This is a genomic window from Sporichthya polymorpha DSM 43042, from assembly GCF_000384115.1.
GTDB classification, from domain to species: Bacteria; Actinomycetota; Actinomycetes; order Sporichthyales; family Sporichthyaceae; genus Sporichthya; species Sporichthya polymorpha.
Genome location: NZ_KB913029.1, coordinates 1,138,712 through 1,194,672, shown reverse-complemented (window position 1 = coordinate 1,194,672; position 55,961 = coordinate 1,138,712). Strand labels below are relative to the sequence as shown.

At 71.0% G+C, this 55,961-nt stretch carries 56 protein-coding genes (2 of these 56 running past the window's edge); 38 read left to right on the top strand and 18 right to left on the bottom strand.

The genetic code is table 11. The features are described 5' to 3' along the window. The 8 genes from SPOPO_RS0105920 to SPOPO_RS0105885 all read left to right on the top strand — a co-directional run. Positions 1-167, top strand: partial view of a ThuA domain-containing protein gene (locus tag SPOPO_RS0105920; protein WP_019873870.1) — the 3' portion only. Its footprint begins 532 nt before the window's first position; the window shows 167 of its 699 coding nt (coding positions 533-699); the start codon falls outside the window, past its left edge; its stop codon occupies positions 165-167. Further along, positions 149-1,000, top strand: coding sequence for an SDR family NAD(P)-dependent oxidoreductase (locus tag SPOPO_RS0105915; RefSeq protein ID WP_019873869.1), 852 nt, complete (start codon positions 149-151; stop codon positions 998-1,000). Before SPOPO_RS0105920 ends, SPOPO_RS0105915 begins: the two co-directional genes overlap by 19 nt. Positions 1,001-1,102: 102 nt before the next feature. Next, positions 1,103-1,960: a branched-chain amino acid ABC transporter permease gene (locus SPOPO_RS0105910; RefSeq protein WP_019873868.1), complete on the top strand. Its 858-nt coding sequence runs from the start codon at positions 1,103-1,105 to the stop codon at positions 1,958-1,960. 3 nt (positions 1,961-1,963) lie between these two features. Next, positions 1,964-2,977 (top strand): branched-chain amino acid ABC transporter permease, encoded by a 1,014-nt coding sequence (locus tag SPOPO_RS0105905; protein WP_019873867.1) that lies wholly within the window; start codon positions 1,964-1,966, stop codon positions 2,975-2,977. Next, positions 2,977-3,765, top strand: a complete 789-nt coding sequence (locus tag SPOPO_RS0105900) for an ABC transporter ATP-binding protein (RefSeq protein WP_019873866.1) — start codon at positions 2,977-2,979, stop codon at positions 3,763-3,765. Before SPOPO_RS0105905 ends, SPOPO_RS0105900 begins: the two co-directional genes overlap by 1 nt. Next, positions 3,746-4,453, top strand: coding sequence for an ABC transporter ATP-binding protein (locus tag SPOPO_RS0105895; RefSeq protein ID WP_019873865.1), 708 nt, complete (start codon positions 3,746-3,748; stop codon positions 4,451-4,453). The genes SPOPO_RS0105900 and SPOPO_RS0105895 overlap by 20 nt, the downstream gene beginning before the upstream one ends. A 67-nt stretch (positions 4,454-4,520) precedes the next feature. Then, a complete protein-coding gene (locus SPOPO_RS0105890) occupies positions 4,521-5,744 on the top strand; it encodes an ABC transporter substrate-binding protein (protein WP_019873864.1) in 1,224 nt (407 codons plus the stop codon). A gap of 56 nt (positions 5,745-5,800) precedes the next feature. Further along, on the top strand, positions 5,801-7,246 hold the full coding sequence (locus SPOPO_RS0105885; protein ID WP_019873863.1) for a M1 family metallopeptidase: 1,446 nt from the start codon (positions 5,801-5,803) through the stop codon (positions 7,244-7,246). A 3-nt stretch (positions 7,247-7,249) separates the two neighbouring features. Here SPOPO_RS0105885 and SPOPO_RS0105880 read toward each other — a convergent pair whose 3' ends face one another. After that, complete coding sequence (locus SPOPO_RS0105880; protein WP_019873862.1) at positions 7,250-7,723, bottom strand: RrF2 family transcriptional regulator; 474 nt, start codon at positions 7,721-7,723, stop codon at positions 7,250-7,252. 105 nt (positions 7,724-7,828) lie between these two features. Between SPOPO_RS0105880 and SPOPO_RS0105875 the strand changes: the two genes are divergently transcribed. Next, positions 7,829-8,557: an SDR family oxidoreductase gene (locus SPOPO_RS0105875; protein WP_019873861.1), complete on the top strand. Its 729-nt coding sequence runs from the start codon at positions 7,829-7,831 to the stop codon at positions 8,555-8,557. Positions 8,558-8,791: 234 nt separating this feature from the next. Here the strand turns inward: SPOPO_RS0105875 and SPOPO_RS34205 are convergent, their stop codons facing one another. Beyond that, positions 8,792-8,992 (bottom strand): hypothetical protein, encoded by a 201-nt coding sequence (locus tag SPOPO_RS34205; RefSeq protein WP_156869609.1) that lies wholly within the window; start codon positions 8,990-8,992, stop codon positions 8,792-8,794. A 120-nt stretch (positions 8,993-9,112) separates the two neighbouring features. Between SPOPO_RS34205 and malQ the strand changes: the two genes are divergently transcribed. From malQ to SPOPO_RS28000, 3 genes are read left to right on the top strand one after another with little or no spacing between them, the layout of a single operon-like run. Further along, complete coding sequence (gene malQ, locus SPOPO_RS0105865; RefSeq protein WP_211210857.1) at positions 9,113-11,008, top strand: 4-alpha-glucanotransferase; 1,896 nt, start codon at positions 9,113-9,115, stop codon at positions 11,006-11,008. 18 nt (positions 11,009-11,026) lie between these two features. Further along, complete coding sequence (locus SPOPO_RS34730) at positions 11,027-11,779, top strand: hypothetical protein (protein ID WP_019873858.1); 753 nt, start codon at positions 11,027-11,029, stop codon at positions 11,777-11,779. Then, positions 11,776-12,708 carry an alpha/beta hydrolase gene (locus SPOPO_RS28000; RefSeq protein WP_019873857.1) on the top strand — a complete coding sequence of 311 codons (933 nt, stop codon included), beginning with the start codon at positions 11,776-11,778 and terminating at the stop codon, positions 12,706-12,708. Before SPOPO_RS34730 ends, SPOPO_RS28000 begins: the two co-directional genes overlap by 4 nt. An 80-nt stretch (positions 12,709-12,788) precedes the next feature. On the opposite strand, the gene SPOPO_RS0105850 is transcribed toward SPOPO_RS28000, so the two are convergent. The 4 genes from SPOPO_RS0105850 to SPOPO_RS0105835 all read right to left on the bottom strand — a co-directional run bounded on the left by SPOPO_RS0105850 (position 12,789) and on the right by SPOPO_RS0105835 (position 15,490). Next, positions 12,789-13,757, bottom strand: coding sequence for an NADPH:quinone oxidoreductase family protein (locus SPOPO_RS0105850; protein WP_028984551.1), 969 nt, complete (start codon positions 13,755-13,757; stop codon positions 12,789-12,791). A gap of 57 nt (positions 13,758-13,814) precedes the next feature. Then, positions 13,815-14,024 carry a hypothetical protein gene (locus tag SPOPO_RS34200; RefSeq protein WP_156869605.1) on the bottom strand — a complete coding sequence of 70 codons (210 nt, stop codon included), beginning with the start codon at positions 14,022-14,024 and terminating at the stop codon, positions 13,815-13,817. A gap of 80 nt (positions 14,025-14,104) precedes the next feature. Continuing rightward, entirely contained in the window at positions 14,105-14,308 is a 204-nt protein-coding gene (locus tag SPOPO_RS27995) for a DUF2795 domain-containing protein (protein ID WP_019873854.1), read from the bottom strand. Between the two features lie 75 nt (positions 14,309-14,383). After that, positions 14,384-15,490: a globin domain-containing protein gene (locus SPOPO_RS0105835; RefSeq protein ID WP_019873853.1), complete on the bottom strand. Its 1,107-nt coding sequence runs from the start codon at positions 15,488-15,490 to the stop codon at positions 14,384-14,386. A 99-nt stretch (positions 15,491-15,589) separates the two neighbouring features. Here SPOPO_RS0105835 and SPOPO_RS0105830 point away from each other — a divergent pair, with 99 nt between their 5' ends. Further along, a complete protein-coding gene (locus tag SPOPO_RS0105830) occupies positions 15,590-16,225 on the top strand; it encodes a helix-turn-helix transcriptional regulator (RefSeq protein ID WP_169577164.1) in 636 nt (211 codons plus the stop codon). Between the two features lie 18 nt (positions 16,226-16,243). On the opposite strand, the gene SPOPO_RS0105825 is transcribed toward SPOPO_RS0105830, so the two are convergent. Both SPOPO_RS0105825 and SPOPO_RS0105820 read right to left on the bottom strand, forming a co-directional pair. After that, positions 16,244-16,957 (bottom strand): DNA alkylation repair protein, encoded by a 714-nt coding sequence (locus SPOPO_RS0105825; RefSeq protein ID WP_019873851.1) that lies wholly within the window; start codon positions 16,955-16,957, stop codon positions 16,244-16,246. Further along, entirely contained in the window at positions 16,958-18,121 is a 1,164-nt protein-coding gene (locus tag SPOPO_RS0105820) for an aminotransferase class I/II-fold pyridoxal phosphate-dependent enzyme (RefSeq protein ID WP_019873850.1), read from the bottom strand. 359 nt (positions 18,122-18,480) lie between these two features. Between SPOPO_RS0105820 and SPOPO_RS0105815 the strand changes: the two genes are divergently transcribed. Together SPOPO_RS0105815 and SPOPO_RS0105810 are read left to right on the top strand one after the other, a co-directional pair. Then, entirely contained in the window at positions 18,481-19,929 is a 1,449-nt protein-coding gene (locus SPOPO_RS0105815; RefSeq protein ID WP_019873849.1) for a GAF domain-containing protein, read from the top strand. Between the two features lie 9 nt (positions 19,930-19,938). After that, positions 19,939-20,151 carry a hypervirulence associated TUDOR domain-containing protein gene (locus SPOPO_RS0105810; protein WP_019873848.1) on the top strand — a complete coding sequence of 71 codons (213 nt, stop codon included), beginning with the start codon at positions 19,939-19,941 and terminating at the stop codon, positions 20,149-20,151. Positions 20,152-20,176: 25 nt separating this feature from the next. Here the strand turns inward: SPOPO_RS0105810 and SPOPO_RS27990 are convergent, their stop codons facing one another. Then, positions 20,177-23,875, bottom strand: coding sequence for a SpoIIE family protein phosphatase (locus tag SPOPO_RS27990; RefSeq protein WP_019873847.1), 3,699 nt, complete (start codon positions 23,873-23,875; stop codon positions 20,177-20,179). A gap of 171 nt (positions 23,876-24,046) precedes the next feature. Here SPOPO_RS27990 and SPOPO_RS0105800 point away from each other — a divergent pair, with 171 nt between their 5' ends. Further along, complete coding sequence (locus SPOPO_RS0105800) at positions 24,047-24,703, top strand: peroxiredoxin (RefSeq protein ID WP_028984549.1); 657 nt, start codon at positions 24,047-24,049, stop codon at positions 24,701-24,703. Positions 24,704-24,723: 20 nt separating this feature from the next. Here the strand turns inward: SPOPO_RS0105800 and SPOPO_RS27985 are convergent, their stop codons facing one another. Further along, positions 24,724-25,332: a hypothetical protein gene (locus SPOPO_RS27985; protein WP_019873845.1), complete on the bottom strand. Its 609-nt coding sequence runs from the start codon at positions 25,330-25,332 to the stop codon at positions 24,724-24,726. A gap of 33 nt (positions 25,333-25,365) precedes the next feature. Next, positions 25,366-26,160 carry an SDR family oxidoreductase gene (locus SPOPO_RS27980; RefSeq protein ID WP_033384920.1) on the bottom strand — a complete coding sequence of 265 codons (795 nt, stop codon included), beginning with the start codon at positions 26,158-26,160 and terminating at the stop codon, positions 25,366-25,368. 484 nt (positions 26,161-26,644) lie between these two features. Here SPOPO_RS27980 and SPOPO_RS34725 point away from each other — a divergent pair, with 484 nt between their 5' ends. Next, complete coding sequence (locus tag SPOPO_RS34725) at positions 26,645-27,241, top strand: endonuclease domain-containing protein (RefSeq protein WP_169577162.1); 597 nt, start codon at positions 26,645-26,647, stop codon at positions 27,239-27,241. Positions 27,242-27,406: 165 nt separating this feature from the next. Continuing rightward, the gene (locus SPOPO_RS27970; protein ID WP_051098509.1) at positions 27,407-28,330 is read left to right on the top strand and encodes an alpha/beta fold hydrolase; all 924 of its coding nucleotides are present in this window, start codon (positions 27,407-27,409) and stop codon (positions 28,328-28,330) included. Between the two features lie 75 nt (positions 28,331-28,405). Here the strand turns inward: SPOPO_RS27970 and SPOPO_RS27965 are convergent, their stop codons facing one another. Beyond that, entirely contained in the window at positions 28,406-29,623 is a 1,218-nt protein-coding gene (locus tag SPOPO_RS27965; RefSeq protein ID WP_019873841.1) for an amidohydrolase family protein, read from the bottom strand. 139 nt (positions 29,624-29,762) lie between these two features. Between SPOPO_RS27965 and SPOPO_RS0105770 the strand changes: the two genes are divergently transcribed. The 9 genes from SPOPO_RS0105770 (at position 29,763) to SPOPO_RS0105730 (ending at position 40,885) form a co-directional block, all read left to right on the top strand. Then, entirely contained in the window at positions 29,763-31,091 is a 1,329-nt protein-coding gene (locus tag SPOPO_RS0105770; RefSeq protein ID WP_019873840.1) for an amidohydrolase family protein, read from the top strand. 32 nt (positions 31,092-31,123) lie between these two features. Beyond that, the gene (locus tag SPOPO_RS0105765) at positions 31,124-32,662 is read left to right on the top strand and encodes an AMP-binding protein (RefSeq protein WP_019873839.1); all 1,539 of its coding nucleotides are present in this window, start codon (positions 31,124-31,126) and stop codon (positions 32,660-32,662) included. Beyond that, on the top strand, positions 32,659-33,471 hold the full coding sequence (locus SPOPO_RS0105760; protein ID WP_019873838.1) for an SDR family NAD(P)-dependent oxidoreductase: 813 nt from the start codon (positions 32,659-32,661) through the stop codon (positions 33,469-33,471). The genes SPOPO_RS0105765 and SPOPO_RS0105760 overlap by 4 nt, the downstream gene beginning before the upstream one ends. A gap of 166 nt (positions 33,472-33,637) precedes the next feature. Then, positions 33,638-35,122 carry an aldehyde dehydrogenase family protein gene (locus tag SPOPO_RS0105755; protein WP_051098283.1) on the top strand — a complete coding sequence of 495 codons (1,485 nt, stop codon included), beginning with the start codon at positions 33,638-33,640 and terminating at the stop codon, positions 35,120-35,122. Between the two features lie 62 nt (positions 35,123-35,184). Then, positions 35,185-36,576, top strand: a complete 1,392-nt coding sequence (locus SPOPO_RS0105750) for a hypothetical protein (RefSeq protein ID WP_019873836.1) — start codon at positions 35,185-35,187, stop codon at positions 36,574-36,576. After that, positions 36,573-37,001, top strand: coding sequence for a hypothetical protein (locus tag SPOPO_RS35035; RefSeq protein WP_019873835.1), 429 nt, complete (start codon positions 36,573-36,575; stop codon positions 36,999-37,001). Before SPOPO_RS0105750 ends, SPOPO_RS35035 begins: the two co-directional genes overlap by 4 nt. Beyond that, on the top strand, positions 36,998-37,441 hold the full coding sequence (locus SPOPO_RS0105740) for a hypothetical protein (protein WP_019873834.1): 444 nt from the start codon (positions 36,998-37,000) through the stop codon (positions 37,439-37,441). The genes SPOPO_RS35035 and SPOPO_RS0105740 overlap by 4 nt, the downstream gene beginning before the upstream one ends. After that, positions 37,438-39,378, top strand: coding sequence for a branched-chain amino acid ABC transporter permease (locus SPOPO_RS27960; RefSeq protein ID WP_019873833.1), 1,941 nt, complete (start codon positions 37,438-37,440; stop codon positions 39,376-39,378). Before SPOPO_RS0105740 ends, SPOPO_RS27960 begins: the two co-directional genes overlap by 4 nt. Beyond that, positions 39,365-40,885 carry an ABC transporter substrate-binding protein gene (locus SPOPO_RS0105730; protein WP_169577161.1) on the top strand — a complete coding sequence of 507 codons (1,521 nt, stop codon included), beginning with the start codon at positions 39,365-39,367 and terminating at the stop codon, positions 40,883-40,885. Before SPOPO_RS27960 ends, SPOPO_RS0105730 begins: the two co-directional genes overlap by 14 nt. Here the strand turns inward: SPOPO_RS0105730 and SPOPO_RS27955 are convergent, their stop codons facing one another. Beyond that, positions 40,886-41,563: a TetR/AcrR family transcriptional regulator gene (locus SPOPO_RS27955; RefSeq protein WP_033384918.1), complete on the bottom strand. Its 678-nt coding sequence runs from the start codon at positions 41,561-41,563 to the stop codon at positions 40,886-40,888. A 30-nt stretch (positions 41,564-41,593) separates the two neighbouring features. After that, positions 41,594-42,421, bottom strand: a complete 828-nt coding sequence (locus SPOPO_RS0105720) for an amidohydrolase family protein (RefSeq protein ID WP_028984545.1) — start codon at positions 42,419-42,421, stop codon at positions 41,594-41,596. Positions 42,422-42,560: 139 nt separating this feature from the next. Between SPOPO_RS0105720 and SPOPO_RS0105715 the strand changes: the two genes are divergently transcribed. Together SPOPO_RS0105715 and SPOPO_RS27950 are read left to right on the top strand one after the other, a co-directional pair. Continuing rightward, positions 42,561-43,715, top strand: coding sequence for an LLM class flavin-dependent oxidoreductase (locus SPOPO_RS0105715; protein ID WP_019873829.1), 1,155 nt, complete (start codon positions 42,561-42,563; stop codon positions 43,713-43,715). Further along, entirely contained in the window at positions 43,699-44,340 is a 642-nt protein-coding gene (locus SPOPO_RS27950; RefSeq protein WP_019873828.1) for an enoyl-CoA hydratase/isomerase family protein, read from the top strand. The genes SPOPO_RS0105715 and SPOPO_RS27950 overlap by 17 nt, the downstream gene beginning before the upstream one ends. 63 nt (positions 44,341-44,403) lie before the next feature. On the opposite strand, the gene SPOPO_RS0105705 is transcribed toward SPOPO_RS27950, so the two are convergent. Genes SPOPO_RS0105705 through SPOPO_RS34190 form a run of 3 tightly spaced genes read right to left on the bottom strand, consistent with a single transcriptional unit; the run spans position 44,404 to position 47,049 of the window. Beyond that, positions 44,404-45,384, bottom strand: a complete 981-nt coding sequence (locus tag SPOPO_RS0105705) for an MOSC domain-containing protein (RefSeq protein ID WP_019873827.1) — start codon at positions 45,382-45,384, stop codon at positions 44,404-44,406. A gap of 10 nt (positions 45,385-45,394) precedes the next feature. Continuing rightward, the gene (locus SPOPO_RS27945) at positions 45,395-46,756 is read right to left on the bottom strand and encodes an MmgE/PrpD family protein (protein ID WP_019873826.1); all 1,362 of its coding nucleotides are present in this window, start codon (positions 46,754-46,756) and stop codon (positions 45,395-45,397) included. Continuing rightward, positions 46,753-47,049 (bottom strand): hypothetical protein, encoded by a 297-nt coding sequence (locus SPOPO_RS34190; RefSeq protein WP_156869597.1) that lies wholly within the window; start codon positions 47,047-47,049, stop codon positions 46,753-46,755. Before SPOPO_RS34190 ends, SPOPO_RS27945 begins: the two co-directional genes overlap by 4 nt. A 107-nt stretch (positions 47,050-47,156) precedes the next feature. Between SPOPO_RS34190 and SPOPO_RS0105690 the strand changes: the two genes are divergently transcribed. The 8 genes from SPOPO_RS0105690 (at position 47,157) to SPOPO_RS0105655 (ending at position 54,099) form a co-directional block, all read left to right on the top strand. Continuing rightward, positions 47,157-48,302: a thiolase C-terminal domain-containing protein gene (locus SPOPO_RS0105690; protein WP_019873824.1), complete on the top strand. Its 1,146-nt coding sequence runs from the start codon at positions 47,157-47,159 to the stop codon at positions 48,300-48,302. Then, entirely contained in the window at positions 48,299-48,721 is a 423-nt protein-coding gene (locus SPOPO_RS35030) for a Zn-ribbon domain-containing OB-fold protein (RefSeq protein WP_211210855.1), read from the top strand. Before SPOPO_RS0105690 ends, SPOPO_RS35030 begins: the two co-directional genes overlap by 4 nt. Before the next feature lie 2 nt (positions 48,722-48,723). Next, entirely contained in the window at positions 48,724-49,659 is a 936-nt protein-coding gene (locus tag SPOPO_RS32430; protein WP_169577160.1) for a TIGR03619 family F420-dependent LLM class oxidoreductase, read from the top strand. Positions 49,660-49,726: 67 nt separating this feature from the next. Further along, positions 49,727-51,193, top strand: coding sequence for an aldehyde dehydrogenase family protein (locus SPOPO_RS0105675; RefSeq protein ID WP_019873821.1), 1,467 nt, complete (start codon positions 49,727-49,729; stop codon positions 51,191-51,193). After that, positions 51,193-51,504, top strand: coding sequence for a non-heme iron oxygenase ferredoxin subunit (locus SPOPO_RS0105670; protein WP_019873820.1), 312 nt, complete (start codon positions 51,193-51,195; stop codon positions 51,502-51,504). The genes SPOPO_RS0105675 and SPOPO_RS0105670 overlap by 1 nt, the downstream gene beginning before the upstream one ends. Position 51,505: 1 nt before the next feature. Further along, the gene (locus tag SPOPO_RS0105665; RefSeq protein WP_019873819.1) at positions 51,506-52,846 is read left to right on the top strand and encodes a cytochrome P450; all 1,341 of its coding nucleotides are present in this window, start codon (positions 51,506-51,508) and stop codon (positions 52,844-52,846) included. Beyond that, positions 52,847-53,167, top strand: a complete 321-nt coding sequence (locus tag SPOPO_RS0105660) for a 2Fe-2S iron-sulfur cluster-binding protein (protein WP_019873818.1) — start codon at positions 52,847-52,849, stop codon at positions 53,165-53,167. It abuts the gene before it with no gap. A gap of 11 nt (positions 53,168-53,178) precedes the next feature. Further along, entirely contained in the window at positions 53,179-54,099 is a 921-nt protein-coding gene (locus SPOPO_RS0105655) for an SDR family NAD(P)-dependent oxidoreductase (RefSeq protein WP_028984544.1), read from the top strand. Here the strand turns inward: SPOPO_RS0105655 and SPOPO_RS0105650 are convergent. Further along, positions 54,083-55,591, bottom strand: a complete 1,509-nt coding sequence (locus SPOPO_RS0105650) for a class I adenylate-forming enzyme family protein (protein ID WP_019873816.1) — start codon at positions 55,589-55,591, stop codon at positions 54,083-54,085. The two genes, SPOPO_RS0105655 and SPOPO_RS0105650, sit on opposite strands and share 17 nt — an antisense overlap. Positions 55,592-55,659: 68 nt before the next feature. On the opposite strand from SPOPO_RS0105650, the gene SPOPO_RS0105645 reads away from it, so the two are divergent. Beyond that, positions 55,660-55,961, top strand: the 5' portion of a protein-coding gene (locus SPOPO_RS0105645) for an acetyl-CoA hydrolase/transferase family protein (RefSeq protein ID WP_019873815.1). It continues 937 nt past the right edge of the window; 302 of the gene's 1,239 nt are visible here — the first part of the coding sequence; the start codon lies at positions 55,660-55,662; the stop codon falls past the right edge of the window.

Sequence of the window (55,961 nt, the reverse complement as noted above, 5' to 3'; positions counted from 1 at the left end):
CCGTGGCGCCCGGCACCGAGGGCCCGGCCCGCCCGTTGCTCTGGTCGCGCGAGTACGGCGGCGGCCGCGTCGTCTACGACGCGCTCGGCCACCACCCGCCCTCGTACGAGATCCCGGCCCACCGGGAGATCGTGCGCCGGGCGATTCGGTGGACGACGGGTCGCTGACCCGAAACCTCCGGCATCCGCACCGCACCACGCTGAAGATCCGTCAGACGAACGAAGGGAACTCGATCATGGGCCGTCGGCTCGAAGGGATGTCGGTCCTGGTCACCGGCGGTGGCTCGGGGATCGGTGAGGCGACGGTGTACCGCCTGGCGGCCAGGGGCGCCAAGGTCACGCTCACCGGGCGCCGGGCCGACAAGGTTCAGGCGGTCGCGGAGAAGGCCGGCCCCAACGCCCTCGCGGTGCCCGGCGACGTGACCTCCGCGGCGGACCGCGCGGCGATGATCGAGGCCGCGGTCGAGTTCGGTGGCGGGCTGGAGGTCCTGGTCAACTCGGCCGCGAACATGTACCGCGGGTCGGTGGACGAGCTGACCGAACAGGGCCTGGCGGACATCTTCGCCTCGAACGTCATCGCGCCGATGCTGCTGACCGGCCTCGCCCTGCCCCACCTGCGCGAACGGGCCGGCGCGGTGATCTTCTTCGGGTCGGTCCACACCCAGCGCGCGTTCCCCGGCGCCTCGCCCTACGCCGCGACCAAGGGGGCGCTCGAGACGCTGACCGGCGTCCTCGCCGCCGAGCTCGGCCCGCAGGGTGTGCGCGTCAGCTGCGTCCGCCCCGGTGGCGTGCTCACGGAGATCAACCAGCGCGCGGGCCTGATGGACGACGCCACGGCGGCCGCGCGCATGGCCTCCCTCGGTCCCGCGCACGCCATCGGCCGGCCGGGCACCGCGGACGAGGTCGCCGAGTCCGTCGAGTACCTCGCCCAGGCGGAGTGGCACACCGGCGCGGTCCTCACCATCGACGGCGGCCTCGGCCTCGGGGTCACCAACGCCTGAGACGGCGTCACCCGGCCGATCACCCAGGCGGAGCCGAATCCTTGTCACGGTTCCCGCGGCCCTCCTATAGTCGCTAGCCATCCAACGACGCTAGGGGCGCCCGTGAGCGAACAGGTCGTCAACGGCCTGGAGTCAGGCAGTTGGTACGCCCTCATGGCACTGGCTCTCGTGCTGGTCATGCGGGCCACCAACGTGCCGAACTTCGCGATGGCGGAGATGGGCCTGTTCGGCGCGTTTCTGCTCTGGACGCTGATGGACGCGGGCGTCCCGTACTTCGTCGCGATCCCGATCGCGCTCCTCTGTGGGGCGCTGCTGGCGGTGGTCCTCGAACGGGTGCTGATCCGACCGCTGCTGTCGGAGTCCGAGTTCGCCGGCGTGCTCATGACGATCGGCATCTTCGTGGGACTCAATGCGCTGACCCAGCTCTTCTGGGGGTCGCAGCCGCGTGAGGTCGACTCGCCGTTCGACTCGAGTTGGGACGTCCTCGGCACCCGCGTGACGGCCAATCAGCTCGTCTCGCTCGGGCTCGCCATTGCCGTCACATACGCGCTGGCCAGGTATTTCCGCTCCCCGGGCGGCGTTCGGATGCGCGCCGTCGCCGAGGACCGCGTGACGCCGCGACTGGTCGGCGTCAGCGTCTCGTGGGTCTTTCGGACCGCGTGGGCCGTCGCCGGCGTCATCGCGACGCTGGCGATGATCCTGCAGGGTCAGTCGACGCTGCTGACCGACCAGAACGCCGGCTCGATGGTGCTGAAGGGCTTCGTCGCGGCGACCGTCGGCGGCTTCACCTCGGTGTGGGGAGCGCTCGCCGCGGGCCTCGGTCTCGGCGTCATCGAGAACCTCGCGGGCTACTGGATCTCGACGTCCGCCCGCCCGGCGGTGGCGCTGCTGGTCGTCCTGCTCGTGCTGCTGCTCCGGCCCCAGGGGCTGTTCGGCACGGTACGGACACGGGAGGTCTGACCCGTGCCGCGCGCGATCTCGGCGCTGACCGTCGTCAAGGCACTGGCCGTCACGGCCGTCGTGATGGTCCTTCTTACGCTGCCCTCGCTGGTCAACCCGTACCGGCTGTTCCTGGTCTCCCTGGTGGCCGTCTACATGGTCGCCGGGCTGGGTCTGACGATCATCATGGGCTGGACCGGTCAGGTCGTCCTGGCGCAGGCCGCGTTCTTCGGGATGGGTGCCTATCTGACCGCCTACTGGCACGAGTGGATGCCGTGGCCCTTCGCGGCCGCGCTCGCCTGCCTCGCGGCCGCGGCGGCCGGAGCGGTGATCGGGTTCCCGGCCGTCCGCCTGCACGGCTTCTACCTCGCGATCGCCACCCTCGCCTTCGCCGAGCTCGTCCGGCGCGGGTTCGTCGAGCTGGACTCGATCACCGGCGGCATCGCCGGCACCGACGTCGAGCCGGTGCAGTTCGGCGGCCTCGACGTCGCCGCCTCGCAGTGGTACCTCGCGCTCAGCGTCGCGGCGTTCGCGCTGCTCGTCGCGTGGCGCATCCGCGTCACCAGCCTTGGTCGCTGCCTGCTCGCGGTCCGCGACGCCGAGATCGCGACGGCGTCGGTCAGCATCTCCGCGGCTCGCTACAAGCTCGTCGCGTTCGCGCTGTCCGCGGCGATGGGCGCACTCGCCGGCGCGGTCTACGGCCAGCTGCAGGCGTACCTGACGCCGGAGATCTTCGGCGTCGGCCTGCTCATCCAGTTCCTCGTCGTCGCCTTCGTCGGCGGCGTGACGTTCCTGGTCGGCCCGCTGCTCGGCGCGATCTTCGTCGTCGTCGCCCGCGAGCTGCTGCAGGACCTCGGCGCCGGGCAGCGCCTCGCCTACGCGATCGCGCTCATTCTCGTCGTGCGGTTCCTGCCCAGCGGCCTGGCCGGCCTCCCCGAGCTCTGGCGCAAGTTCCGGACGCGGCGTTCGGCGCCAGCGCCGGCGGCCCCGGCGGCGGAGGAACAACCCGCCCTGGCCTCCTCGGGAGGTGACGCCTGATGGCGGACTCGACTCCGGACTCGGTCCTGACGCTGCGGGAACTGGCGGTCAGCTTCGGCGGCAACCACGTCCTGCGGTCGGTCGACCTCGACGTGCCGACCGGTTTCACCGGCCTCGTCGGCCCGAACGGTGCCGGCAAGACGACCGTGTTCAACGTCGTGTCCGGTTACGTGCGCGCGGCCGGCGGCGACGTCCGGCTCGGCGGCGAGACCCTGATCGGCGTCGCGCCCGACGCGATCGCCCGACGCGGGGTCGGCCGCACCTTCCAGACGCCGAAGCTGGTGGCCGGGATCAGCGTCGTCGAGAACGTCATGCTCGGCCTCGACGGGCGCGCGGGACCGCTCGCGCACCTTCGGGCCGTACTCGGGTCACGGCGCGAGTCCCGCCCGGCGCGCGAGCAGTCGCTCGACCTGCTGGAGCGCTTCGGCATCGCGGACCGCGCGAACTCCGAGGCCTCGGCGCTCCCGCTCGCGACGCAGAAGATCGTCGAGGTCGCGCGGGCGCTGATCGCCCGCCCGCGCCTCGTCCTGCTCGACGAACCCGCCGCCGGGCTCGGGGCCGAGGACGTCGAGGCGATGGTCGCGCCGCTGGTCGAACTCGCCGCGGACAACGACCTCTCGGTCGTGATCATCGAGCACGATCTCGCGCTGGTCTCGCGGCTGTGCCCGCGTCTCGCGGTGCTGCACCAGGGCGGCGTGATCGCCCTGGGCACCCCGGCCGAGGTCCTCGCGCAGCCGGAGGTCGTCGACGCCTACCTGGGAGCGGGCTTTGCTGCTGTCGGTCCGTGATCTCGAAGCCGGCTACGGCGGCGCCCACGTCCTGCGCGGGGTCTCGCTCGACGTCGCCCCCGGCGAGATCGTCCTGCTGCTCGGGGCGAACGGCGCGGGCAAGACCACGACCCTGCGGGCGATCTCCGGCGTCGTCGCGACGCGCGCCGGGTCGATCAGCTTCGACGGCCAGGTGTTCTCCGGGCCGCCCGAGGCGCGAGCCGCGCGCGGGCTGGGCCACGTGCCCGAGGGCCGCGGGATCCTCGCCGGGCTGACCGTCGCCGAGAACCTCGACCTCGGCACCGTCCTGCGCAAGGACGGCGCGTCCGCCGTGGCCGCCGACCGCGCGAACCTGCTCGAGCTGTTCCCGATGCTCAAGCCGCGGCTTCAGGAGTCGGCCGCGGCGCTGTCGGGCGGTCAGCAGCAGATGCTCGCGCTCGCCCGTGCGCTGCTCGCCCGGCCGCGGCTGGTCATGCTCGACGAGCCGTCGTTCGGTCTCGCGCCCTCCGTCGTGGACGAACTGCTCGGCCTCGTGCAGCGGCTGCGGGGCGAGGGCACGACCTTCCTCATGGTCGAGCAGCACGCGGCGGCGCTCGCGATCGCCGACCGCGCCTACGTGCTCGCCGGTGGCCGGACCGTGCTCGAGGCGCCCGCCGCCGAGCTCGCCGGCGACGACCGGCTCATCCGTGCCTACCTCGGGGCGCACTGATGCCCTGTTCCGGAAGTTGCCCCGTCCGTTGCCCCCGTCTGGATCCCACCCGAGCAAGGAGTTCTCGATGACCACGCGCCGGACCGCGCTCGCCGCGGCTGTCCTCCTGTTGGCCGCCGCCGGCTGCAGTTCCCAGAGCGACGACAAGCCAGCGGTGCAGGCCGGCGGGGACGGTTCGTGCGACGGCGTCTCGCAGGGTGTCACCGACACCGCGCTGAAGGTCGGCACCTCGCTGCCGCTCTCGGGCGGCGCGGCGACGGCCGGCAAGGGCTTCGAGGCCGGCCTCAAGGCCGCGGTCACCGAGGTCAACGCCGCCGGCGGCGTCAACGGCCGCAAGGTCGAGCTCGTCGTGCTCGACGACGGCTTCGAGGCCGCCCGGTCCGTCGCGAACGTCCGCCGACTCGGCGAGGAGGAGAAGGTCTTCGCCGTCCTCGGCCCGGCCGGCACCGCCAACCTGCCCGGCAGCTTCTCCTACCTGGAGCGCAAGGGCATGCCGATGTTCGCCCCGGTCCTCCCGCCGGACCCGGACAAGGGCGAGGTGTGGCTGCTCGGCACCGGCCACAAGGACCAGGTGCGCGTGATTCTCGACTGGCTGGCTCAGGAGAAGAAGGTTCAGACCGTCGCGCTGCTGACGCAGGACAACGACCTCGGTGAGGCGTTCGCCGAGGCCGTCGACGAGCAGGCGCCCAAGCACGACATCAAGCTCGTCGCCAACGAGAAGCTGGAGCCGAACTCGACCGACGTCGACTCAGCCATCCTCAAGCTGAAGGCCAAGAACCCCGACGCCGTCATCTCCGGCACCGACAACGCGCAGACCGCACTGCTGCTCAAGGAGGTCCGGGACCTGAAGTGGTCGACGCTGGTCGTCGGCAACTCGTCCTCCGGGGGCCCGGGCAGCCCGAGCACCGTCGGCCCGGCCGGCCCGGCGGCGGAGGGCTTCTTCTCCTCCGCGATCCTCGAGTTCCCGAGCTCGGACGCCCCGGCGGTGAAGAAGTACCGCGACGCGATGAAGGCCGGCGGCGGCGCCGAGGCCGACAACTCCTTCGCACTCCAGAACTACGCCTCCGCGCAGGTCTTCTTCGAGATCGTAAAGCGACTCGGCGACGACGTCTGCTGGGCGAAGTTCCGCTCCGAGGCCGAGAAGCTGTCCGGCTTCGAGACCGGCCTCATCCCGCCGGTGACGTTCGGCCCGCTCCCCGGCGGCCACAGTGGCACCAAGGGCGCCCGGATCGCGCAGTACACCGGCAAGGAGTGGAAAGCCCTGACCGAGTTCCTCGAGCCGCAGGACTGAGCGGGAGCGAGCTGACGGGCCCGCAGCGCGGCGATCGGCATGGCACTCTGAGCGGTATGCGCCGATTTCGCCTGCCGCTGCGGTCCGGGCTCGCCCTCGCGGCCGCCTCCCTCGTCGGAGCGGCGCTCACGGCCCCGGGGAACGCGCAGGCGCAGGACGCCTTCGTCCCCGGGGCCGCCGGCGTCGGGGACTCGTACTTCCCGGGCGACGGCAACGGCGGGTACGACGTCCAGAACTACGACCTCGCCGTGCGGTACGACCCGCTGCCCGGCCACCTCGCCGGGGTCGCGACGATCTCGGCGAGGGCCACGCAGAACCTCGCGCGGTTCAACCTCGACCTGGTCGGGCTGAACGTCCGCAAGGTCACCGTCGACGGGGCCGCGGCCCGCTTCGCGCGTACCGGGCAGGAGCTGGAGATCACCCCGGCCGCCGGTCTCACCAAGGGGCGCACGTTCACCGTCGTCGTCACCTACGCCGGCATCCCCGACCCGACCCTGTCCGGCACCGAGGCCCGCGGTTTCCATCGCACCCTCACCGGGGCGGTGTTCACCGGGCAGCCGCACGTCGCGACGACCTGGTTCCCCGTCAACGACCACCCGACCGACCGCGCGACGTACACCGTCGAGGTCGACGTCCCGGCCGGGCTGACGGCGGTCAGCAACGGCGTCCTCGCCGAGCAACGCAGCGCGGCCGGGCGGACGGTGTGGACCTGGCGCGCCGACGACCCGATGGCGTCCTACCTCGTCGTGCTGGCGGTCGGCGACCTCGAGCTGACGGCGTACACGAAGGACGGCATCCGGTACTGGGACGCCGTCGACCGCATCCTCGGCCCGAACTTCGCGCGCGACGCGCTCGCCCAGCAGTCCACGGTGATCGCGACCCTGGCCGAGATGTTCGGGCCGTACCCGTACGACATCGGCGGCGCGATCGTGCACGCCGCCGCCGCGGAGTTCGCGCTCGAGACGCAGACCCGCCCGGTGTACGCGCCGAAGTTCTTCGCGCCCGGCGGTTCGGGTGTCGGTGTCGTCGTGCACGAGCTCGCCCACCAGTGGTTCGGGGACAACGTCCGCCTCGCGGACTGGCGCAACATCTGGGTGAACGAGGGCTTCGCCTCCTACGCGCAGTGGCTGTACACCGAGCGCACCGGCGGGCAGTCCGCGGCGAAGCGGTTCGCCGAGACGTGGGAGGCGTACGCGGACGACCTCGAGTTCTGGTCGGTCCGCATCGGCGACCCCGGCGCGGAGAACCTGTTCAACGGGGCCGTCTACGTCCGCGGGGCCATGACGCTCCATCAGTTGCGCCAGGTGGTGGGGGATTCGACCTTCTTCCGGATCCTCCGCAGCTGGGCGACCAAGCGCGCCGGCGACGCGGTGACCATCTCCGAGTTCGTCGCCCACGCCGAGAAGGTGTCCGGCCGTGATCTCGGCCGGTTCTTCGACACCTGGCTGTTCACCGGCTCCCGGCCGACGCTGCCCGGCCCGGGCGGCCCGGCGCCGTCCTGACCCCTACTGCGCCAACCACTCCCTGACCGCGCGGGCCTCGTCGGGGGTGACGAGGTCAGCGAGGGAGGCGGCGAGGTCGGCGATCGTCGTCGCCGCGAGCGAGTCCCGCCAGGCCTGCTCGGCCTTCGCCATCACCGCCGCGATGCCGCAGGGGCGCACGCACTGCTCGGGCGAGGCGGCGAACGGGCCGTTCTGCCGGATCTCCGTGCAGCGGAACGCGGGGGCGTCCCCCTCGACCGCGAGGACGACGTCGAGCACCGTGATCTCCGTCGGGAGCCGGTTCAGGACGTAACCGCCGACCCGGCCCTCGGTGGACGAGACCAGCCCCGCGCGGGAGAGTGCCTGCAGGCTCTTCGCGAGGTACGTCCGCGAGACGCCGTGGAACTCCGCCAGGCGTGGCGCCGGCACCGGTCCGTCGGCGCGGCTCAGGACGACGCAGCAGTGGATCGCCCACTCCACCCCGGCGGCCAACTTCACACACGCGAGGGTATCGCGGATTTGTTCTGTCCGTGTTTAGATGGAAACGCAGACAGCAAATATCCGAGTTCACGCCCGGGCCGTCGCCCGAACCGAGGAGCAGTCATGAGGATCGCCGTCGCCGGGTCCACCGGTCTGATCGGTCGCCAGGTCGTCGCGCTGGCGACGGCGCAGGGCCACGAGGTCGTCGGGCTCTCCCCGAGCACCGGGTACGACCTGCTGCAGCCCGCGGGGCTGGTCGAGGCGCTCGCCGGCGTCGACGCCGTCGTCAACGTGACCCAGAGCCCCACCCTGGACGAGCAGGAGTCGACCGAGTTCTTCGTGACGGTCGCGGAGAACCTCGGCAAGGCCGCGAGCGAGGCCGGCGTGCCGCGCACCGTCGTGCTCTCGATCGTCGGGGCCGACCGCAGCCCCGACTACGGCTACTACGTCGCCAAGGTGGCGCAGGAGGAGGCCACGCGCGCCACCGCCCCGGGTGCGCTGATCGTCCGGGCGACGCAGTTCCACGAGTTCGCCGGCCAGATGCTCGGCTGGTTCCGGGACGGGGACGTCACCCGGATCATCGACGTCCCGACCCAACCGGTCGCGACCGACGAGATCGTGAAGCTTTTGCTCGAAGCCGCGACCGGGCAGGTCGACGGCGACGTCGACCTCGCCGGGCCGAAGGTCGAGCGACTGGTCGCCCTGGTCGAGCGGGTCGTCGCCCGCACCGGCGAGCAGGTGCGCGTGGAGGCGGTGCCCGCGCCGGCGAGCATGGCCGGCGGGTCGATGCTCGCCGGTCCCGGCGCGCTCCTGCGCGGGCCCGACTGGGAGACCTGGTTCGCCGCGCAATGACGGTCGCCGGCGCCCGGGTCCGGACACGCAAAGGCACCCACAACGTGGTGGGTGCCTTAACCCACAGCTACAAGTCACCGGCTGGCGGACCTGCTGCCCGAGCTGCGGGTGGGTTGCGGGCTTCCTATCCCGAATACAGGTGTACCCCGGTTTTGCCGATTTAGGACCCGCCACGACCTTTGAATCGGCTTAATTCTTCGCCTCGGGGTGTAACCCCGAGGGGCCGGGCAGGGTTTAACCATTTCCGACGCCGACCGCCAGGCCCCCGAGGAGGCCGCCGAGCCGGATCCGCAGGGGCGTGAAGCGGCCGCCCAGCAGGAGCTGCGGCTGCGCCGCCGCGAGATTCTCCTCGCCGAGCTGGCCGAGGCCCGCGCCCTGCGGCGGCGACTTCATCCCCGCAAGGTCCGCCTGGCCCGGGAGCGGGCTGTCCTGCACGCGGCGACGCTGCGCCGATGACGCCGGCGCCGCTTCCGGCGCAATTCCGCGGCGCTGGGGGTTTCCGGCCCCGGTTCGGTGGGAGTTCTTGCTCACCTGCTCCAGGTCTGTGAGGTTCGGGTGGCTGCCCCCAACGACATGTCCTCCGACGACAAGTCCGCTCCGGTGACCGACGCGTGGGGGATCGACGACCGGTTCCTGGACGCGAGCGGCACTCTGCGCACGATCGCGCCCGAGGTCCTCGAGACGATCCGGGAACGCATCGGCACGCCGCCGGACGACCGTCCGCCGCGGCCGCTGGTCACCCGTCCCGGTGAGCCGGTGCCGGACGGCCACGCCTACCTCGTCCTCGAGGACGGCTCGACGCGCGAGGTGGCGGACTTCTTCCCCGCCGACCTGCCGTACGGGTACCACGCGATGATCGGCTCCGCCGGCCGCGCGCGGCGGCTCATCCTCGGCCCGGGCCGGGCGCACCTGCCCGAGCGGCGGATGTGGGGCTGGGCCGCGCAGGTCTACGCGATGCGGTCCGCGCGCAGCTGGGGGATGGGCGACCTGGAGGACCTGCGCCGCCTGGCGCGGTGGTCGAGCCGTGAGCTCGGGGCCGGGTTCGTCCTCGTCAACCCGGTGCAGGCCGTCTCCCCGACGACGCCGCAGCAGTCGAGCCCGTACTACCCCGCGAGCCGGCGGTTCCTGAACCCGCTGTACCTCGCGGTCGAGAACGTGCCGGGAGCGGCGGCGGTGCCCGAGGTCGAGCACGCCGCGCAGGCCGGCCGTGCGCTGAACGCGGACCCGCACCTGAACCGGGACGAGGTGTGGCGGCTCAAGCTCGGCGCGCTCGTGCAGGTCTGGGCGATCCGACGCCGCGACCCGTGCCCGGACTTCGAGGCGTGGATGCGGACGTCCGGCCCGTCGCTGCACGAGTTCGCGACGTGGTGCGTGCTGTGCGAGGAGTTCGGGCCGGGCTGGCGGTCGTGGCCGACCCCGCTGCGGACGCCGAAATCCTCCGCGGTGACGGCGTTCGCGGCCGGGCACGCCGACCGCATCGAGTTCTACTGCTGGCTGCAGTGGCTGACGCAGCGTCAGCTCAAGGACGCCAGCCGGGGGATCGCGCTGATTCAGGACATGCCGATCGGCGTCGACCCGGGCGGGTTCGACGCGTGGGCGTGGCAGGAACTGCTCGCGGAGGACCTTAGTGTCGGTGCACCCCCGGACGAGTTCAACACCAAGGGCCAGGACTGGGGGCTGCCCCCGTTCGTGCCGTGGCGCCTGGTCGACGCCGCGTACCAGCCGTTCATCGAGACCGTGCGCGCGTCGATGACCGCGGGCGGTGGGCTGCGGGTCGACCACGTCATGGGCCTGTTCCGGCTGTGGTGGGTGCCGGGCGGTGCCTCGCCGACCGACGGCGCGTACGTGCGGTACCCGTCCGAGGACCTGCTCGACATCGTCGCGCTGGAGAGCTGGCGTGCGCAGGCACTCGTCGTGGGCGAGGACCTCGGGACCGTCGAGCCCGGCGTCCGGGAGGCGATGGCCGAGCGCGGCATCCTGTCCTACCGGCTGCTGTGGTTCGAGTCCGACGAGCCGGCGTCCTGGCCGGAGCAGGCGATGGCTGCGGTCACCACGCACGACCTCCCGACCGTCGCGGGGTTGTGGACCGGGTCCGACCTCGACGAGCAACGTCAGCTCGGAATGGACCCGAACGAGGAGGGGACGACGGAGATCCGCGACCGCCTCGCCGCGGGCGCAGGTCTGGCTGACGATGCGTCAGTCGAGGACGCGGTGGCCGGGGCCTACGGTCTGCTCGCCGAGACCCCGAGCCTGCTGCTCACGGTCGCGCTCGACGACGTCGCCGGAGCGGCCGACCGTCCGAACATCCCCGGCGCCGACGGTGGGCGGCCCAACTGGTCGGTCCCGCTGCCGGTCGACCTCGCGCAGCTCGAGCACCGGCCGCTGGTGCGCGAGGTGGTGGAGAAGGTCCGCGCCGCGACGGACCCCCCGGAGCCTCCGGCGCCGGCGTAGGTCCGCCAGAGTGGCGGCATGACCGGTTACGTGACGCCGCTCGGGAGCGCGGTGCTGACGCTGATCGACCCCGACCGTGGGGCCGAGGTCGAGTTCAACCGCTGGTACGAGCGCGACCACTTCTACGGCGGCGCGCTGCTCGGGCCGGGCGTTCTCGCGGGCGGGCGGTTCGTGGCGAGGGCGGTCGAGAAGCGCCACCGCGTCGCCGACGACCCCGACGTCGGCACGCTGCTCAACGCGTACTGGCTCGCCGACGACGGCTCGACCTTCTGGCCCTGGTGCGTGGAGCAGATCCCGGTCCTCATCGCGGCCGGCCGGATGACTGCGCCCGGCAAGGTGAAGCGGGTGTGGTGGCTCCCGGCGCCGTGGGCCGAGGCCTCCGCGGTTGACGGGGTCCCGCCGGCGTTGGCGCTGGACCGCCGGTACCCGGCGGTGGTGCTCGCGCTCGTCTCCGGTGACGCGGATACGTACCGGGGGGTCGCGCGGACGCTGTGCGAGCGGCCGGGCGTCGGGCTCGTCGTCGGCGACGTGCCGCGAGCGGTGAACTTCCGCCACGGTCCCGCCGCGGCCCTGGACGTCGTGCTGGGGCTGTGGTTCCTCACGTCCGCCGAGGCGGCGGCGGAGTTCGGCGTCGTTCACGACGAGGCGGTGACGGCCGCGGGTGCCGATGTCCGCTGGCGCTCGGCCTTCGTCGGTACCGTGCCGGGCACGGACACCCACCTGGACTCGCTGTGGCTGGCGAGCTCGAACCGGGAGGAGAGCTCGACGTGACCGGTCTGCCGCTGGCGTGCACCGTCGAGGTCGGGGAGGGCGTCGAGGCCGCGCTGGCCGAACTCGCCTCGATCGCGGCCGAGGTGCGCCCGACCGACGTCCCGAGCTGGCGGGTGTTCGCACGGTTCGCGGACCGGCTCGCCGGCGCGGCGCCGGAGCTGCACGAGGTCCGGAACGTGACGATCCCGCGGCGCCTCGGGGGGATCGGGCTGCGGGTCTACCGTCCGGCGCCGGGGACGTTGCCGGCGGTGTTGTTCGTCCACGGCGGGTGGTTCTTCTTCGGCGATCTCGAGAGCCACGACACCCTGTGTCGCTCGCTCGCCGCGGCGTCGGGCTGCGCCGTAATCGCCGTGCACTACCGCCGCGGGCCGGAGCACCCGTTCCCCGCGGCCCCGGACGACTGCTTCGAGACCCTGACCTGGATCGCCGACCACGCCGAGGATCTGGGGATCGACCCGACCGCGATCGCGATCGCCGGCGACGGCGCGGGCGGGACCCTGGCGGCGCTGACGGCCCGGCGGGCCCGGGACCAGGGTGGGCCGTCGCTGCGCGCGCAGACGCTGTTGTACCCGGTGCTGACCGCGGAGGTCCCGGACGTCTCGGGGGTCCCGCTGGTGAGCGCGGACCTCGTCCGCTCAGGGTGGTCGATGTACGCCCCCTCCGGCGGTGAGGGCCTCGTCCCGCCGCGGACGGACCTCGCGGGCCTGCCACCGACGCTCGTCGTGACCGCCGAGCACGACCCGTTCCGCGACGACGCCGAGGCCTACGCCGCCGCGCTCGTCGATGCGGGCGTCGAGGCGGCCACCACCCGGTACGACGGCATGGTCCACGGCTTCCTCAGCCTCGCCGGCCCCGTCCCCGCCGCCCGCGACGCCCTCACCTCCGTCGGGACCTTCCTCCGCTCGGCGCTGGGTTCTGACGCCCCGTAACGTCAGCGAGATCGCGCGCTATAGCGCTCGATCCCGCTGACGTTGTGACTGCGTTGGTGACATCTCCAGTGCAGGGCGGGTCAGCGCACCTTCAGCACGATCTTCCCCGTGACCTGGCGCCGGTCGATGGCGAGCAGGCCGTCGAGGGCTTGGTCGAACGGGAGGACGGTAAGGGGTAGGGGCTTGATCGCGCCGTTGGCGTAGAGGGGTTCGAGCTCGGCCCACTGCTCGTGGAGATAGCCCGGGTGGGTCATCCACCACGCACCCCAGCCGGCGCCGCGGACGTCGATGTTGTTCAGCAGCAGGCGATTGACCTTGACCGTGGGGATCTCGCCGGCGGTGAAGCCGACGACGATCAGCCGGCCGCCGGGGCGGAGGGAACGCAGGCTGTCGGTGAAGCGGTCGCCGCCGACGGGGTCGACGACGACGTCGACGCCGGACCCGGTCAGCTCGCGGACCCGGTTCAGCCAGCCGTCGACGAGCACGACGTCGTCCGCGCCGGCCTCGCGGGCGACGGCGGCCTTCGCCTCGTCGCTGACGACCGCGAGAACGCGCCCGGCGCCGAGCGCCGGGGCGAGCCGGAGCGCCGAGACGCCGATGCCGCCGGCCGCGCCGTGGACGAGCACGGTCTCGCCCCGGACCATGCCGGCGCGCTTCGTCAGGACGAAATGGACCGTCAGGTCGTTGAACAGCAGTCCGGCGGCCTGCTCCATCGGCACCGAGTCCGGAAGCCGAAACACCTGCGAGGACGGGATGCACGCGACCTCCGCCATCCCGCGATTGATGCCGAGTGCGACCACGCGATCGCCCGCCGCGAGCCCGCTGTCGGCGGGCGCGGTGCGCACGACGCCCGCCATCTCGCTCCCGAGCGTGAACGGCAGATCGGGCTGGTACTGGTACATCCCGCGGGTCTGCAGCACGTCCGGGAACGCGAACCCGGCGGCGTGCACCTCGATGACGACCTCACCGGGCTCCGGTGTCGGCTCGGCGATCTCGACGATCTCGACCGACTCCGGCCCTTCCAGCTTCGTCACCTGCACGGCACGCATGACCACCCCGTCCTCTCCGCTCGAACGGGATTCTTCCGGCTCAGCAGGCCGGCGTGATCAGCGGGGCGGGGCCGCGTCCAGTGGGGCGGTCGGCCCGGTCTGCAGCTCGGCCCGGTGCGGGAAGTTGACCTCGACCGTCCGCGGCCCGGTGCCCTGCACCGCGACCGCCGCCATGGCGAGCGCGAAGAAGAACGCGCCGACCACGATCACCAGGTGATTGAGCCCCTGGGCGACCGCGACCGCTCGTGGCTGGTGGCGCGCATGCATGGCGGGGAACTACCCCGCACGACAGACCAAACTGATGTGATGCCCGTCACATCAAATGACTGACGGTCAGCGGGCGGTCGTCAGAACGGATCTGACGTTCCGACCGACCGGATCACCTCGTCGGTGCTCCCGTAGTTGGCCAGGGGGAGTGCGCGCAACGCGCGGACGACCTCGATCTCGGCGCCGGCGGTCTGTGCGTACTCGACCAGTCGCTCCTTGCTCGCGGGGAAGTCGGCGGCGTTCAGCGCGTCACGGATCGCCGCGGACGTGGGCAGGGACGGCACGGGCGTGGCCTCCTTCGGCGTCGATTTGCCTCGTCGACCCCCTACCCGGATCGGCGCGCCCTCACCGGGGGGACGTCAGTCACCGAAGGAGTCGAAGCGGATGCGCGACAGCGAGACGCCGCTGATCAGCAGGCGGTCGATGGAATTGCGCACCATCGGTGCCGAGCCGGAGATGAAGACGTCGTGATTGCGCCAGTCGCCGTGCCGGAGCGCGACGTCCACGGCGACCCCTTGCTCACCGGGGAAGTCCGGCTGGTCGGAGATCGCGGGCACGACATTCAGCCATTCGTACGCCCGCGCCAGACCGTTGATCGCGGACAGGTCGTAGAGCTCCTCGACCGTCCGCGCCCCGACGAACAGGTGCACCCGGCGGTACCAGTTCCACCGGCCCATGTCCTCGATGATCGCCTTCATCGGCGCGAGCCCGGTGCCGCCGGCGATGCAAACCAGATCCCGGTCCGACGTGCGGTCCGCGGTCATCGTCCCTGTCGCGTGCCCGATCCGCACCACGTCGCCCGGCCGCGCCTTGCGCACCAGCGCCGTGCTGACCCAGCCCGCGTCCACCTTGCGGACGTGGAACTCGAGCAGGTTGTCCTTGTTCGGTGCCGTCGCCATCGAGTAGTTGCGCCACACCCGCGGCCACCACGGAGTCTCGACCGAGCAGTACTGCCCGGCCTCGTACGGGAACGGCTGATCCGGACGCAGCCGTACGACGGCGATGTCCGACCCGCGCTCCTCGTGCTCGACGATTTCCGCGAGCCACCAGTCGGGCGTGTCGAGCGCCGCGCGCCGCGCGGCCTCGATCATCGTGCGCGCGACCCGCGCGTACGCCTCGACCCACGCGTTCTGCACCTCGGGCGTCCACGCCGGGCCCGCGTAGCGCGCGATCGCGGCGAGCAGCGACCGGCCGAGCGCCTCGTAGTGCGCGGCCTTCACACCGAACTTGCGGTGGTCGCGGCCGAGGCCCGCGAGGAAGCCGTCCAGAAACTCCGGCTGGTCCGATCCCTGCACGATGCGCACGAGCGCGCCGAACAGCCGGTCGCGCTGGAGGTCCATGGCGACCGGGAACAACTCACGCAGCTCGGGGGCCTCCATGAACAGCCGCGCGTAGAAGTACGACGCCACGCGGTCGGCCTCGGGCTCGACAACCGCGAAACTGTCCTTGATCAGGTCTTCGGCCATCCCTCACCTGCGATTGGAGCGGGCGTGATTTTCTACGAGGATAATTGGAAAAATTGAGGCCCGGGTGCCTGGTGGAACATTTGCGATCAAGGGAGCACGGTGGTCTCTGACCGGCGCGGGGCTGTTCTGTCCGCTTTGCGTGGCTTCGGCCGGGCCGTTGCGATCGAGGAGATCGCGGCGCAGCTCGACCTGCACCCGAACACGGTGCGCTTCCATCTGCGCCGCCTGGTCGCGGACGGCCTCGCCGAGCAGGCGACCGACTCCCGGGGCGGCCGCGGTCGGCCCCGGCAGCTGTTCCGGCCGGTGACGCATCGGGACAGCCGCAACTACCTGCTGCTCTCGCGCATGCTCGCGCACGCGACCGCCGAGTCCGGCGACGTCGCCCTCGCCGAGCGCACCGGCGACGCCTGGGGCCAGGCCCTCCTCGCCGAGACCGGCGCGCGCCCGAGCACGCGCGCCAACGCCGGCGACGCCGCCACGGTGGCCGGCCACCTCAGGGAGATCCTGGACTCGATCGGCTTCGCCCCCGAGGTCGCCGTCGCCGACGACGGGCTGCACGTCGACCTGCGCCACTGCCCGTTCCTCGAAGTCGCCCGCGAGCAGCCGGGCCTGGTCTGCGGCATGCACCGCGCACTGATCCAGTGCGTGCTCAACGGCCTCGACTCCGGCCTGCAGGTCACCGAGCTCCGCGCGTTCGTCGAGCCGGGACGCTGCACCGCGAGCATCGCCCGCTGACGCCTGCTCCGGGGCGCCTCACGACCCCCGATGCGCCGCGAGCACTGCCGCGCGCTGATCCTCCGTCAGGTGCTTGACTGCCTCGCGGATCGTCACCCCCGAGGCCCGTGCCGCGCGCGGCAACAGCCAGTCGAAGACCATCTCCGGCCGGTTCCGGGCCGCGTCGCGGAGCACCCACCCGATCGCCTTGCGGATGAAGAACTCACGCTCGTCGAGCATCGCGTCGGCGTAACGGACGAAGCGCGCGAAGTCCCCGCCCCCGCGGCGGAGCGGCACGAGATGTGCCAACAGGGCCGAGCGCCGCACCCAGAAGTCGTCGTCGCCCGCCCACCGGTCCAGCACCGTCGCGGTCTCCGCGTGCGTGTCCGCGATCGGGCCGACGACGTTGCCCGCGAGGCCGTCCACCAGCGCCCACGTGCCCGCGGTGCGGATCATCCGCTCGATCAGCGGCAGGTCCGTCGGGCCGAGCGTCCGGACGTGGTGAACGAGCAGATCCACCGCCACCGCGGAGCACTCGAACGCCGGGTGCGCCCACAACGCCTCGACCAGGTCGACGAGCGCCGCGTGGTCCAGTCGTCCCACGCCCTTCGCGATGCGATGGACGGCCGGCATGCCGGTGCCGTAGTGCTCGCGCGTGCTCTTGAGGTACCGACGCTCGTGGTCCGCGCGGACCGGGTCCCCGACGGCCGCCAGCGCCGCCTCGATCTCGGCAACACTCGCCAACGAACCCACTTACAACCAGCCCGCCAACCGGTCCAGCGCGGTGCGGACGTCGTCGGGCGTCCCCGCGAACGACAGCCGCAGGAAGCGGTGGCCCTCGACGACGTCGAAGTCGATTCCCGGCGCCGTCGCGACGCCGGTCTCGGCGAGCATCCGGTGGCAGAACGCCATCGAGTCCTCGGTGACGTGCCCGACGTCGGCGTAGACGTAGAAGGCGCCGTCCGCCGGCGCGAGCCGTTCCAGGCCCAGCTTCGGCAGCCCGTCCAGGAGCAGCGCCCGGTTCCCCGCGTACCGCGCGACGTTCGCCTCGCACTCGGCGTAGGACTCCTCGGTCAGCGCCGCGATCGCCGCGAGCTGCGAGAGCGCCGGCGCGCAGATCGTGAAGTTGCCGTTGAGCCCGTCCACGGTCCGGCGCAGCCGCTCCGGCACGAGCATCCAGCCGATGCGCCAGCCCGTCATCGAGAAGTACTTGGAGAACGAGTTGAAGACGATCGCCTCGCGGCTCGTCGCCCACGCGCTGCTGTACTCGGGCGCGTCCCCGAACGAGATGCCGTGGTAGATCTCGTCGCTGATCAGCTGCACGCCGTTCGCCTCGCACCAGCTCGCCAGCGCGGCGAGCTCGGCCGGCAGCAGCATCGTCCCCGTCGGGTTCGCGGGCGACGCGACGACGAGACCCTTGACCGGCTCGGCGAGGGCTTCGAGCATCGCGACCGTCGGCTGGAACCGGTCCGCCGGACCCGTCGGCAGCTCGACGACCTCGCACCCGAGCGCGGTCAGCACGTTGCGGTAGCAGGGGTAGCCGGGCCGCGCGATCGCGACGCGGTCACCGGCCTCGAACGCCGCGAGGAACGCGAGCAGGAACCCGCCGCTCGACCCGGTCGTGACGAGGACGTCGTCGGCGGTGACGCCGATCCCGTGCCAGCGGCCGTGGTGCTCCGCGATCGCCGCGCGGAGCTCCGGGATGCCCGGCGAGACCGTGTAGGTCAGCAGGTCGTTCTCGAGGGCGGCCGCCGCCGCGCGGCGCACGGGTGCCGGGGCCGGCGTCATCGGCTGTCCGGCGACGAGGTTGACGACGTCCCCGTGCTCGGCCTGCCGCCGGCCCGCCGCCGCCCACAGGTCCATCACGTGGAACGGCGGGACATTGGCCCGCGCAGCGATCTGGAACCGGCTCGTCACCCGGTCAAGGTAGCCCGCGGGGTGCTCGGTCGAGTTTCCCGGTCGGCGTACCGGATCCCTCGCCGAGCACGACCACGGCGATGCGCGCGGCCTGGCGGAGCGCGAGGGAGAAGATCCCCAGGCAGACCGCGAACCACCTGAGAATTTGCTGGGTAGGCAACCCTGACGCTCGGTCAGATATGGATGGCGTGGCGGCGGCGCACGTGGCGCTCGTCACTTTGTTTACGCTGCGTACAAATTTCGTCGCACAAAGACAGCCATTCGGCGGACACAGAACCCGACCCGTACTCCGGTAACGTCCTCGGCGGTGTGTGCGGCCCTGACGGCCGGGGGCTGCCACGTCCACAGGAGGCTTCGGGATGGATACGGCGCAGCCGGTGCTGCGGCCGATCGAGGGCCCCGACGCCGCTGCCCGGTGCCGCGCCCTGGCCGCCGAGGAGCTCGCCGGGCTCCCGGAGGACCTCATCGCCGACGCCCAGCTCGTCCTCACCGAGCTCGTCACCAACGCCCAGCTGCACGGCGAACCGCCGATCCTGGTCGGGCTCACCGCCCTCGGGGCCGGCGCCGCGCGCGTCCAGGTCGCCGACGCCGGCCGGCGCCGTCTCGTCCTGCCCGCCCAGAGCGACGACGCGATGACCGGGCGTGGACTGGCAGTGGTCGCCGCCCTGGCCGAGTCGTGGGGCGTGGACCCCGACGAGAACGGCGGGAAGGTCGTCTGGGCGGTGCTGCGCCCGGGCTCCGCGGACCGGCCCGAACCGCCCGAGGTCGATCTCGACGCGTTCCTCGACGCCTGGGAGGACGAGACCGAGGAGGCCTTCACCGTCTCCCTCGGCGCCGTGCCGACGCGCCTGCTGCTCGAGGCCAAGCAGCACATCGACAACGTCGTCCGTGAGCTCACCCTCGCCCGGGGCGAGGCGGCCTCCCCGCTGCCGTCCGACCTCGACGCCCTCGTCGACGTCGTCACCGCCGACTTCGCCCAGGCGCGGACCGCGCTCAAGGAGCAGGCCGCCGCGTCCGCCGCGTGCGGGACCCGGCACACCGACCTCGTCTTCGCCCTGCCGCTCACGGCCATCGAGGCGGGCGAGCGGTACCTCACCGCGCTCGAGCAGGTCGACCAGTACGCCCGCAGTGCGCGCATCCTCAACCTCGAGACCCCGGCGGTGCACCAGCTGTTCCGGCGCTGGTACGTGGGCGGCCTGATCTCGCAACTGCGCGCGTACGCCCGCGGCGACCGGCCGGAGGAGCCGGTGCCGTTCGCGGAGGTGCTCGTCCAGGAGGTCGAGGACCTCTCCGTGCTGCGGGAGGCGGCCGCCCGCCTCGACCTGCTGCAGCGCATCAACGCCGCGCTCGCCGAGGTCTCGGACGCCGAGGACATGGCGCGGACGGTCATCGCCGCGGGGGTGCGCGAGCTCGGGGCCCTCGTCGCCCGGGTGTACGTGCGCGAGGGCGACCACCTGCACGCCCTCGGCCAGGACGTGGCCCCCGAGGCCGGGTCCGCGGACTACGACGACGTCCCGGTCCACGCCGGCATCCCGTCGGCGATCGTCTACCGCACCGGCCGGCCGATCGTGGTGCACTCCCTGGCCGAGCTGGCCGAGCGTTACCCGCCGCTCCGCGGGCTGTTCCCGACCGAGCGCGCGCTGCACGTCGTTCCGCTCCAGGTCGGCGAACGCCGCCTCGGGGTGCTCGGGATGGCCTTCCCGCCGAGCAGCCGCTACGACGCCCCCGCGCAGACCCGCTACGTCCGCGCGCTCGCCGACGTCCTCGCCCAGAGCCTCGTCCGCATCCGGACGGACGAGAACGGGTAGCGCCGCCTCATGGCGAAGAAGACGTTCCGCAAGGGCGACAAGGTGACCTGGCAGTCCCACGGCGGCAGCGCGACCGGGGTGATGCTCCGCAAGATCACCTCCGACACCGAGGCGGCGGGCCGCACCGTCCGCGCGTCCCGGGGCAACCCGCAGTACCTCGTGCGGAGCGAGTCCGGCAGCGGCGAAGCGGTGCACAAGCCGTCGGCGCTCAAACGCGCCTGAATCTCCGTCAGATTCGGCGCCCCGGTCAGGTCCGGCGCAACGACACGACGCACCACACGCACTTGCCGTTCGGGGTCGGGCGGACGCCCCACCGCTCGGCGAGGTGCGTGACGAGCAGCAACCCGCGGCCGTGCTCGTGCTCCAGGCCGGAGCGCAGCCGCCGGGGGAGGACAGTCGCCTCGTCGCTGACCTCGACCATCACCGCGTCGCGCGCCAGGCGCAGCCGCAGGTCGACCTCGCCCTGACCGTGCGTCAGGGCGTTCGTGGTCAGTTCGTTCGCCAGCAGGGTGATGTCTTCGATCGGCGTGCCGCTGATGCCCCACTCGGTGAGGGTGCCGGTGACGAAATCGCGCACGGCGCCGATCCCCCCGAGGTCCGGTGGCACCGGGAGGATCGCGGACCGCAGGGCGGAATCCGTGTGCGGGATCCGGGCGAGCAGGATCGCGATGTCGTCATCCGGGCCGTCGGGCAGCATCCGTGCGACCAGGGCCGGCGGTCCCTCGTTGAGGTCCTCCGGCAGCTCGCGCAGACCCGCGGCGAGGGACTCGACGCCGATGTCGATGTCGCGGGACCGGCGCTCGACGAGTCCGTCCGTGTAGAGGACGAGCGTGTCGCCGGCGTGCAGTTCGACGGACTCGCCGGACATCGCGATCGGGCCGCTCCCCATCGGCGGACCGGCGCCGTCCGCCAGCACGCGAACGGGGCGGCCGGGGGAGGCGAGCAGGGGCGGCAGGTGCCCTGCGTTGGCGAAGGACAGCGTCCGCTCGACCGGATCGAACACCGCGTAGACACAGGTGACGATCTGGTCCTCGCCGAGCTCGCGCACCGCGCCGTCGACGAGCTCGAGGATGTCCGCCGGCGGGAGGTCGAGACGCGCGTAGGCGCGGATCGCCGAGCGCAGCTGCCCCATCACCGCCGCCGCGCGCACCCCGCGGCCCATGACGTCGCCGATGACCAGAGCGGTCCGGCCGGCGCCCAGTTCGATGACGTCGTACCAGTCGCCGCCGACCTGTGTGCCCTCGACGCCGGCACGGTAGAAAGCGGCGACCTGCAGGTAGTCGGGGTCGAAGTCCAAGCCCGGAAGCAGGCTGGCCTGCAGCTCCTCGGCGATCCGGTGCTCCCGGACCGCAGCCTCGCGCGCCGCCGCTTCCGCCGCCGCCTGCTCGACGGCGAGGGTCCGCTCCTCGATGTCCTGGATCGAGCCCAGCAACCGCACGGGGATGCCGTCGGCGTCGCGCTCGACCTCGCCGTCGATCTGCATCCGTACCGGTGAGCCGTCCGCCCGCCGGAACGTCGCCTCGACGGAGATCCGTCCTCCGTTCCGACCCGCGAGGAGGGCGTCGATGACCTCCTGGCGGGACTCGGGGAACAGGTAGGTCTCGGCCGCCTGTTCCATGTCAAGGTCGGCGAAATCCTCGGCCGTGGCGCCCAGCATGCGTGCGAACTGCGTGGACGTAGTGATCTGATACGTCCTCAGATCCACGGCCCACGAGCCGACCCGTGCCAATCGCTGCGCCTGGTCGAGGAGGGCACGACTGTCCTCAAGGGCGGCGCGCTCACGCGTCGCCTGCTTGAGCCCGAGGTTCGCGCGGATGCGGGCGAGCAGTTCCCTCGCGGTGAAGGGCTTGGTGAGGTAGTCGTCCGCGCCGGCCTCGAGTCCATCGGCGACGCCGTCCTCCCCGGCACGCGCGGAGATCATGATCACCGGCAGGTCCGCGGTCGCCGGGTCCGCGCGCAGTCGCGCGACCAGACCGAAGCCGTCGAGTCCGGGCATCATCACGTCGGTGAGCACGAGGTCGGGCAGGCTCGTGGTGACGTGCTCCAGGGCGTCCAGGCCGTCGACGGCCAGGTCGACCGTGTAGGTGCCCCCGAGCAGCGAGGCCAGGTACGCCCGCATGTCGGCGTTGTCGTCGACGACGAGGATCCGGCCGTGCGACTCGTCGCCGGTCCCGCTCGGCGCCATCGTCGTCGTTGCGGTCGTGCCGACCCACCGGGCGGCCTCGTCGAGGAAGCGGCGGACGTCGGTGCGGATCTGCGGGTCGGTGGCCTCGCCCTCCGGCGGCGTGGCTGCGGGCGGCGCGATCGGGACCCGCACGGTGAACACGGACCCGACGCCCGGAGCGCTCTCCAACTCCACCGTGCCGCCGAGCAGGTCCACCAGTTCGGCCACGAGCGCGAGCCCGATGCCGGAGCCCTCGTGCGACCGCGAACGCGCGCCCTCGACCCGCGTGAACCGCTCGAAGAGCCGTGCCTGGTCGGCGGGCTCGATTCCGATGCCGGTGTCGCGAACCGTGAGTTCGAGGGACGAACCCGCGTGGGAGTCCGGCATGCGCAATGCGACCGAGATGCCGCCGGCGAAGGTGAACTTCACGGCGTTCGAGAGCAGGTTGAGGACGATCTTCGCCCACATGTCGCGGTCCATCGGGACCGGACGTCCGGCCGGGGGCAGCTCGGTGTCGAGCGCCAGCCCCGCGGCCAGGGCGACCGAGTCGAACATCCGCACCAGGTCGGCCGTGTAGGAGGCGAGGTCCAGCGGTTCGAGCGTCGGAGTCACGCGCCCGGCCTCGAGGCGTGAGAAGTCGAGCAGCGTGTTGACCAGGCCGAGCAGCCGCTCGGCGTTGCGCAGCGCGACCTCGACACGGTCGCGGTGGACCGCGGCCAGCGGATGCGCGGCGTCGCCCAGCGCGTCCCCGAGCGGCCCGAGCATCAGCGTCAGCGGAGTGCGGAGTTCGTGGCTGATGTTCGTGAAGAACTGCGTCTTCGCGCGGTCGAGCTCGGCCAGCTCCTCCGCGCGGCGGCGCTGCTGGGCGTAGATCGTCCCGACGTTGAGCGCACCGCTGATCTGACGGGCCACCACGTGCAGGAAGCCGCGGTACGGGTCGTCGAACGGACGGTGCGGCGTCAGCCCGACGGCGAGCCAGCCGTGCGGCGCGGCCCCGGCCGACGTCAGCGGCAGGACCTTCATCCGCGTCGGCGGGTTCGGCGGGCCGCCGGGCGTCAGCGTCCCGAACTTCTCGGGGAGCTCCACGACGACCGGGTCCCGCTCGGGCAGCGGCATCTCGACCGCCGGTTCCTCGGTGAGGCCGACGAGAGCGTCGAGCCGAGCCTCGGACGTCTTGTCGCCGACCGCCGTGTAGAGCGCGGCGAAGGGGAAGTCGAAGCGGTTGCGGTCGAGCGCGCCGGCGACCGCGGTGCGGATCTCGGCCACGTCGAGCAGACCGGCGGTGGCGGCCCCGAGGTCGCGGAGCGTCGCCATGCGCCGGGTGGCGACGACCCGGGCGGTGTCCTCACTGACGACGCAGAGCATCCCGGCGACCGTGCCCTCGTCGTCGGCGAGCGGGCTGTAGGAGAAGGTGTGGTACGTCTCCTCGGGGTAGCCCGAGCGCTCCAGGTAGAGCAGCAGGGCCTCGTCCCAGGTGGCCTCGCCGGTGGTGATGACGCTCTCGATCCGGGGCCCGATCTCGGGCCAGATCTCGGCCCAGACCTCGCGGGCGGGCCGGCCGAGCGCCCAGGGGTACTTCGTGCCGAGCGTGTCGCGGCGGTAGGCGTCGTTGCAGAAGAAGGTGAGCTCCGGCCCCCAGGCCATCCACATCGAGAACCGGGACCCGAGCATCGTTCGGACCGCGGTCTGGAGGCTCTGGGGCCAGGTCTCCGGAGGGCCGAGCGCGGTCTGCGCCCACGGCACGGCGGCAAGGTCACGCTGCAGCCGGGGCTGATCGTTCATCGGTAAGCGAGCTCCGGACCGTTGGGGCGGTCGCGTCGACCGAGTGGAGTCTCGCTGAGAGTGACGTGCCCCGCAAGTCCGCCCCCCGGGCGGCAGGAAGTCGGGAATCGCTATACGGTTGCTCGACATTGGATAGTGGTAGTAGAGGACCCCGACCGGATGGAGATGGACATGGGCCTGCGTATCGGTGACACCGCCCCCGACTTCGAGGTCGAGAGCACCCAGGGCACCATCAAGTTCCACGAGTGGATCGGCGACTCCTGGGCGGTGCTGTTCTCCCACCCGAAGGACTTCACCCCGGTCTGCACGACCGAGCTCGGCTACATGGCGCGCATCAAGCCCGAGTTCGACAAGCGCAACACCAAGATCATCGGCATCTCCGTCGACTCCACCGAGGACCACGAGGGTTGGGCCCGGGACATCGAGGAGACCCAGGGCACCGCGCCGAACTACCCGCTGATCGGCGACAAGGACTACGTCGTCGCGAAGGCGTACGGGATGCTCCCGGCCGAGACCGAGGGTGAGGCCAAGGGCCGCACCGCGATGGACAACTTCACCGTCCGGAACGTCTTCGTCATCGGTCCGGACAAGAAGATCAAGCTGATCCTCGTCTACCCGATGACCACCGGCCGCAATTTCGACGAGGTCCTGCGGGTCATCGACTCCCTGCAGCTGACCGCGAACCACAAGGTCGCGACCCCCGCCCAGTGGCAGCCCGGCGACGACGTCATCATCGCCGGCTCGGTGAACAACGACCAGGCCAAGGAGATCTTCGGCACCTGGAAGGAGCCGAAGCCCTACATCCGGATCGTGCCGCAGCCGAAGTAGACGGCCTACCTGAGGGACCGTCAGGGACGGAACGTCGCCGCGAGGGCCAAGCCGTCGCGGCGCACGTTCGGTTCGGCCGGCTTGTCGTTGCGCGGGGTGTGGTCGCGCGGGCTGTCGTCGCGCGGGTGTGTCTCGAGGTCCGGGTGCTCCTCGATGATCTCCTCGCCGCGCTTCTTGAAGAACGAGAAGCCCGGGATTCCGAGCACCGCGCGGCGTACGTCGTCCATGACGTGCAGCAGTTCGTTGATGTCCGGTCCGACCCGGTCCAGCGTGCCGAGGATCGGGAGGACGTCCTCCCGCAGTGACCGCGTCAGGGTCGGGAGTTCGTCGACGAGCCGGATCGCGGCCTCGACCTCCGTGGGCGAGAGTCCGTTGGCGAACTTCTCCAGCAGCGGCAGGACCTTCTGCAGCTCGGGCTGCACCTGCGTGACCATCCCGGCGGCGTCCTGCGTCAGGGTGCGGGCGGAGCCCAGGGTCTCCGCGGCGTCCTCGGTGGTCGCCTCCGCCGCGGCCAGGACGCTGCGCGTGCGGGCGAGCAGGTCCTCCGCGTCCTCGACCAGTCGGACGACGCGGCCGGGCAGTCCCGCCGCGGTGCGGAGGGCGCGGGCCGGTGTCTCGAGGAACAGCACGTCTGCCGACTGCCCGACCGCGGCCTGCGGAAACTAGGCCGGCGGGTCGGACGGCTCCAGGCGCAGGTCGTCCGGCAGGTCCGGCGCCTTCGACCCGTCGAGCAGGCGCGGGCCGGGGATCCCGGCGAACGCGTAGTCGACCGGGTCGCGGCCCGGCTGCAGCACCGTCACCAGGGCCCGGGACCGGCCGGTGACGAGGTCCGCCAGTGCGGCGGCGATCTGGTCGGCCGTCAGCAGCGGGAACTCGGCCGCCTCGAACTGCTGCTGCGCCGCTCCCAGCAGCGGCGTCTGGACGAACCCGGGGCAGACGGCATGGATCCGCACCCCCTCGGTCGCGAGCCCCGCCGCGGTGCTGCGCACCAGCCCGATCACCGCGTGCTTGGTCATCGCGTAGACCGGGTCGGCCGGGACGCCCATCAGCCCCGCGAGCGAGGCGGTGACCGTCACGACCCCCGGCCGCGCGAGGTGGGGGAGCATCGTCCGGAGCCCGTAGACCACCCCGTCGACATTGACCCGCATCAGTTGGGCGTACCGGTCGAGGTCGAGGCTCCCGAGGTCCGTGCCCCCGCCCGCGATCCCGGCGTTGAGCACGAGGGCGCTCAGCTGCCGGCCGTCCTGCTGCAGGTTCGCCGCGACCCGCTCCCACGCGCCGAGGTCGGTGACGTCGAGGACCCGCGCCGTCCCCCCGATCTCCGCCGCGACCACCTCCGCCCGCGGATCGACGTCCCCGATCACGACCTCGTACCCCTCGGCCGCCAACCGCTCCGCCGTCGCCCTCCCGATCCCCGACGCCCCACCGGTGACCAGCGCTGTCCCTCGCGTCTCCATGTCCCCGATTCTCCCGCCCGCCGGATTCCCCAGTGAGCGACCGGCCCCACTGAGCGACAGGGTTGAAACGGATGCGGCGCCTTGGCGGTCGAAAGTCGCCTCAGGCGTTGCAACTCTGTCGCTCACTGGGGCGGAGCCGGATTTCCACAGCCCGCCACACCCCCGAATCTGTCCACAACTCCGGAACCGCGGCCGGAAAAGACGGCCACGCTGCGCGGATGGAACTAGGGGCGGTGTTGGTGGCGTGCGGTGGTGCCGCGCGATGGGAACAGCTGCGAGCGATGGGGGTGTCGGACGCCGAGTTGCGCGCCGCGAGAGAAGGTCCGCTGTCGATCAGCCACGGCACCTACGCCCTGCCCACCGCGGATCCGGCGCTGGTGCTGGCAGTGCGGAACGGCGGAGCCTTGTCCCATGCGAGCGCGGCGGCGATGCACGGGTTCGCGCTCTGGAATCCCCCTGCCGCCGTGCACATCACCGTCCCCTCGTGCCGGGAGCGGGCGGCGGGGGTCGTTTCCATCGCGCTCGACTTCGCGCGGCGGACCTGCCCGGCTTTCGGCCGCTCACCGCGCCGCTGCGGACCGCGCTGGACTGCGGGCGGACGATGCCGCTGCTCGACGCCGACGTCGTACTCGACTCCGCAACGCACGGCGGCGGGGTGTCGCTGGCGACCCTTCGGACGGCTGCGGATGCCGCGCGGGGTCACGGCGCCGCGGCGCTGCGGCAGGCCGTCCGCTTCGTCGACGACCTCGCGGAGTCACCCCTGGAGACTGTGCTGCGGTTGCTGGTCGTCCTGCTGGGGGCGGACGTCGCGATCCAGGTTCGCTTCCGTGGCGTCGGCAGGGTCGACATCGTGCTCGACGGCTGGCTGGTCATCGAGGCGGACGGGTTCGAGTTTCACTCGACTCGACAGCAGTACCGGGAGGACCGCCGTCGCGGGAACCTGCTCATCGAACGCGGGACGGTCGTGCTCCGCTTTTCCTTCGAGGACGTGCGGTTCCGCCTCCCTGGCGTGCTCGCCCAGATCGAGCGCGTGTGGCGCCTGGGGCCGCCGTGGCGCTCGGGCGCGTGGTCTCCCCAGTGAGCGACACAGTTGCAACACCTGAGGCGCCATCACCGCGCTCCGGCGCCCCATCCGTTGCAACCCTGTCACCCACTGGGGACCGCCGTCCGCGGCTCCCGTCAACACGGACGTAGACCCACCTGGTGGAAATAGAAAGCGATAGGGAAGAATTGGCGCGTGCTTCCCATTCTTTCTTTCTTCCGCAAGGCGACGGTTTCGACGGCTGAGGTGCCGATCTCGGTGCGGGTCGCGGGGTCGGGGCCGGGGTTGTTGTTGCTGCACGGGTTCCCGCAGACCGGGGCGATGTGGCACCGGATCGCACCCGCGCTGTCGACGGACTACACGGTCGTGGTCGCGGACCTGCGGGGCTACGGGGCGAGCGGGAAGCCCGACGGCAAGCCCGGGGGCGAGCTGTACTCCAAGCGCGCGATGGCGCAGGACATGGTCGAGGTGATGGAGGCGCTCGGCTTCGGGACGTTCACCGTCGTCGGCCATGACCGCGGGGGACGGGTGGCGCACCGGATGGCGCTCGACCACGCGGAGCGCATCGAGCAGGTCGCGGTGCTCGACATTCTCCCGACGCACACGGTGTTCCGGAACGCGAACTCCGACCTCGCGCGGTCGTACTACCACTGGTTCTTCCTGAGCCAGCCGTACGACCTGCCCGAGCGGATGATCGGCGCGGACCCGGAGTTCTACCTGCGCTGGTGCTTGCGCAGCTGGAGCACGGACATGCAGGCGTTCAGTCAGCCCGCGCTCGACGAGTACATCGCGGCGTTCTCGGACCCGGCCACCATCCACGCCGCGTGCGAGGACTACCGCGCCGGCGCGGGGATCGACCTCGAGCACGACGAGGCCGACCTCGACCAGAAGATCACCGCCCCGCTGCTCGCGCTCTGGGGCGAGCACGGGTACGTCGGGCGCAAGCACGACGTCGTCGCCGAGTGGCAGAAGAAAGCGGAGGACGTCCGCGGCGAGGCGCTGCCGAGCGCGCACTTCCTCCCCGAGGAGGCGCCGGTCGAGACGTACGCCGCGCTGCGCCGGTTCCTCACGCTCAAGGGCGCCGAGATGCCGGGTCGGCACGACAAGGAACCGCCGGTCTCCCGCTGAGGCGGATGCCCTGCTGGACAAGCGAAACGGCCCCCGGAGCGAACTCCGGGGGCCGTTCTGATGTCGATCAGGTGATCAGTCGACCGGGATGCCGTACAGGTTGGCGGCGTTGGTCGACATGACCTTGCGGATCACGTCCGGGCCCCAGGGCTCGAGCACCTTGAGCGCGTGCTCGACCGGGGAGGGGTAGAGGCAGGTCGGGTGCGGGAAGTCCGACTCGAACAGGACGTTGTCGAACCCGATGAAGTCGAGGACGCGGGACGGCGCGGCCTCCTCGAACCAGAAGCAGCCGTACACCGAGCGGCGGAACAACTCCTTCGCGGTGGGCTGCTCCCACACGCGACCGTCGAGCGAGGTCTCCAGCAGCTGGTAGTCCAGGCGCTCGAGGACGTAGGGGATCCAGCCGATGCCGGACTCCACCGAGACGAACTTCAGGTCCGGCCAGCGGACGAGCAGGTCCGACGTCAGCAGGTTCGCGAGCATCTTCGCGTTGTTCATCTCGAGCAGCACGCAGCCGATCACGTGCGTGCGGATCGGGTCCTGCCCCGGCCACACCCCGGAGGTGAAGGCCTCACGGTCGAACTCGGAACTGCCGACGTGGAAGTTGATCGGGATCTTCAGCGCCGTGCAGAGCTCCCACATCGGGTCCCAGTGCTTGTCGATGATCGGCGGCAGCCCCGCGGCGTGGGGCGCGCTGCTCATCGTGATCCCGGTGAGCTTGAGCTCCTCCTTGCAGCGCTGGATCTCCTGAAGCGCGGCGTCGAGGTCCCAGAAGGGCACGAGGGCCTGCGGGTAGAGCCGGCCGCCGGACGTCGCCTGCATCTCGCCGCACGCGTCGTTGTAGATCTTGAGGATCTCCAGGGCCAGTTCCTGGTTGCTGTGCTTGATCAGCTTGTGCGCGCCGAAGCCGACGACGTTCGGGTAGATGATGTGCGCCCAGACGCCCTGCCGGTCCATCTCCTCGAGGCGCGCGACCGGGTCGTACGACGCGGGGTGGATCTCGTGGATCGGCATCGTGCCGTTCTGGATGTCCCAGTCCAGCAGCGCGGACTTGGTGCCGTCCTTGCGGATCACGCTCGCGCTGCCCGCGGACGAGAACAGCAGGTCGTCGCCGTTGAACTTCCAGCACTGGCCGCCCATGCCGTTGTCGGCGATGTGGGGAACCTGCGTCCGGAACTTCGCCGGGACGCGGGACGTCCACAAGTCGTGCGGTTCCGAGTAGTGAGTGTCCGCGTCGATGACCTTGAGTCCGGCGAGCTCTTCCGGGAAGCCGGGGAAACGGTCCAGCAGCATGCGTGGGTCTCCTCCCTGATTGGTGGAGAACGTAGCAGCGGATCCGCCCTCAATCAACCTCGGTGTTGACTGGCTCTATTTCCAGCGTCTACGGTTATTTCGCTGTCATTGCGCCCCCGTCGACCCCGGGAGTTCTCACGTGTCCTCCACCTTCCCGACCAACGCGGAACTGAATTCCGGCCCCGGTGAGCGGGCGATCATCATCTCCTCGGACGGTCACGCGACCGCGCCGATGAAGGACTACGCGAAGTACATCCCGGCCGCGTACCAGGAGGACTTCGCCGAGTTCTGCGTCGAGTTCGAGAAGGTCGGTGCGCGCACCACGGACCCGGCCAGCCTCCGGAACCGGATGGATGAGTACCTGGTCGAGGAGTGGATCGAGACCGTCATCGAGCCCGGCCGGCTCGAGGGCCAGGGCGACCCGCACAAGCGGATCAAGGAGCTCAACCACGAGGGCATCGCCGGGGAGATCCTGTTCCCGGACTTCGGCCTGCCGTGGGAGCTGCACCCGCCGCTCAAGGCCGCGCTGATCGGCTACAAGCGCAGCCCGGAGAAGGTCGAGGTCGCGAACAAGGCGCACAACCGCTGGCTCGCGGACTTCTGCTCCGCGTACCCCGACCGCTTCGGCGGGCTCGCCGTCGTCAGCTTCGCCGACGTCGACGACACGATCGCGGAGATCCGCTGGGCCAAGGAGAACGGCCTGATCGGCATCGCGCTGCCGAGCCTGGACGAGTCGACGCCGTTCTTCCACTCCCGGCACGACCCGATCTGGGAGGTGCTGCAGGAGCTGGAGATGCCGATCAACAGCCACACGGCGATCTCCTCGATCAGCACCCACATGGCCACCGGGACGCTGATGGCGGTTCCGCACCCGGCGTGCGCAGTACCGATGATGACCGCGCAGGCGTTCTTCTCGACGCAGCAGATCCTCACGCACATGATCTGGGGCGGGGTGTTCGAGCGTTTCCCGGGGCTGAACCTGGTGATGACCGAGCAGGGCTCGGGCTGGGTGATCAGCGCCCTGCAGTCGATGGACTACACGTGGGAGAAGTCCTACCTGCGCCGCGACGTCCGCGAGGTCGTGAAGGAGAAGCCGTCGTTCTACTTCCAGCGCCAGTGCCACATGGGCAGCTCGCTGTTCTCCCGCGCCGAGGCGATCGCACGTCACGAGATCGGCATCGACAAGATCCAGATCGGCATGGACTACCCGCACCACGAGGGCACGTGGGGCGCGGGGCCGGGCACGCTCGACTGGCTGCGGTCCACCCTCGGTGCCGCCGGCGCCTCGCCCGAGGACGCGCGCAAGATGCTGAGTGAGAACGCCGCCAAGCTCTGGGGCTTCGACCTGGACAAGCTCCGGCCGGTCGCCGACGAGATCGGCCTCAAGATGGACGCGCTGCTCACCCCGAACGACTACGACTTCTTCCCCCGGGGCGACGTGCACAAGCCGCTGGCCACGGCGTTCTGATTTCGCTCATCCGAGGCGAGGAGACCTGACGCATGATCAACATCGGCCGGCTCGCGACGAAGACCGCGATCAGCGCCCCCGACCGCGAGGCACTGATCGCGCCGGAGGTCGGCGTCCGCCGCACCTTCGGTGAACTCGCGACCCGCACGGATCTCCTCGCCAAGGCGATGGTCGGGACGCTGGACGCCGGGCAAGGGCAGCGCGTCGCCGCGCTGTCGCGGAACTGCGTCGAGCTCATGGAGCTCTACCTGGCGACGGCGAAGGCCGGTGCGCTGCTGTTCCCGTTGAACTGGCGCTTCTCGCCGGCGCAGGTGACCCAGGCGCTTGCGGACTCGACCCCGTCGGTCGTGTTCTACGCGAGCGAGTTCGCCGACGTGGTCGAGCAGGTGCGCGGCACGGTGGACGTGGCGCAGTGGATCGAGTGGAACCCCGGCTCGTCGTCGGAGTACGAGGACGTGCTCGCGAAGGCGAACTCCGACGTGGCGCTGCCCGACCCGGACTCGCTGCTCCACGAGCCGTACCTGGCGATCTCCACCGGTGGCACCACGGGCATCCCGAAGAGCGCGGTCCACACGCAGTACTCCTACGGGGCCTGCACCCTGGACTACCTGTCCGCCGCCCGGATCAACGCCGACGACAAGTACCTGATGCTGGGTCAGCTCTTCCACGTCGTCGGCTACATGAGCCTGGCCTACCTGGCGATGGGTCGGCCGGTCGTCATCGCCGAGTTCGACGCCGACGCCTGCCTCGACATCATCGAGGCGGAGCAGGTCACCGGCTTCTTCGCGATCGCGACGATGCTGCCCCGGCTCGTGAACGCAGCCCGCGAGCGGAAGTTCAAGGCCACTTCGGTCCGCCAGGTCGAGTACGGCGGCGCCCCGACGGCGGAAGAGGTCATCCGCGACGCCATCGAGGTCTTCGGCTGCGACATGATGCAGGCCTGGGGCATGACCGAGTTCGGTCCCGGCACCTACCTGAGCCCCAGTTCGCACCGGCGGGCCCTGTCCGGCGAGAACCCGGAGCTGCTCAAGGCGTGCGGCACCCCGGCGCTGTTCAGCGAGCTCGCGATCCTCGACGAGGACGGCAACCTCGTGCCGAAGGACGGCGTCACGATGGGCGAGTTGTGCCACCGCGGCCCGAACAACATGGTCGGGTACTGGAACCAGCCCGAGGAGACCGCCGAGACGATCCGGGACGGCTGGATCCACACCGGTGACGGCGCGGCGTGGACCCCCGACGGCCACGTGTTCATCCTCGACCGCATCAAGAGCATGATCATCTCCGGCGGGGAGAACATCTTCCCCTCGGAGATCGAGCGGACCCTCGGCAACCACCCCGGCATCGCGGAGGTCGTCGTCGTCGGCGTCCCGCACCCGGACTGGGGCGAGGTCGTCAAGGCCGTCGTCGTCCAGCGGGCCGGTGCGAACCTCAGCGCCGACGACGTCCGCGACTACGTGGGCGCCGAACTGGCCTCGTACAAGAAACCCCGGATCGTCGAGTTCGTCGCGGAGCTGCCGATGACGCCGACCGGCAAGGTCAACCGCGCTCTGCTGAAGCAGTCGCAGTCGTGACCGCGACGCTGGGCCTCGAAGGCAAGCGCGCCCTCGTCATCGGCGGCGCCGGACCCGGCAACGGTGGCGCGACCTCGCGGGCGCTCGCCGCGCACGGGGCGGCGGTCGCGATCGCGGACTTCGCCGGCGACAAGGCCGAGGCCCTCGCGGCCGAGCTCAGCGGCACCGGCGCCAAGTGCGTCGGTCTGTCGGTCGACGTCCGCGACGCCGCGGCCCTGGAGCGCGTCGTCGCCGACACGGTCGCGGCGCTGGGCGGCATCGACGTCCTCGTGACGGTCGTCGGCGGCCAGACGCTGTTCGCGCCCTGGGTCCGGCTCGACGAGATGACCGACGAGAACTGGGACCTCATCCAGTGGATGAACCTGGGGTACGTCCGCAAGGTCGTCCAGGCCGCCCTGCGCCAGATGCAGAGTCAGGGGACCGGCGGCTCGATCGTGTCGATCGGCTCGATCGCCGGGGCCGTCTCCAGCCCCTACGCCGCGTCGTACGGCGCCGCGAAGGCCGGGCTCGCGAATCTCGCGACTTCCGTCGCGCTCGAATACGCCCGCGACGACATCCGCATGAACATCGTGGCGATCGGTGTGGTCATTTCCGACGCCGCCAAGGCGGTCAACAGCGCGGCTCTCGGAATGGCGGATTCGATCCCGCTCGGGCGTCTCGGAACGCCCGAGGAAGCCGCGAACGCCGTGGCGTTCCTGGCCTCACCCGCATCGAGTTACATCACCGGCCAGACGCTCCGGTTGGACGGCGGCGTGACCAGTCGCTTCCCGCTCCGCGTCCCGTCCGCCCCACCGCACGCCGCCGGCTGAAGCCCAGCTCAGCAGCGGTTTCGGGTGCCACCGGACGGTCTCATGGAGATCGCTCGTGGCGGCTCGTTTCCGCGCCTCGGTGATCTACACGCGTGTTGTCTACGCGGGTGTTGACGAGGGCCCCGGCTGTGGCTACGCTCACACCAATTCCGATTTGGGGACATAAATGTCTGAGACCACTTTTGATCCGGCTGCACTTCGCCATCTGAACGAGTTCTTCGTCGGTGGCAGCTGGATTCCGGCTGCGACGGACGAGCGCGCCGCGGTGGTCAACCCCAGCAACGAGGATGTTCTCGCCTACGTCGCCGAGCCCTCGACCCGCGACGTCGACCTCGCCGTCGAGGCCGCGCGCCGGGCCTTCGACGACGGCCCCTGGCCGACGATGACGGTCGCGGCCCGCATCGCGCACGTCCGCCGGTTCACCGAGGCCCTGATGAAGCGGTCCGCCGAGATCGGCGACGCCTGGGGCCTGGAGTGCGGCCCGACCGCCCCGTTCCGCGACGCGATCAACAACCTGGTCGCGCCGACCGTCTACTCCGACGCCTTCGCGCTCGCCGAGTCGCTGCCCGAGTTCGAGCGCCGCGACGGGTTCGCCGGCCCGGTCGAGATCCACCGCGAGCCGTACGGCGTCGCGGTCTCGATCCTGACCTACAACGGCCCGATGTCCTACGTCGGCATGAAGGTGCTGCCCGCGCTGCTCACCGGCAACGTCGTCATCGTCAAGCTGCCCGTCGAGACCCGGCTGACCGGCCAGCTCTTCGCCGAGGCCGCCGAGGAGGCCGACCTCCCGCCGGGCGTGCTGAGCCTGCTCGCCGCCGACCGCGAGGCCAGCTCCTACCTCGTCTCGCACCCGGGCGTCGACGTCGTCAGCTTCACCGGCGGCACTGAGGTCGGTTCGAAGGTGCTGCACGGCACCGCCGACCGGATCGTCAAGACCATGCTCGAGCTCGGCGGCAAGTCCGCGGGGATCGTCGCCCCGGACGTCTCCACCGAGGACCTGCTCCCGATGGTGCTGCCCGGGCTGCTGCCGTTCCAGGGCCAGGTCTGCGTCGCGCTCACCCGCCTCCTCGTGCCGACCGCTCGCCGCGACGAGATCGCCGGTGCGCTCGCGCAGGTGTTCGGCTCGCTGAAGATCGGCGACGCGATGGACCCGGGGACCGAGTTCGGCCCGGTCGCGGTCGCCCGCACCCGTGACCGCTGCGAGAAGTTCGTCGCCGAAGCCGTCGCCGAGGGCGCGACGGTCGTGGCCGGCGGCAAGCGTCCCGCGCACCTCGACCGCGGCTGGTACTACGAGCCGACGCTGCTGGTCGACGTCGACAACGGGATGCAGATCGCGCAGGAGGAGGTCTTCGGTCCGGTCTTCACCGTGCTCACGTACGACGACATGGACGACGCGGTGAAGATCGCGAACGACTCCCCGTACGGCCTGACCGGTGCGATCTTCACGCACGACGCCGAACTCGCCCGCAACGTCGGCCGCCGCGTGCGCGCCGGCTCGTTCACCCGCAACTCCACCGGCGGCGTGCTCGGCCAGCCGTTCGGCGGGTACAAGCGCTCCGGCCTCGGCCGCGAGATGGGTCTTGAGGGCTACCTCGAATGGACCCAGACCAAGGTCATGAAGATCGACACGACGGCCAACTACCTCGCCTGAGCCACCCGTTCCGGCGAGCCCGGCCAGTCCGTCTGTCCCCACATCCGAGAGGTCGACCCCCGATGAGCAACCGTTCCGTGCGTCGACGGCGGGCGCTGTGCGCCACCGGCGCGTTCGCGATCCTGGCCGGCGCACCGCTCGTGTGGTCCGGGCACGCCACGGCGGCCGGCACGTTCGACGCCACCGCGGCCGCGTACGGCTTCGACTACCTCATGGAGAACGCCTCCATCGCGGCCGGAGTCTCGCCGCAGTTCGCGGGTCCGGTCGCGCAGGCGGCACTGACCTCGCTGCCGTCGGGCACCTCGTTCGCGTCGCTGCCCTACCCGGGTGAGGTCGCCGCGGGTGTGCCCGGCCTGATCCCGAGTATCGTGCAGGGCCTGCCGCAGACGCCGGCCTACCCCTTCATGGTCACCTCGGGCCTGGGACAGGGCAAGCAGGAGATCAATCAGCCCGGCATCTCGATGCGCGCCCAGACCGAGGAGACCGACGCGAGTTCGCACGCCGTCTTCGGGACCGAGGGCAGTGGGTCGGTGTCCGACGCGGTCGTGCGCGTCAGCGGCGAGCGGGTCAGTGCTGACGCCGTCGCGCGGCACGCGGCGCTCTCGATCGGCGACCAGGGCGAGATCGGCCAGGTCATCTCGAAGGCCTCGGTGCTCCGCGGCTACGACGGCAAGGTGACGAAGACGTCGAGCCTGTCGATCAGCGGCATCCGCTTCCCGGGCCTGGAGTTCACGGTCCCGGCGAACAGCCCGGCGCCGGCGCCGGTGCCGAACACCCCGCCGTTCCCGCAGATCCCATTGCCGTTCGCGGGCATGACCTTCCACGCCCCGACCTTCGGCTTCTACGACGGCCAGTTCACCGTGCAACTGCCGGGCGCGGGCCCGCAGCAGTACGCGGTCGACAACGCCGCCGTCGAGAAGGCGTTCGAGGCGCAGGGCATGCGCATCAGTTACATCAAGGCCGTCGAGACCCCCACCGGGATCACCGGCGCGACCTTCGCGCTGCACTGGAAGGCGCCGGCCCCGCCGGACAACCCGCTGTACACGGGCCCCACCGACTTCACGCTGGTCTTCGGCCGCGCGAACGCCTCGATCAGCAGCGAGGGCAGCACCGCGTTCTCGCCGGTACCGGGTTCCACGGACGGGGCGCTCGGCGGCTCGGCAGCTCCGGGCGTCGACGGCGCCGGGACCGGCGGTGTCCTGCCCGGCGCGGTCGACGGTGCCGGACTGCTGCCCGGCGGCCTCGACGGTGCGGGCGCTCTCCCCGGAACTGACGCGATGTCAGGCGGCGTGCCGACCGCGAACCTCGTGCCCGCCGCGGACCGGGTTCAGGCCGCGACCACCACGTTGAGCATCGACGCCCTGTCGAACCTCTACTGGGTCCTGGTGGCGGCCGGTGTGATCGCCACGTTCTCCATTCCGACTCTCCGACTCTTGGGAGCGCGATCTCGATGAACCCGATGACATTCCTGCGCGCACAGTGGGACCGGGTGGGCGCCTGGGTCTGCATCGCCGGTGGAGCGATCGTGCTGCTCCTGGGCTGGTGGGGGATCAGTGGCACCACCAGCGTCGGGCGACAGCTGCCCTACATCATCTCCGGTGGTCTGTTCGGCGTCTTCCTGCTCGGCCTCGGCGGCCTGCTCTGGGTCTCGGCCGACCTGCGTGACGAGTGGCGCGAACTGTGGAGCATCCGCGACGCGCTCGTGAAGATCGCGGCGGGGCAGGGCGGCAACGTCGAGAACTCGGCCTTCGCCCTGACGCCGGAGGAGCACGAGGAGGCGGCCGCGGTGCTGGCGGGTGGTCAGCTGCACCCGGTCTCCGCGTCGAACGGCTCGTCCTCTTCCCACCGTCGCCGCAGCACGGCGGTGAACGAGGCATGAGCTGGGTGCTCGACGGCCCGTGGCAACGCCGCGAGGTCGTCTGGCCGAGCGTGCGCATCGGCGCCGGCCTGCTCGGGATCTGGGTCGCCTACTTCGGGTGCAGCGGCACGCTGGAGTGGACCGACCAGACCGTCTGGATGGCAGTCGGCAGCATCGCGCTGATCGTGTCGCTGTCGGGTGTGGCGGGCTGGATCCGGGTCGGGCTGCGGAACCTGCGTCACCTCGAGCGCCTCATGCTCGGCACCGCCCGCGCGCAGTTCGCCGGGGCAGCGGGTGCGATCCGCGCCGACGTCGCGGCGGAGAGCCGGTCGAGCGACCTCGTCACCGTCCCGGGGACCACCCTCGTCCATCGCGCCGACTGCCTGTTGGTGGCCGGCAAGGCCGTGGCGGCCGCGCCCTCGCCGGCCGGCCTCGACCAGTGCGGGATGTGTGAGCCGTGAGCGAGTACGTGACCTTCCTGGTCATCGGCGTCACCGTCGGCACCGTCTACGGCCTGTCGGCGATGGGCCTGGTGCTGACCTACAAGACGACCGGTGTCTTCAACTTCGGCCACGGCGCGATCGGCGCCGGCGCGGCCGTCATCTTCTACAAGCTGCGCGACGACGGCGGGCTGCCGCCGTGGATCGCGGCCTTCCTCGCGATCGTCATCTTCGGCATCGTCGTCGGCGCCGCGTTCGAACCGATCGCCCGACGCCTCGCGCAGGTGTCCACGACGTACAAGGTCGTGGCGACGGTCGGTCTGATCGTCGCGGTGCAGGCGCTCGTGCAGCTCATCTACGGCGTCGTTCCGATGTCGGTGAGCCCGGCCCTGTCGCAGAAGCGGGCCTTCACGCTCTCCGGTGTTCAGGTCACCTACGAACAGGTCCTGGTCACGGTCTTCGGTGTCGTGTCGGCGATCGCCCTGTACGCGTTCTTCCGCGCGACGCGAACCGGACGTGCGATGCGCGCGGTCGTCGACAACCCCGAGCTGCTCGACATGACCGGTGTCTCGCCGACGAAGGTCCGGCGCACCGCGTGGATGATCGGCTGCGGGTTCGCCGCCGTCTCCGGCGTCCTGCTCGCCTCGCAGCAGCAGCAGCTCGACGTCACCCTGCTCTCGCTGCTCGTGGTCCAGGCGCTCGGTGCTGCCGCGATCGGCGCGTTCACCAACCTCCCGATGAGCTTCGCCGGGGGCATCATCGTCGGCGTCGTGCAGGCGCTGATCTCCAAGGAGGCCAGCAGCAACGTCTCGCTGCAGGGCCTCGACACCAACGCGCCGTTCATCATCCTGTTCCTCCTGCTCCTCCTCATCCCGAAGAAGCGGCTCGTCGAGCTCGGCCAGACCGTGAAGGCGCGCAGCTCGGTGCGCGAGCCGCTGCCGGTGCAGTTCCGCTCCTCCGCGGCCGTCGTCGTGCTGGCCGGCGCGTGCGTCGTCCCGTTCGTCGTCGAGGAGAAGCTGGTCACCTGGAACGTCGCGCTCTCGCAGGTGCTGCTGTTCCTCTCCCTCGGTCTGCTGGTTCGGACGTCGGGTCAGATCTCGCTGTGCCAGATGGGCTTCTTCGCCATCGGCGCCGCGGCATTCGGGCACGCGCTCGGCAGCGGCACCCCGTGGCTGATGGCGGTCCTGTGGGCCGGCGCGGTCGCGATCCCCGTCGGTGCGCTGATCGCGATCCCGGCCATCCGGCTCTCCGGTCTGTACCTCGCGCTCGCGACGCTCGGCTTCGGCGTCCTGCTCGCGAACTACTTCTACCCGCGCAGCTACTTCTTCGGCAGCCGCGTCGGTCTGCAGACCGGGCGACCGGGCTGGTTCGAGAGCGACAAGGCCTACTACTTCCTGCTGCTGGGGATCGCGATCGCGGGCATCGTGCTCGTCGCGCTCATCGAGCGGGCGCGCCTCGGCCGCCTGCTGCGCGGCATGGCGGACTCCCCGGTCGGCCTGACGACGCTCGGCCTGTCGGCCAACGTCACGCTGGTCCTGGTGTTCTGCCTGTCGGCGTCCATGGCGGCGATGTCCGGTGCGCTCAACGCCTCGGTCTTCGGCGGAATCACGCAGGACTCGTACTCCTACGTGTACTCGCTGATCTTCCTCTCCGTGCTGGTCATCTCCGGCACGTCGACGATCGTCGCGGCGATCGTCGCCCCCCTGCTCTCGGTCGTGGCCCCGGTGTACATCGACAACCCGGACGCCGCGCTGTACCTGCAACTCGGGTACGGCGTCGCGGCGATCGCCACGGCGATGCTCGCGGAGGGCGGTGGGTCGGCCCTGCTCGGCCAACTCACCCGCAACCGCGGCCCCGAGGGTGCCGCCCCCGCACGCTCCCTGCGTCGCTTCGGCGACGCCACCCCGAACCTGACCGGTTCCCGTCTCCAGGAGGTCCGTTCCCATGCGAACGCCTAGTCCGTTCCGATCGACGCGGGCTCGCACGGGCCCGTCCGCCGGACGCATCGCAGCGGTCGCCGTGGCCGTCGGTCTCGTCCTCGCCGGGTGCGGTTCGCGGGTCGACGAAGAGGTCGCGGAGGCCGCGCCGGCCGGGGTCACCTCCGACGTCGGCACCGGCGCCGTGACTCCCGGCACCGACCCGGCCGGCGGAGTCGTGCCTGGCGCCGGCACCGGCGCCGTACCGGGTGCGGTCGCCCCGGGCACCACGACGACGAACACCGCGCCGAACGCCGCCGCCGGTGGGAACACCGCGACGACGAACAACTCGTCCGGGACCAAGGGCAACACGGCCGGGACCAAGGCGTCGGGCGGCAACACCGCGCAGACCCCCGTCGCGGCCGGCTGCAAGCAGCAGGGCCCGCCGGTCGTCATCGGTCAGGTGGGCACGTTCAGCGGTCTCGTCGGCGCGAACTTCGCCGGCGCCATCAAGACCTCGTACGTGTGGGTCAACTACATGAACGCCAAGGGCGGCCTGGGCTGCCACCCGATCCGGTTCATCCAGATCGACGACCAGTCGAACCCGGCGCTGAGCCAGGCCGCGGTCGAACGCCTGGTCTCCAAGGAAGGTGCGATCGCGATCTTCGCGGCCTTCGTGCCGCTGGACGTCGCGGGCTTCCAGGCCGGACTGAACAAGATGAAGGTCGCGGCGATCGGCGGTGACCAGGCCGCGCCGGAGTGGAACTCCAACCAGTACATGTACCCGGTCGGTGGGACGCCGCGCGCCGGCATCGCGGGCTCGGTCCAGCAGGCCGCCGAGGCCGGCGGCAAGAAGATCGCCGTCCTGTACTGCGTCGAGGCATCGCCGTGCGGGTCGAACTTCAACGACACGATCATCAAGGACGGCTACGCGAAGAAGTTCGGCATGGAGGTCGTGTACTCCGGGTCGGTCTCGATCACGCAGCCCGACTACACCGCGCAGTGCCAGAACGCGAAGAACGCCGGTGCCGACGTCGTCGCCTGGGGCCTCGACCGTGCGGGTCTGCAGCGAGCCGCGAAGTCCTGCGCGGCCATCGGGTACTTCCCGAAGCTGCCGTTGATCGCGCTGCAGGGGAGCTTCGACCCGAAGGACCCGAACCTCCGTAAGTCCGGGGCGTTCCTGTCCAGCCTGTCGTTCCCGTACCTGGTCAACAACACGCCGGCGACGAAGGCGTACCACGAGGCGATGCAGAAGTACGCCCCCGGCGCGGCGGTCGACACCTCCGGTTCGGGCACTTGGGCCGCTGGTCAGATGCTCGCGAAGATCGTCGAGAAGCTCGGGCCCGAGGCGCAGACGCGGCCGCTGACGAAGGAGGACATCTTCGTCGGCGCAGGCAAGATCAAGAACGAGACGCTCGACGGGATCATCCCGGCCACGACGTACAAGGCCACCGGACCCCAGCCGGAGAACCTCTGCTACTTCGGGATCCGGTTCAACTCCGACGGCACGTTCAACGCGCCGAAGGGTCTGAAGCCGACCTGCCTGTAGCTACTGCTTTCCCTTCGCGGTCCCCGCGGCCTCCTCGGCCCCGGGGACCGCGAAGCCGGAGAGGAAGATGCGCGCGAACCCGTCGGCGATCTCCTCCGGCGGGACGGGGTAGGTCGGGCGGTACCAGCGGTACATCCAGTTGACCGTGCCGAAGAGCGCCATCGAGGCCACGTTGATCGGGATGTCGTCGCGCAGTGTCCCTTCCTCCTGGCCCTGGCGGAGGATCGAGCGGACCAGCGCCTCGTACTGGCGTGTCTCCTCGATGACGTCGATCGCCCATTCGCTGTCCTGGCGGGCGATGCGGCCGAGGTCCTCGATGTAGACGTTCATGTGGGGGTAGTTCTCCGCGTAGGAGATCACCATCGACTCGATCAGCGCGCGGATCTTCGCCGGCGTCGTGTCCTTGCTCTTGCGGATGGCGTGCGCGGCCTCCATGTCGCGGGCGAGGGCCTCGCGCACGATCTCCTGCAGCAGTTCTTCCTTGCTGCCGAAGTAGTAGTAGATGGAGGCGCGCTCGGTGCCGAGGGCTTGCGCGACGTCCTTCAGCGTGGCCTCGTACCCCTTGTCCCGGAACACGTGCGCCGCGGCGCGGACGATCTCCTTGCGGCGTGCGATGTAGGCCGCACTGCCCTCTTCCATCGCGGCCTGGCGCCGCGCCTCAATTCCACTGCTCGCCATGGCGCGAATTATCGCATCATGGACGGTGAATTAGGAGAAGAAGAGGGCCTCGGCGTTCCCGGCGACGTACTTCTGGAGCTTCTCCCCGTCCCGGAACTCCAGATTCACCACTTCCCCCAGGCAACGCTCGTGTGTAAGGAGTGGGTAGTCGCTCGCGAACATGACGCGATCTGCGCCCCGGGTGTTGGCGTACTGCAGGATCGCGGGCGGAATGTGCTTCGGGGCAATGGCCGAGGTCATGTAGGACACGTTGGGCCACTTGACCATCAGCTTCACGCAGACGTCGACCCACGGCTCCCCGCCGTGGGCGAGGACGATCTTCAGGTCGGGGAAGAACGCGCAGACGTCGTCGACCGGCAGCGGGTCCTGGTACTTGCTCGGAACCTGCGGCCCGGGGAAGCCGACGTTGAGGCTGACGGGGATCCCCAACTCCACACATTTGGCGTACACGGGGTAGTACGCGGCCTCGTTGTAGGCCAGTTGCGTCTGCAGTCCCATCATGCGGATCAGGCGGTAATTGTCCTGTGCCACAAGGTCTTCGACGAGGCGGACCGCGGCCATGCCGTCCCGTGGATCGACGACGTGGGAGAGCGCGAACCGGTCTGGATGGGTGTCGCGGGCCTTCACGCACCACTCCCGGTCGTCACCGAAGAACCCGGAGCAGAGCACGCCCTTCGCGACGCCGGCGGCGTCCATCTCGTCGATCAGCTGCTCGAGCGTGGTGCCGCGTTCGAGGCGCTCGGCGAGGTCGGGGAACAGGTACGAGACGTCGCCGGCGGTGGCACCGAGATTGGGGTTGATCCAGGCGTCCACGACACCGGTCGGCGGGGGGAAGTGGGGAGCGCGCGTCGCTGTCATCGCCTCTCAGCCTAGCCCCGCGGCTCGCCGCGATCAACGCCGACGTAGGCATTTTCAACACGTGAGTTGACAGGGAATTGCTTTCGAGGCAATCTCTGGGAAGACAACTCATCTCGATCGTGCTCCCACGGAGGGCCGCATGAAGTTCCACCTGATCCAGCCGGGCATGATCGGGCGTCAGCACGAGATCAAGCAGGGCATGGCGGGCCAGAACAAGGAGCTCTACCAGCGTTATCTGGAGGAGATCCGCGGCTACATCCGCCTCGCGGACGAACTCGGGTACGCGTCCTACGGGCACAACGAGCACCACCTGCAGATCGAGGGCTTCGAGATCACGAACCACCCGGGCATGTTCAGCCTGTTCGTGGGTCTGCACTCGAAGCGGATGCGGGTCTCGACCCTCGGTTACGTGCTCACGACGCACAACCCGGTCCGCGCGGCCGAGGAGATCGCGACGCTCGACCACATGTTGCAGGGTCGGCTGAACGTCGGGTTCACGCGCGGGTACCAGTCGCGCTGGGTCGGCTCCTACGCCGCGGTGCCGGGTGCGAACGCGACCACGCCGCAGGACGCGAAGGCGCGCGGCGAGGTCGACACGATGAACCGCGAGATCTTCGAAGAGTGCGTCGGCATCGTGAAGAAGGCCTGGCTGAACTCGACCTTCTCGCACAAGGGCAAGTACTGGCAGTTCCCGCCGGAGAGCGGCCTGACCGGCCACCCCGCGTACGAGAAGTACGGCGCGGGCATGGGGCCGGACGGGATGGTCCAGGAGATCGGCATCGCGCCCCGCTGCTACCAGGACCCGCACCCCCCGTTGTACGGGGCGTTCGCGCACTCGATGCGCACCATCGACATGTGGGCACGTGAGGGCGGCAAGCCGATCGTGATGGCGAACCAGATGGACTTCTGCGAGAAGCTCTGGGACCGCTACATCGCCACCGCCGCCGAGGCCGGCCGTGAGGTCAAGCGCGAGGACGCCGCGGCCTGGGGTGGCGTGCTCATGCTGGGCAACAACCCCGACCGGCTGCAGGAGATCAAGGCCGAGCACGACTGGTACTGGAACGAGTTCTTCCTCCCGTTCGGCCAGGGCTACGCGAACTGCCTGATCGGCAACGCCGACCAGATCTCCTACGCGATCGAGGACGCGCACAAGCGCCTCGGCTTCAACGAGATGTGGCTCCAGTTCGGCCAGGGTCACCTCGACCCGGAGGAGAACGAGGAGGAGCTGCAGATGTTCATCGACAAGGTGGCGCCGCGGTTCTCGACCAAGGACGCGGATGGGACTTGGGTCTGATCAGGACGCCCGTGGCGTCCTGACCCTCACGTTCGACGATCCCCGCACGCGCAACGCGCTCAGCCTGGACGTCCTGAGCAATCTCCTCGACCGGCTGTACCTGGTCGGCGGGGACTGCCGGGTCGTCGTGCTCACCGGAGCCGGCACGACGTTCAGCTCCGGCGCGGACCGCGGCGAGATCGCCGACCCCGCCAACATCGAGCGGGCGGGCAAGCTGGTCCTCGACCTGCTTGCCCGCCTCGACTCGCTCGAGGTCCCCGTCGTCGCCCGCGTCAACGGCGCGGCGTTCGGCTCCGGCCTGGCGCTCGTGGCGGCCGCCGACATCGCGGTCGCCGCCGACGGTGCCCGCTTCGGCTTCCCCGAGGTGCGCTTCGGCATGGTCGCCGAACCCGCGATCGCGGCCTGCCGCCGTCGGGTTCCCGAAGGCGCACTGCTCGACCTTTTCCTCAGCGGCCGGCAGTTCGACGCCGCGGAGGCCGCCTCGTTCGGACTCGTCGCCCACACCGCGCCGCCGGAACTGCTCGACGGGGCCGTCGAGTCCGTGGTCGCGGACCTGCTGATCGGCGACCGCGCCGCGATCGCCGCGACCCGGCGACTGATCCGGGGCGGACTGATCCGGAGCTGACTGATCCGGAGCTGACTGATCCGGAGCTGACTGATCCGGGGCTGACTTGGTCGGGCCGGAGTCTCAGCGGGCGCGGCCGCGCGGGATCGCGATCTGACCCGCCTTCAGCGCCCGGCGCTTGACCCGGGCGGCCAGGGCGTCGGGACGCGCTCCCAGCGGCGGACGCTCGGTCGCCACCACCGTGAGGGCGTCGCCCTCCGCGACACGACCCGGCTGCGCAACGGTCCCGTAGACGCCGAGACAGCGACGGGCGTGGGCCGAGATGGTGCGGACGACGTCGCGATCCTGGGGGAGGCCCAGCTGCTCGTGCCCGGGCATCCGGCACCGGATCGTCGGGAACAGCCACTCCAGGTTCGCGGTGCCGGCGCGCACGGTCGAACCGCACCACTGCCACTCCGGATGGTCCGCGGACGACCTGGCCTCGGCGAGCAGGCTGGGGCGGAACCGGCGGACGTCCCACGTCGACGTCGGCGTCAGCTTCTCCATCGTGGCCATGCTCTGCTCGGTGAGCAGGTGCAGCGGATAGACGTCGGCGTAGGTACCGACGGGGGTGACGTAACGGGTGAGCTCCGCGAGCGTCCTGACCGGGAACATCGACAGGTCCGGCAGCGGCTCGTCCGGGTCGAGGCCCATCACGGTCCGGATGTCGGCCTTCGTCAGCAGCGGACCGCGGTAGCCCTTCTTGTCCGTCACCGCGGGCAGCGGGCGCAGCTCGACGTCGCGGTCGAGGAACGTCGACAGCGCCTTGTGCACGCCGGGGTCCGTCGTCGCGATCTCGCTGCCGTCGGGGAAGGTGATGACGGCCTCGGGTGCGTTGCCCGGCCCCGCGTCCGCCGGTGGGGGCGTGGCGTACCGGGCCGAGAGCAGCATCAACGACGGCAGGCGCTTCGCGCTCGTCGTCGCCTTCAGTTCCACGTCGCGCACCGCCCACATGCGGTCCGCGTGGACGCCGCGCGCGTCGACGTCGACGGCGGAGAGTCGCTCCCCGGCCATCGACTTCACCGGGAACCGCCAGATCTGCGTGATGCGCCCGACCTCGGTCATGGCGCCGAAACTAGCCGAGAAGCGGCTCGGTGAGCGAACGCAGGTCGGGCTGCTTCTCCAGGGTGGTGACGCGGGAGAGGAAGTCCTCCACCCCGTCGGGCGCCAGGCGGCGGTCGGCGAGGTGACCCGCCACGCAGCCGCGGAACTTGGTCACGAGCTCTTCGGTCGACATCGGGTCGGCGAGACTCCCACGGAGCGTCAGCTGCTCGCGGTTCAGCGTGCGACCGTCCGTCAGATTAACGGCGACGCGGGCGCCGTGCTGCGGCAGGTGGGTCACCGGGTGGACGTGGATGCGATCGCGGTGAGCGGTCAGCCGCTCGAGCGCGGCGTCGGTGAAGGTGTCGACGGTGACGGCCCGGTCGGCCAGCGCGGCGGCGACGTTGTAGGCGAGGCAGAACTTGCCCTCCAGGGGCGAGCGCGGCCAGTCGTAGACCAGCACCTCGGAGAGGTTGCGGGCCTCGATCTCGACGTCGACGGAGTCGACGTCGGCCGCGTCCACGCCCTCGTCGTTGAGCAGGCCGAGCAGGGCGCTGATCGCATGGTGATTGGCCCCGCAGCAGGGGTAGGCCTTGAACACCAGGCCCTCCTCGACGGCGAAGCCGTCGCCGAGACCGGCGACGATCCCGTCCAGGTCGCCCTCGCCGCGGCAGATCACGTCGTGCCAGCCGAAACGCTGCTCGAGGATCTCGGTGCTCGCGGTGAATCCGGACGCGGCGAGCAGCGCCGACTCCACCGCGGTCCGGTTGGCGACGCCGGCGTGCAGGGGCTTGGTCATCGTGCCGAAGTTCGCGCGGAGGCCACCGGCCTGCGAGGCCGCGATACCCAGGGCGGACGCGATGCCGTCTGCGTTCAGGCCGAGCAGACGGCCGCACGCAGCCGCGCCGCCGAGAGCGGCGTAGACGCCGGGCTTGTGGTAGCCGGCGGCGTAGGGGCCGAGGCGGGTGTCGGGGTACATCGACGTCAGGCGCGAGGCCAGTTCGTACCCGAGGACGAGGGCGTCGAGGAAGGCGGCGCCGTCCGCGCCGACGTGCTCGGCGAGGGCCAGCACGCCGGGCAGGATCGCGACGCTGACGTGCCCGACGCCGATCCCGATGTCGTCGAAGTCGAGGGCGTGGCCGGCGGTGCCGTTGGCCATTCCGGCGAGCGCGGGGGACAGGCGGCCGCGGCCCGCGCCGAGCAGGGCGGCGGCTCCGGGTGCGCCGGAGGCGACGGCGTAGTCGGCAGCCAGGCGGCCGGCGGGCTCGTCGGCGCCGGCGACGACGCACCCGGCCAGGTCGAGGACCGCGCGGGAGAGGACCTCAATCGCCCGCGGGGAGGCGACACCGGCGGGGGCTTCGGCGACGAAATCGGCGAGGGTGCGGGTCGCGCTCAACGCAGATGCGCCCGGACGCGGGAGCCGCTCTCGTCGATCCATCCCTGAGTGCCGGCGTAGGTGATCACGTCGTCGAACCCCGCGGACCAGGCCGGGTCGGCGGCGAGCGGGCTCAACGCCTTGAGCGCGGCGATGTCGAGCCAGACGTGCTCGCCGTCCAGCGTCCCCACGTCCCCGAGCAGCGCAGGGGCCTCGGCGGGGGTGCACGAGCGGAGTTCGACACTCAGCCCGCGCAGGTTCTCGGCGTCGTCCATCCGCACGGAGTCGGCCGCACCATCCACGATCACCATCACACGAGAAGCCTACGGCGGAATTCCGAACTCGGTCAACACGAGAGTTGACTGACGCCCCGGCGGCATTTAGCCTCGAAACGTCCGTCGGGTCGTGAAGGAGCGTCAGCATGCCGCGTCGGCTCGGTGGCCAGGTCGCCATCGTCGGCCTGGGGCACACGGTCCAGGGCGAGCTTCCGGGACGGTCCGTCTCGTCGATCGCCGTCGAGGCCGGAGCGGCCGCGCTCGCCGATGCCGGGATCGACCGCAAGGACCTCGACGGCCTGATCGCGTGCAAGTCCGTCCAGGGCGGCGGCGGGGACGTGGCGACCGGCAAGCTGCTCGGCGTCAACCTCCCCTACGTCCAGACCCTCGACTACGGGACGTGCAACTTCTCGCTGCACCTCGCGGTGATGGCGATCCTGTCGGGGATGGCCGAGACGGTCCTGCTCACCTACGGCGCGAACGCGCGGAGCGGGAAGTTCGACTTCGGGGCGCCCGTGTACGGCGTCGACATGGCCGAGGCCAACGGCCTCGTGCACATCGCTGGCCGCGCCGGCCTGGCGCTGCAGCGGCACAAGGCGATCTACGGCACCACCGACGAGCAGTTCGGCATGCTCGCCGTCGGCCAGCGGCAGTGGGCGCAGCGCAACCCGAACGCCATCTTCCGCACGCCAATGACGATGGACGACTACCTCGCCCAGCCGTACATGGTCGCGCCGCTGCGGCGGGCCGACGTCACGATGATCAGCGACGGCGGTGTCGCCTTCGTGGTCACCACGGCCGAGCGGGCGCGGGACCTTCCCAACCGCCCGGTGTACGTCGCCGGCATCGCCGAGCACGCGGGGGTGCGCGGCGAGCACAACCCGGAGAACCTGCTCCGCCCCTGGCTCCGCGACGCGGCCGGGGCGATCTGGGCGAACACCGGGCTCGGTCCCGACGACATCGACGCGCTCTACATCCAGGACCCCACGGCGCTGTGGTCCCTGCAGATGTTGGAGTACTACGGCTTCTGCGGCATCGGCGAGGGCGGGCCGTTCCTCGGCGAGGGGCACACGCTCCCCGGTGGCCGACTTCCCCTGAACACCCACGGCGGCCAGCTGTCCGAGAGCTACAGCTGGGGATGGATGCACCTGGTCGAGGCGGTCCGCCAACTGCGCGGACAGGCCGGCGAACGTCAACTCGACGATCCTCGCCTCGCCCTCTACTGCTCCAGCCACGGCTTCGTGAAGGCCGCCGCGTCCGTGCTCTCCACCGATCCGGAGGTGGCGGCGTGACGCCGAACTCAGCGGTTACTACCGAAGATCCCCTGACCGCGCCGTTCTGGGCGGCCGCGCGGGACGGCCGCCTGGTGGTCCAGCGGTGCCGGGAGTGCCAGGTGCTGCGGTGGCCGCCGCTCGACGGGTGCCCGGAGTGTCTGCACCCCGAGGCGGAATGGACGGAGATCCGCCCCCACGGTGAGGTGTGGAGCTTCGTCGTCTACCTGCGCGCGTTCTCCAAGGAGCTCGCCGCGGACGTCCCCTACACGGTCGCGATGGTGAAGCTCGACGACGGCCCGTACATGGTCGGCCGGCTCGAGACCGAGGAGCCGCTCACGGTCGGCGACCGGGTCGAGGCCGCGTTCGTGGACGGCCAGGTCCGGTGGCGGCGCACCTCCTCGGTGCTGTCCGCGGGCGCCCGGGGCGAGTACCAGTGACGGTGCCTCAGTTCGGAGTCAAGCTACCGGGTCTCGTTCCCCGGTACGCGCCGACCCTGCGTGATGTCCCCGACCTCGTCGTCGAGTTCGAGCGGCTCGGGTTCGACGACGTCATGGACGGCGAGCACATTCTGTTCGCGCCCGTCATGCACCACCCTGGTGGCTCCGGGAACATGGTCCACGGCCGGGACACGCAGCACTCCGACCGCTGCGACTCGATGCTGATGTTCGCCACGTGCGCCGCCCGGACGACACGGATCCGGTTCGTCTCCGGCATCCTGCTCGCCGCCGCGCACAACTTCGCGATCCTCGCCCGCCAGGCGGCCACGCTCGACCAGCTCTCGGCCGGCCGTTTCACCCTCGGGGTGGGGGCGGGCTGGTACGCCGACGAGTTCGCGGCAATGGGCATCCCGCCGGCGGAGCGCGGGCGGCGGCTGGAGGAGATCCTCCGCGCCTGCCGGGAACTGTGGGCGCCGGGGCTGTCGGAGTTCGAGAGCGAGCACATCTCCTTCTCCGGCGTGATCACCGAACCGGCGCCGTTCACGCCCGGCGGACCGCCGGTCTGGTGGGCCGGCGACGCCTCGCACCGGGTGACGGCGCGACGCGTCGTCACGCTGGGCCACGGCTGGCTCGCCCGCGAGGCCGCCCCCGAGGCCGAGATCGAGGCCTCGGCCGCCGGCATCCGCGCGGCCTGCGAGCAGTACGGCCGCGACCCCGCGACCGTCGGGATGCGCGTCTCGCTGACCGCGACCGAGGACTGGAACAAGGCGCAGAGCTTCGACGACCTCGTCGAGGCGTCGGTCGCGCGGGTCCGGCGGCTCGTTCCGCTGGGAATCACGCATTTCAACGTTCCGCTGAATTACTACGGTCTCGATTTGGATCAGCTGGGCCAATTGTTGAAAGCGCTCAGAGAAGCGGTCGAAATCCCCGGCGTGTAGTCAACAGTCGAGTTGACAGCACGGGTGACGGCTGCCACAGTCGTCGTACGCGCGTGAGGAGTGCTGCATGTTCGTCCGGAGCAACCAGTTTCTCGGGGGCCGCTGGGTAGCGGCGGCCGGCGACGCGGTTCTCGAGGTCGTGTCGCCCACGACCGAGGAGGTTGTCGGTCGCGTTCCCGTGGCCACGCCGGGCGAGGTCGACGAGGCCGTCGCCGCCGCGCGCGCGGCGTTCGACTCCGGCCCGTGGCCGCGGCTGAGCCTGGACGAGCGGGCGGCGCTGCTCCGCAAGTTCGTCGAGTGCCTGGACGCGAAGCGCGCCCGCGCGATCGACCTGCAGATCCTGGAGATGGGCGCGACCCGGACGTTCACCACCGTCACGATGGCGTCGGTCCGCCCGTTCCTCGAGGCGGCCGTTGCCGACGCCCACCGCATCTCCACCCGCGACGTGCGCGACGGCGCGGTCGGCAAGGTCCTCGTCCTGCGGGAGCCCGTCGGCGTCACGGCTGCCGTCACTCCGTGGAACGCCCCGGTGATGGTGGTCCTGTCGAAGGTGCTCCCGTCGCTGCTGATGGGCTGCCCGATCGTCGTCAAGCCCGCGCCCGAGTCCCCGCTCTCCTGCTACGTCCTCGCTGAGGCGGCCGTCGAGGCCGGCCTCCCGCCGGGCGTCCTCAGCATCGTCAACGGCGGGGTCGAGGTGGGCGCGTACCTCGTCGGGCACCCGGACGTCGACCTCGTCACCTTCACCGGCAGCGTCGGCGGCGGCAAGGCGATCGCCGAGACCTGCGCGCGGCTGCTGCGCCCGGTCACCCTGGAACTCGGCGGCAAATCCGCGGCGCTCGTCGCCGAGGGCGTCGACATGCGCCCGTACCTGCAGTCGCTCGTCGACTCCTCACTGCGCAACAGCGGGCAGATGTGCATCTCCACGAACCGCGTCCTGGTGCACTCCTCACAGCGGGACGAACTCGTCGCGCAGCTTCGCGAGTACGTCTCGACCCTCAAGGTCGGGGACCCGGACGACGCCGACACCTACTTCGGCCCCCTGTGCTCGCAGCGCCAGCGTGACATCGTCGAGAGCTTCATCTCGGCGGGCATCGAGGACGGCGCGAAGCTCGTCCACGGCGGCGGACGTCCCGAGGGCCTGGAGAAGGGCTGGTTCGTCGAGCCGACGATCTTTCTCGACGTCCGCAACGACATGCGCATCGCGCAGGAGGAGATCTTCGGGCCGGTCCTGTCGGTCATCTCCTATTCCGACGAGGACGAGGCGATCGCGATCGCCAACGACAGCCGTTTCGGTCTCGGTGGCACCGTCTTCGCCCCGACCACCGAGCACGCCATCGAGCTCGCGAGCCGGATCGTCACCGGGACCTGCGCGGTCAACGGTGGTCCGCCGTCCGGCGGCGGCGGTCCGTTCGGCGGCCGCAAGGAGTCGGGCCTCGGGCGCGAGCGCAGCGTCGAGGGCCTGGAGTTCTTCCTCGCCACCAAGTCGGTCGCGCTGCCCGCCGGCTACGTTCCGGCCGAGGCGGTGAGCGCCTGATGCGCTGCCGCGTCGCCAGCCTCGGCGAGCTCGAACCCGGCTCGCTGCGCCGGGTCGAGCCGGAGGGCACGGCCATCTGTCTCGTACGTCTGAACGACGGTGGCGTGTTCGCCATCGGCGACGAGTGCAGCCACGAGGACATCGAACTCTCGGACGGCGACCTCGACGGTGACGAGGTGATGTGCCCCGCGCACGGTTCCTGCTTCGACGTCCGCACCGGCAAGCCCAGCGGTCTGCCCGCCACAGCCCCCGTCCCGACCTACCCCGTGCACATCGACGGGGACGAGGTCTTCGTCGAGATCGGTGACTGAGATGACTGAGACAGCATCAGAAACCCGGCCCGCGGCTCCGGCCGAGCACGAGCTGATCGAAGGCGCCGGCGGCTCCTGCGGATGCCCGTTCGCGACCGTCAACCAGCTGCCCGACGTCTCGAAGCTGATGCGGACCAAGGGCGCGGTGGCGCACAAGCCCGAGCTGTTCGCCGGCGTCAAGGCGGACCCGGTCAACGGCGAGATCAACGTTCGCGAGTTCCTCGGTGCCTCGTTCATGTTCAACGAGGGCGACTCGCACCGCAGTCGCCGCAAGCTGCTCAACCCGCTGGTCCGCGTGGACGCGCTGTCGGGCATCCGCGAGGAGATCATCCTGCCGGAGGCCGACCGGCTCCTGGAGGAGCGGCGCCGCACGGCCGATGCGGACGGTCTCGTCCGCATGGACCTCGTCGACTTCCTCGAGCGCGTCTTCCTCCACTTCACCGCGCGCCTGATCGGGCTGACGGACATGGAGCGCAACGAGCGCATCGAGCTCATGCGCAGCTTCGCCGGGCCGATCGCGGCCGGGATGAGCTCGGCGTACCTCGCGGACCGCACCGCGGTGAACAAGATGGCGCTGGAGGCCAAGGCGCGCTACGCCGCCGAGTTCGTCTACCCCTCGCTGGAGTGGCACCGTGAGCAGCGCAAGCGCATCGAGGCCGGCGAGATCTCCGAGGATGACGTCCCGAACAGCCTGCTGAAGATGGTCGCGGCCGGGCTGCACCCCGACTGGGAGAAGGACTCCGACGTCGTCGTCGAGTCGGGGCTGCTGTTCGCGGCCTCCGTCGGCACGAGCACGCAGTCGATCGTGCACACCCTCGACCTGCTGCAGGGCTGGTTCGCCGAGCACCCCGAGGACCTCGCGGACGCCACCGACCCCACGTTTCTGCTGAACGCGCTGTGCGAGGTCATCCGCATGCGCGCGCCGTTCTCGCCGTACACGACGCGGCTCGCGCTGACCGACAACGAACTCTCCGACGGCACGCAGATCCACGCCGGCCAGGAACTCCACATCGAGTGGGTGCGCGCCAACCGCGACACCGAGGTGTTCGGTGAGGACGCGAACCGGTTCAACCCGCGGCGTCCGGAGCCGAAGAACGGCGTCAACCGCTACGGGCTCGGCTTCGGCATGGGCACGCACCAGTGCTACGGCCTCCGCGTCGTCGTCGGCAACGACGGCAAGGGCGGCGCGCACGTCGAACTGCTGCGCAAGCTGATGGCCGCCGGCATCCGGCCGGACCCGGAGAACCCGCCGACGTCCCTGAAGAAGGACATGAACAAGTTCTCCGTCGAGGACATCCCGCGGTACACGGCGTACCCCGTCCTGCTGACCCCCGAGGCCTGAATGCCCAAGCTCACCGTGCAACGCCCGAGCGGCGTTGACGAGATCCTCGACGTCCCCGTGGGGGACTCGGTCATGGAGGCGGCCACCGCGGCCGGAGTCTCCGAGATCGAGGCGATCTGCGGCGGGGACATGATCTGCTCCACCTGTCACGTCTACGTCGTGGACGGTCCGGTCGACGCCCTCCCGCCGATCAGCGACGAGGAGGACGAGGCCCTCGGCTTCGTCAAGGCCCCGCGGGAACCCGGGAGCCGGCTGTCCTGCCAGCTGCCGATGTCTGACGCCGTCGACGGCCTCGTGGTGCGGGTGGCGCCGACGCAGTAGCGTCCGTGCTCGTGGGAACGAACGCATGGTCCGAGGCCGACGTGCCGGACCAGACCGGACGGGTCGCGGTCGTCACCGGCGCCAACACGGGCCTGGGGTTCGAGACCGCGCGGGTGCTCGCGCAGCGGGGTGCGAGCGTCGTGCTCGCGGTCCGCAGTTTCGACAAGGGGAAGCAGGCGGCGGACCGGATTGCCGCGGTGGCGCCCGGCGCCGACGTGACGGTGCAGGAGTTGGACCTCTCGTCGCTCACGTCGATCCGCACGGCGGCGGCCGAGCTCGCCGCCGCGCATCCCCGGATCGACCTGCTGATCAACAACGCCGGCGTCATGTATCCGCCGTACTCGAAGACCGTCGACGGGTTCGAGCTGCAGTTCGGGACCAACCATCTCGGTCACTTCGCGCTGACCGGCCTCCTGCTGCCGCAGGTGCTGGCGACGCCGGGCTCGCGGGTGGTGACGGTCAGCAGCATCGGCCACCGGCTCCGGGCGTCCATCCACTTCGACGACCTGCAGTGGGAGCGCAAGTACCACAAGGTCGACGCCTACGGGCAGTCGAAGCTCGCCAACCTGATGTTCACGTACGCGCTCGACCGTCGGTTCGTCGGCGCCGGCGCGCCCGCCCGTGCGCTTGCGGCCCATCCGGGCGGGTCGAACACCGATCTCATTCGCAACCTCCCGCGGCCGGTCCGGCTGGTCGGCAAAGCCCTGGTTCCGCTGGTCGCGCAGTCCGCGGCCCGGGGCGCGCTGCCCTCCCTGCGCGCCGCCACCGACCCCGCCGCTGAGGGCGGCCAGTACTACGGCCCCGGCGGGTTTGGCGAGTTGCGCGGTCTCCCCGAGGTCGTCGGCTCGAGCGCCCAGTCGAAGGACGAGACGCTCCAGGAGCGGCTCTGGACCGTCTCCGAGGAGCTGACCGGGGTCACGTACTCGGTGTGAGCACCTGATCTCGGAGCAGCCGCTTCGAGACCTTGCCGGTCGGGGTCAGCGGGAGCTGATCGGCCGTCAGGACCCAGGTGCGACGGGGGACCTTGTAGGTCGAGATCCGCTCGCGGGCCCAGTCGACGACCTCCTTGGCGAGGCGGTCGTGCTCGACGGTGGTGGTGACGAGAACGGCGCCGACGTCCTGGTCGCCGGTGTCGGTCTCGACGCAGAAGACGAAGGCCTGATCGACCTCGGCGTGTTGGACCAGCAGGGCCTCGACCTCGGCGGGGGAGATGTTGATGCCCTTGGACTTGATCATCTCGTAGCTGCGGCCGATGTAGTGGAGCCGACCGGCGTCGTCGAACCAGCCGAGGTCGCCGGTACGGAACCAGCCGTCGGGGTCGAACGCCGTGGCGTTCTGCTCGGGCGCGTCAAGGTAGCCCGGCGTGATCGTGCCGCGGATCTGGATGTGCCCGGTCGTCCCGGCCGGCGCGGGTGCCCCGTCCTCGCCGACGATCCGCACCTCCTGCGTCGGCAGCGGGGTGCCCTGCGTGGCCATCCGGATCGCGGGCGGATCGGTGTGCGCCGTGATCGTGGAGTGTCCGTGACCCTCCGTCAGGCCGTAGGCGTTGCAGACGTCGGTGACGCCGAGCTCCTCGATGGCGATGCGTAGGTCCTCGGGAGTCGCGTTGGCGGTGCCGGTGCGCAGGCTCGAGATGTCCCGGCGGGCGAGGTCGGGATGCGCCGCCAGCGCTCGCGTCACCGGGGCGACGCCGTAGTAGACCGTGCAGCGCTCGCGCTCGATGAACTCGAGCGCCGCGGCCGGCTCGAACCGCTCCTGCACGCACAGGGTCGCGCCGTGCACGAGTGCGTTGGGCAGGGCGTTCGAGCAACCGAAGACGAAGAACAGCGGGAGGGCGAACCAGAACCGGTCGCCGTCGCGGATGCCCTGGCGCTCGCCGACGGCGCGGGCGGTGCTGACCATGCCGCCCTGGGTGAGCGGGACGGCCTTCGGCTCGGCCGACGACCCGCTGGTGAACAGCAGCAGGGCGAGGTCGGTCTCGCCGGCCGGGGCCGCCCGCAACGTCTCGAGTGCACTGGAGATGTCATCTTCAGTGCACGGGGTGGAGATGTCATCTCCACCGAAGGCGTCGTAGTTCTCCGGCGTCAGGACCACCCGCGGGGTGGCGCGCTTGAGGACCGCGTCGAACTCGGCGGGCTTGTACCAGGTGTTGAGCGGGAGGGCGCAGGCGCCGGCGGCGTGCGCGCCGAGCAGACCGACGACCCAGCGCAGGCCGTTCGGCAGGGACAGGCCCACGCGGTCGCCGGGCTGCACGCCGGCGGCCCGGAGGCGCGTGGCGAGGGCAGCGGCCCGCACCGCGACCTCTCCGTAGGAGGCGCGGCCGTCCTCGGCCACGACGAACTCGCGGTCGGGGTGCGTCGCGGCGACCGCGGCCAGCACCTCCGGGGTCGTGGCACCGGGGACGGGGAACACACAGCCGGACACGCCGCCAGCGTAGCCGAATCAGCACTCGTGTTGACAGTCTGCGGCCGATACTGGGACTCTGCCGGGAAATGGATTCCGCCATTCTTCGCGATCTCATCCGGCCCGGCGACCTGATCGTCGCGGGTCAGGCGCTGGGCGAACCGACGGCGTTGATCGCGGAGGTCTTCGCCGCGGTGGCGGACGTCCCCGGCGTCCGGATGTTCGCCGGGATGAGCCTGACCACGGTCTTCCCCGAGGCCCCGCCCGGGTTCGGGCTGTGCTCGTTCGTCGGCATGCCGCCGTTCTCGGACCTGATCGCCGACGGGCGGCTGGACCTGATCCCCGCGCACATGTCGGCGCTGCCGCGGCTGTTCGCCGCCGGCCCGCTGAA

Bases quoted from the DNA above. Each gene is read 5' to 3' on its own strand.
- SPOPO_RS0105900 (WP_019873866.1), top strand. From the start codon at position 2,977: ATGGCGGACTCGACTCCGGACTCGGTCCTGACGCTGCGGGAACTGGCG.
- SPOPO_RS0105890 (WP_019873864.1), top strand. From the start codon at position 4,521: ATGACCACGCGCCGGACCGCGCTCGCCGCGGCTGTCCTCCTGTTGGCC.
- SPOPO_RS0105885 (WP_019873863.1), top strand. From the start codon at position 5,801: ATGCGCCGATTTCGCCTGCCGCTGCGGTCCGGGCTCGCCCTCGCGGCC.
- SPOPO_RS0105875 (WP_019873861.1), top strand. From the start codon at position 7,829: ATGAGGATCGCCGTCGCCGGGTCCACCGGTCTGATCGGTCGCCAGGTC.
- SPOPO_RS34730 (WP_019873858.1), top strand. From the start codon at position 11,027: ATGACCGGTTACGTGACGCCGCTCGGGAGCGCGGTGCTGACGCTGATC.
- SPOPO_RS0105850 (WP_028984551.1), bottom strand. From the start codon at position 13,757: ATGCGTGCCGTGCAGGTGACGAAGCTGGAAGGGCCGGAGTCGGTCGAG.
- SPOPO_RS34200 (WP_156869605.1), bottom strand. From the start codon at position 14,024: ATGCATGCGCGCCACCAGCCACGAGCGGTCGCGGTCGCCCAGGGGCTC.
- SPOPO_RS0105835 (WP_019873853.1), bottom strand. From the start codon at position 15,490: ATGGCCGAAGACCTGATCAAGGACAGTTTCGCGGTTGTCGAGCCCGAG.
- SPOPO_RS0105815 (WP_019873849.1), top strand. From the start codon at position 18,481: ATGGATACGGCGCAGCCGGTGCTGCGGCCGATCGAGGGCCCCGACGCC.
- SPOPO_RS0105810 (WP_019873848.1), top strand. From the start codon at position 19,939: ATGGCGAAGAAGACGTTCCGCAAGGGCGACAAGGTGACCTGGCAGTCC.
- SPOPO_RS27990 (WP_019873847.1), bottom strand. From the start codon at position 23,875: ATGAACGATCAGCCCCGGCTGCAGCGTGACCTTGCCGCCGTGCCGTGG.
- SPOPO_RS0105800 (WP_028984549.1), top strand. From the start codon at position 24,047: ATGGGCCTGCGTATCGGTGACACCGCCCCCGACTTCGAGGTCGAGAGC.
- SPOPO_RS27980 (WP_033384920.1), bottom strand. From the start codon at position 26,160: ATGGAGACGCGAGGGACAGCGCTGGTCACCGGTGGGGCGTCGGGGATC.
- SPOPO_RS27965 (WP_019873841.1), bottom strand. From the start codon at position 29,623: ATGCTGCTGGACCGTTTCCCCGGCTTCCCGGAAGAGCTCGCCGGACTC.
- SPOPO_RS0105765 (WP_019873839.1), top strand. From the start codon at position 31,124: ATGATCAACATCGGCCGGCTCGCGACGAAGACCGCGATCAGCGCCCCC.
- SPOPO_RS0105755 (WP_051098283.1), top strand. From the start codon at position 33,638: ATGTCTGAGACCACTTTTGATCCGGCTGCACTTCGCCATCTGAACGAG.
- SPOPO_RS0105750 (WP_019873836.1), top strand. From the start codon at position 35,185: ATGAGCAACCGTTCCGTGCGTCGACGGCGGGCGCTGTGCGCCACCGGC.
- SPOPO_RS35035 (WP_019873835.1), top strand. From the start codon at position 36,573: ATGAACCCGATGACATTCCTGCGCGCACAGTGGGACCGGGTGGGCGCC.
- SPOPO_RS0105740 (WP_019873834.1), top strand. From the start codon at position 36,998: ATGAGCTGGGTGCTCGACGGCCCGTGGCAACGCCGCGAGGTCGTCTGG.
- SPOPO_RS0105730 (WP_169577161.1), top strand. From the start codon at position 39,365: ATGCGAACGCCTAGTCCGTTCCGATCGACGCGGGCTCGCACGGGCCCG.
- SPOPO_RS27955 (WP_033384918.1), bottom strand. From the start codon at position 41,563: ATGGCGAGCAGTGGAATTGAGGCGCGGCGCCAGGCCGCGATGGAAGAG.
- SPOPO_RS0105720 (WP_028984545.1), bottom strand. From the start codon at position 42,421: ATGACAGCGACGCGCGCTCCCCACTTCCCCCCGCCGACCGGTGTCGTG.
- SPOPO_RS0105715 (WP_019873829.1), top strand. From the start codon at position 42,561: ATGAAGTTCCACCTGATCCAGCCGGGCATGATCGGGCGTCAGCACGAG.
- SPOPO_RS27950 (WP_019873828.1), top strand. From the start codon at position 43,699: ATGGGACTTGGGTCTGATCAGGACGCCCGTGGCGTCCTGACCCTCACG.
- SPOPO_RS0105705 (WP_019873827.1), bottom strand. From the start codon at position 45,384: ATGACCGAGGTCGGGCGCATCACGCAGATCTGGCGGTTCCCGGTGAAG.
- SPOPO_RS0105690 (WP_019873824.1), top strand. From the start codon at position 47,157: ATGCCGCGTCGGCTCGGTGGCCAGGTCGCCATCGTCGGCCTGGGGCAC.
- SPOPO_RS0105675 (WP_019873821.1), top strand. From the start codon at position 49,727: ATGTTCGTCCGGAGCAACCAGTTTCTCGGGGGCCGCTGGGTAGCGGCG.
- SPOPO_RS0105670 (WP_019873820.1), top strand. From the start codon at position 51,193: ATGCGCTGCCGCGTCGCCAGCCTCGGCGAGCTCGAACCCGGCTCGCTG.
- SPOPO_RS0105665 (WP_019873819.1), top strand. From the start codon at position 51,506: ATGACTGAGACAGCATCAGAAACCCGGCCCGCGGCTCCGGCCGAGCAC.
- SPOPO_RS0105660 (WP_019873818.1), top strand. From the start codon at position 52,847: ATGCCCAAGCTCACCGTGCAACGCCCGAGCGGCGTTGACGAGATCCTC.